The 46,576-nt window shown below is 35.4% G+C and carries 36 protein-coding genes (1 of these 36 running past the window's edge); 25 read left to right on the forward strand and 11 right to left on the reverse strand.

Annotated elements, in window-relative coordinates:
• On the reverse strand, positions 1 to 355 hold the 5' portion of the coding sequence (locus GX311_00430; GenBank protein ID NLK14844.1) for a 2-C-methyl-D-erythritol 4-phosphate cytidylyltransferase. It extends 320 nt beyond the left edge of the window; 355 of the gene's 675 nt are visible here — the first part of the coding sequence; it begins with the start codon at positions 353 to 355; its stop codon lies beyond the left edge, outside the window.
• Between the two features lie 246 nt (positions 356 to 601).
• Here GX311_00430 and GX311_00435 point away from each other — a divergent pair, with 246 nt between their 5' ends.
• From GX311_00435 to GX311_00530, 20 genes are all read left to right on the forward strand, one after another.
• Complete coding sequence (locus tag GX311_00435) at positions 602 to 1,768, forward strand: HAMP domain-containing histidine kinase (GenBank protein ID NLK14845.1); 1,167 nt, start codon at positions 602 to 604, stop codon at positions 1,766 to 1,768.
• A 196-nt stretch (positions 1,769 to 1,964) separates the two neighbouring features.
• The gene (locus GX311_00440; protein NLK14846.1) at positions 1,965 to 2,492 is read left to right on the forward strand and encodes a DUF177 domain-containing protein; all 528 of its coding nucleotides are present in this window, start codon (positions 1,965 to 1,967) and stop codon (positions 2,490 to 2,492) included.
• 12 nt (positions 2,493 to 2,504) lie between these two features.
• Entirely contained in the window at positions 2,505 to 2,687 is a 183-nt protein-coding gene (rpmF, locus tag GX311_00445; GenBank protein ID NLK14847.1) for a 50S ribosomal protein L32, read from the forward strand.
• Between the two features lie 98 nt (positions 2,688 to 2,785).
• Positions 2,786 to 3,748: a phosphate acyltransferase PlsX gene (gene plsX / locus GX311_00450; protein NLK14848.1), complete on the forward strand. Its 963-nt coding sequence runs from the start codon at positions 2,786 to 2,788 to the stop codon at positions 3,746 to 3,748.
• Between the two features lie 43 nt (positions 3,749 to 3,791).
• On the forward strand, positions 3,792 to 4,796 hold the full coding sequence (locus tag GX311_00455; protein NLK14849.1) for a ketoacyl-ACP synthase III: 1,005 nt from the start codon (positions 3,792 to 3,794) through the stop codon (positions 4,794 to 4,796).
• Between the two features lie 16 nt (positions 4,797 to 4,812).
• Positions 4,813 to 5,196 carry a polymer-forming cytoskeletal protein gene (locus GX311_00460; protein ID NLK14850.1) on the forward strand — a complete coding sequence of 128 codons (384 nt, stop codon included), beginning with the start codon at positions 4,813 to 4,815 and terminating at the stop codon, positions 5,194 to 5,196.
• 750 nt (positions 5,197 to 5,946) lie between these two features.
• Positions 5,947 to 7,047, forward strand: a complete 1,101-nt coding sequence (gene atpB, locus GX311_00465; GenBank protein NLK14851.1) for a F0F1 ATP synthase subunit A — start codon at positions 5,947 to 5,949, stop codon at positions 7,045 to 7,047.
• 36 nt (positions 7,048 to 7,083) lie between these two features.
• On the forward strand, positions 7,084 to 7,344 hold the full coding sequence (gene atpE / locus GX311_00470) for an ATP synthase F0 subunit C (GenBank protein NLK14852.1): 261 nt from the start codon (positions 7,084 to 7,086) through the stop codon (positions 7,342 to 7,344).
• A 63-nt stretch (positions 7,345 to 7,407) separates the two neighbouring features.
• Positions 7,408 to 7,902, forward strand: coding sequence for a F0F1 ATP synthase subunit B (gene atpF / locus GX311_00475; protein ID NLK14853.1), 495 nt, complete (start codon positions 7,408 to 7,410; stop codon positions 7,900 to 7,902).
• A gap of 14 nt (positions 7,903 to 7,916) precedes the next feature.
• Positions 7,917 to 8,447 (forward strand): ATP synthase F1 subunit delta, encoded by a 531-nt coding sequence (atpH, locus tag GX311_00480; protein NLK14854.1) that lies wholly within the window; start codon positions 7,917 to 7,919, stop codon positions 8,445 to 8,447.
• A gap of 18 nt (positions 8,448 to 8,465) precedes the next feature.
• Positions 8,466 to 10,043, forward strand: a complete 1,578-nt coding sequence (locus tag GX311_00485; GenBank protein NLK14855.1) for a F0F1 ATP synthase subunit alpha — start codon at positions 8,466 to 8,468, stop codon at positions 10,041 to 10,043.
• A 14-nt stretch (positions 10,044 to 10,057) separates the two neighbouring features.
• A complete protein-coding gene (gene atpG, locus GX311_00490; protein NLK14856.1) occupies positions 10,058 to 10,939 on the forward strand; it encodes an ATP synthase F1 subunit gamma in 882 nt (293 codons plus the stop codon).
• 25 nt (positions 10,940 to 10,964) lie between these two features.
• Positions 10,965 to 13,337 (forward strand): MMPL family transporter, encoded by a 2,373-nt coding sequence (locus tag GX311_00495; GenBank protein ID NLK14857.1) that lies wholly within the window; start codon positions 10,965 to 10,967, stop codon positions 13,335 to 13,337.
• A 9-nt stretch (positions 13,338 to 13,346) separates the two neighbouring features.
• Positions 13,347 to 14,324, forward strand: coding sequence for an NAD-dependent epimerase/dehydratase family protein (locus tag GX311_00500; protein NLK14858.1), 978 nt, complete (start codon positions 13,347 to 13,349; stop codon positions 14,322 to 14,324).
• Between the two features lie 42 nt (positions 14,325 to 14,366).
• Complete coding sequence (locus tag GX311_00505; GenBank protein ID NLK14859.1) at positions 14,367 to 15,347, forward strand: polyprenyl synthetase family protein; 981 nt, start codon at positions 14,367 to 14,369, stop codon at positions 15,345 to 15,347.
• 26 nt (positions 15,348 to 15,373) lie between these two features.
• The gene (locus GX311_00510) at positions 15,374 to 16,885 is read left to right on the forward strand and encodes a F0F1 ATP synthase subunit beta (protein ID NLK14860.1); all 1,512 of its coding nucleotides are present in this window, start codon (positions 15,374 to 15,376) and stop codon (positions 16,883 to 16,885) included.
• Positions 16,886 to 16,891: 6 nt separating this feature from the next.
• On the forward strand, positions 16,892 to 17,140 hold the full coding sequence (gene atpC / locus GX311_00515) for an ATP synthase F1 subunit epsilon (GenBank protein ID NLK14861.1): 249 nt from the start codon (positions 16,892 to 16,894) through the stop codon (positions 17,138 to 17,140).
• Between the two features lie 27 nt (positions 17,141 to 17,167).
• Entirely contained in the window at positions 17,168 to 18,172 is a 1,005-nt protein-coding gene (locus tag GX311_00520; protein ID NLK14862.1) for a glycosyltransferase family 9 protein, read from the forward strand.
• Between the two features lie 103 nt (positions 18,173 to 18,275).
• Positions 18,276 to 19,571: a U32 family peptidase gene (locus GX311_00525; GenBank protein NLK14863.1), complete on the forward strand. Its 1,296-nt coding sequence runs from the start codon at positions 18,276 to 18,278 to the stop codon at positions 19,569 to 19,571.
• Between the two features lie 88 nt (positions 19,572 to 19,659).
• Positions 19,660 to 21,240, forward strand: a complete 1,581-nt coding sequence (locus GX311_00530; GenBank protein NLK14864.1) for an O-antigen ligase family protein — start codon at positions 19,660 to 19,662, stop codon at positions 21,238 to 21,240.
• A gap of 74 nt (positions 21,241 to 21,314) precedes the next feature.
• Here the strand turns inward: GX311_00530 and GX311_00535 are convergent, their stop codons facing one another.
• The 6 genes from GX311_00535 to GX311_00560 form a co-directional block, all read right to left on the reverse strand.
• Positions 21,315 to 23,702: a TonB-dependent receptor gene (locus GX311_00535; protein NLK14865.1), complete on the reverse strand. Its 2,388-nt coding sequence runs from the start codon at positions 23,700 to 23,702 to the stop codon at positions 21,315 to 21,317.
• A gap of 87 nt (positions 23,703 to 23,789) precedes the next feature.
• On the reverse strand, positions 23,790 to 24,365 hold the full coding sequence (locus tag GX311_00540) for a Crp/Fnr family transcriptional regulator (GenBank protein NLK14866.1): 576 nt from the start codon (positions 24,363 to 24,365) through the stop codon (positions 23,790 to 23,792).
• A gap of 322 nt (positions 24,366 to 24,687) precedes the next feature.
• Positions 24,688 to 26,013: a peptidoglycan DD-metalloendopeptidase family protein gene (locus GX311_00545; GenBank protein NLK14867.1), complete on the reverse strand. Its 1,326-nt coding sequence runs from the start codon at positions 26,011 to 26,013 to the stop codon at positions 24,688 to 24,690.
• Between the two features lie 146 nt (positions 26,014 to 26,159).
• Positions 26,160 to 27,044: a YitT family protein gene (locus GX311_00550; protein NLK14868.1), complete on the reverse strand. Its 885-nt coding sequence runs from the start codon at positions 27,042 to 27,044 to the stop codon at positions 26,160 to 26,162.
• A gap of 30 nt (positions 27,045 to 27,074) precedes the next feature.
• The gene (locus GX311_00555) at positions 27,075 to 27,959 is read right to left on the reverse strand and encodes a YitT family protein (GenBank protein ID NLK14869.1); all 885 of its coding nucleotides are present in this window, start codon (positions 27,957 to 27,959) and stop codon (positions 27,075 to 27,077) included.
• A gap of 114 nt (positions 27,960 to 28,073) precedes the next feature.
• Positions 28,074 to 30,854: a leucine--tRNA ligase gene (locus GX311_00560; protein ID NLK14870.1), complete on the reverse strand. Its 2,781-nt coding sequence runs from the start codon at positions 30,852 to 30,854 to the stop codon at positions 28,074 to 28,076.
• A 258-nt stretch (positions 30,855 to 31,112) separates the two neighbouring features.
• Here GX311_00560 and ychF point away from each other — a divergent pair, with 258 nt between their 5' ends.
• Positions 31,113 to 32,207, forward strand: coding sequence for a redox-regulated ATPase YchF (gene ychF, locus GX311_00565; GenBank protein NLK14871.1), 1,095 nt, complete (start codon positions 31,113 to 31,115; stop codon positions 32,205 to 32,207).
• Positions 32,208 to 32,315: 108 nt separating this feature from the next.
• Here ychF and galE read toward each other — a convergent pair whose 3' ends face one another.
• Positions 32,316 to 33,332: a UDP-glucose 4-epimerase GalE gene (galE, locus tag GX311_00570; protein ID NLK14872.1), complete on the reverse strand. Its 1,017-nt coding sequence runs from the start codon at positions 33,330 to 33,332 to the stop codon at positions 32,316 to 32,318.
• Between the two features lie 65 nt (positions 33,333 to 33,397).
• Positions 33,398 to 34,672, reverse strand: coding sequence for a DUF2851 family protein (locus GX311_00575; protein ID NLK14873.1), 1,275 nt, complete (start codon positions 34,670 to 34,672; stop codon positions 33,398 to 33,400).
• A 355-nt stretch (positions 34,673 to 35,027) separates the two neighbouring features.
• Here GX311_00575 and GX311_00580 point away from each other — a divergent pair, with 355 nt between their 5' ends.
• The 3 genes from GX311_00580 (at position 35,028) to GX311_00590 (ending at position 37,881) form a co-directional block, all read left to right on the forward strand.
• The gene (locus GX311_00580; GenBank protein ID NLK14874.1) at positions 35,028 to 35,468 is read left to right on the forward strand and encodes a hypothetical protein; all 441 of its coding nucleotides are present in this window, start codon (positions 35,028 to 35,030) and stop codon (positions 35,466 to 35,468) included.
• A 485-nt stretch (positions 35,469 to 35,953) separates the two neighbouring features.
• Positions 35,954 to 37,249: a tyrosine--tRNA ligase gene (locus GX311_00585; protein ID NLK14875.1), complete on the forward strand. Its 1,296-nt coding sequence runs from the start codon at positions 35,954 to 35,956 to the stop codon at positions 37,247 to 37,249.
• Between the two features lie 2 nt (positions 37,250 to 37,251).
• Positions 37,252 to 37,881 carry a CoA pyrophosphatase gene (locus GX311_00590; GenBank protein ID NLK14876.1) on the forward strand — a complete coding sequence of 210 codons (630 nt, stop codon included), beginning with the start codon at positions 37,252 to 37,254 and terminating at the stop codon, positions 37,879 to 37,881.
• A gap of 32 nt (positions 37,882 to 37,913) precedes the next feature.
• Here GX311_00590 and sprA read toward each other — a convergent pair whose 3' ends face one another.
• Together sprA and ruvA are read right to left on the reverse strand one after the other, a co-directional pair.
• The gene (gene sprA, locus GX311_00595; protein ID NLK14877.1) at positions 37,914 to 45,332 is read right to left on the reverse strand and encodes a cell surface protein SprA; all 7,419 of its coding nucleotides are present in this window, start codon (positions 45,330 to 45,332) and stop codon (positions 37,914 to 37,916) included.
• Between the two features lie 20 nt (positions 45,333 to 45,352).
• A complete protein-coding gene (gene ruvA / locus GX311_00600) occupies positions 45,353 to 45,943 on the reverse strand; it encodes a Holliday junction branch migration protein RuvA (GenBank protein ID NLK14878.1) in 591 nt (196 codons plus the stop codon).
• A gap of 395 nt (positions 45,944 to 46,338) precedes the next feature.
• Here ruvA and GX311_00605 point away from each other — a divergent pair.
• On the forward strand, positions 46,339 to 46,576 hold a 238-nt coding region (locus GX311_00605), incomplete at its 3' end, for a hypothetical protein (GenBank protein NLK14879.1).

Here is a 46,576-nt window from a genome sequence, read left to right on the forward strand (position 1 = left end):
ACCTATCTATCAAATTTGCACTAACAACAGGTCTAACACCGTCATGTATTGCAACCCATTTAGGATTGCTTAATGAACTTAATCCATTTCGAACACTAAAAAAACGTTCTATACCGCCATCAACTATTTTATGACGTATATTTATGGAGTAATTTTCACACATGGTTATCCATGTGTCAATATGAGCTTTGGGTAATACTACAACTATCTCAATGTCATTATCATAGTTAAAAAACTTCTCTATAGTATGTAAAAGCACAGGCTTCGATTGCAAAAGCAAAAACTGCTTGGGTGTAGAAACTCCCATTCTTACACCTGAACCTCCGGCAACTATAACAACAGACTTTTCAGACATTTGCGATATTTTTTTGTTTTCTCAAATTTATTTCAAAACAAAAGTATTTAAAATATTGCACTATACAAACACACCATTTTAAGAAACTAACATTTCAAAATCTGTTTAACCAAAAAAATAAGTACTTTTGTTCACAGTAATGCGATTTTTGCATTATCTTAACTCCTAAATTATCAGACATCATAACAATAATTTTACAAATAAATAATAACTACAATAAACTAAGCGTTAGACTTACAAAAAAACATGGATAAATATAACAAAAAGAGACGTTTACGAATGTCTATACTGCTTTTTGCCTTCTTAATCAGTTTATTATCTCTGTTATATACAAACCTAATTGTTGACAAACTAAAAATAGAAGAACGCAAAAAAATGGAATTATATGCTTTAGCATTAAAAAAATTTGCGGAATACGATAATTTAGACGCAGACATGAGTCTGGTTACAGAGATAATAACCAACAACACTACTGTTCCCCTAATACTTACTACAGATACTGACAGCATATTGGCTTTTGTAAACTTCAATCCTAAAAAGTCTGAAGACACTAAATATATGGAGTCGGAGCTTGAAAAAATTAAACTAACCCAAGAGCCCATTATTATCTCGCTTGCAAACAACGAGGAACAGCGAGTATATTATAAAGACTCTACCGTTCTAACCATTCTGTCATGGTATCCATTCGTACAACTGTTTATGTTTGCACTATTCATATTAGTAGGTTATATCGCTTTTAGCAACTCGCGTAAAGCCGAACAAAACAGCGTATGGATTGGTATGTCAAAAGAAACCGCACACCAATTAGGTACACCTATTTCTTCATTGTTGGCTTGGGTAGAAATTTTGAAAAACTATCCTGAAATTGACAGTTATATGAGTGAAATACAAAAAGATATAAACAGATTAGATGTTATAGCCCGCAGATTTTCTAAAATAGGATCTTCACCCGACCTAACACTCGAACCAATTGCAGAAGTAATAAAAAGTGCAATTGAATATATGCAATATAGAACACCTGAAAATGTTAATTTCAATTATAACTCGTCACCCAACTCAGAAGTTAGCATAATGATGAATCGTAGCCTTTTTGAATGGGTTATAGAAAATTTGATTAGAAATTCAGTTGATGCAATGCAAGGAAAGGGAAATATTAATTTCGATTTATCAGTTACTGGCAAAAAACTATATCTTGATATCAGCGATACAGGAAAAGGAATTCATAAAAGATACTATAAAACTATATTCAGTCCAGGATATACATCCAAAGAGCGTGGCTGGGGATTAGGCTTATCATTAGCAAAAAGAATTATTGAAAACTATCATAAAGGAAAATTATTTGTTAAAACCTCAGAATTAAACAAAGGCACCACAATGAGAATTGTTCTTAACATACAACAAACACTAAACTAACAACTTAATCCCGTTTTATTTCATTCCAAACACTTTTTTTTATACTTAAAAAAACAAAAAAAGCAAAATTGAAATCATAGAATAGGGTTATTAAAGATAGTTTTATTAATTTTGCACGAATTTTGATAATCTGTTGCCCGTTTTTCAAAAAGCATAAAAATAAATCAGCAAAGACAGTGATTAAATTAAAGTTAAAATGAAAACAACAAAAAGCATTCTTGACAGATATAAGATAAAAATTGCAGAGTTGCCTTTAGGAATATCTGAATACAACTTTGTTCTGGACGATGTTCTGTTTTCTTATTTTAACCATCCATACGTTGAAAAGGGAAATGTAGCTGCCAAAGTTACTTTAGACAAAAGACCAAATTTAATTGAAGTCAACATTACAGTAAGTGGCACACTCGAAGTACAATGTGACCGTTGTTTAGATTATTTCTTATACCCAATAAATACTAACGAAATAATTCTATATACAATAGGACAACAAGAAGAACATGAAAACAAAAATGTTGTAATTATTACAAAAGAACAATCAGTAATTGATTTATCGTCAGATTTATATGAAATAGCTGTAACACAATTGCCAATAAGCAAAGTTCATCCAAACAATGAACAAGGTGTATCTTTGTGCAATTCTAAAATGTTAGAGTTATTAAATAAATATTTGGTTAATGAAGAACAAATTAACCCAACTCAAAAATTAAGTGATATAATAAAATAAATTAATAAAAAAATGGCACATCCTAAACGCAAACAGTCAAAATCAAGACGAGACAAAAGAAGAACTCATTTTAAAGCAATCGAGCCTCAATTATCAAAATGCAATAACTGTGGAGCGACACACCGTTATCACAGGATTTGTCCCGAATGTGGATTTTACAGAGGACGACTTGTAGATGATAAAAAAGCAGTATAATACACGTAAAATGTAATAGTTACAGCCCGTATGAATAACTTATTTCACTACGGGTTGCTCTGTTTGTTAGTTCTTATTCAAACTAATAACCAATGAACATACTAAAAATTGGTATTGATATAATGGGTGGCGATAAAGCTCCGACTGAGATTGTAAAAGGTGCAATTTTGGCGAGTAATGCTATTGATAATAATATCAAATTAGTACTCTTCGGAGATTCTACGGCGGTTAAAAATATTTGTGAGCAAAATAATTTCAATCCAGATGTGTTTGAATTAGTGCATACAACCGAAATAATCGAGATGCACGATCATTCTGCTAAATCTTTTCAAACTAAAACAGACTCGAGTATCACAAAAGGATTTGAATATCTTGCCACTCAAAAAATAGATGCCTTTGCAAGTGCCGGAAATACTGGAGCAATGTTAGTTGGTGCCATGATGGTCATTAAACCCATTGAAGGAATTATACGCCCTTGCTTATCAACACTATTGCCTAAAACAGACGGAAAAGAAGCAATATTGCTTGATATAGGAATAAACCCTGATTGCAAACCAGAAGTTCTCTTGCAATGGGGAATAATTGGATCTGTTTTTGCCAAAGAAGTTTATAATATTGAAAATCCCAAAGTTGCTCTTTTGAATGTAGGAACAGAAGAGGGAAAAGGAAATCTATTAGCCCGAACCACGTATAAACTAATGAAGGAATCAAGAGATATTAATTTTATTGGCAATATCGAAGGCTCAGATCTTTTTAGGCCAGAAGTGGCCGATGTTGTTGTTACTGACGGCTTTACAGGGAACGTGGTTTTAAAACAATCAGAAATTATTTACCGATTAGCCCAAAAGCGTGGTATTAATGATGAATATTTTAACCGATTTAATTTTGAATTATACGGAGGTACACCTATATTAGGCATCAATAAAGCTGTTGTTGTAGGTCATGGAATATCGAAAGCAAGTGCCATTAAAAACATGATTATCAATACCATAAATATTTTAGAGACAAATTTGACAGCAAAAATCGCAACTCGGATAATGACTGCCAAACAACTAACCTAAGCATTACGAATAAAACGATATTTACAATTTAAACTATATACGGATGGACACAATCAGAGCAACTATTACTGGAGTCGCAGCAGCAGTTCCAGACTATATTCTTACCAACGAGGAGTTAAGTCAAATGGTTGATACTACCGATGAATGGATAATGACAAGAATTGGTATTAAAGAAAGACATATCATTCGGGAACCAGGAAAAGGAAGTTCGGATGTTGGTGCAAAAGCAGTATCACTACTACTTGAAAAAACCAATACCAAACCGGAAGAAATTGATCTTCTCATTTGTGCAACCGTGACACCAGACATGCAGTTTCCTGCAACTGCAAACATCATAAGCGATAAAGTAGGAATAAAAAACGCCTTTTCATTTGACATAAACGCAGGTTGTAGCGGATTTTTATACACTCTTTCGACAGGTGCCAAGTTTGTAGAAACAGGCAAATATAAAAAAGTTATAATTGTAGGTGCCGAAAAAATGAGTAGCATAGTTGACTATCAAGACAGAGCTACTTGTCCAATATTTGGAGATGGTTCAGGTGCTGTTTTATTAGAGCCTACAAATGAAGATATTGGTATAATCGACGAAATATTACAGTCTGATGGAGTAGGAAGAGTTCACTTACATCAAAAAGCTGGTGGCTCTGTAAAACCCGCTTCACAAGAAACAGTCGCAGCACGCGAACACTATATATATCAAGAAGGACAGGCAGTTTTCAAATGGGCTGTGTCAAAAATGGCAGATGTCTCTGTTGAAGTAATGAAAAGAAACAAAATTACACCCGAGAATTTAGCTTGGTTAGTTCCGCATCAGGCGAATATGAGAATTATTGAGGCTGTTGCAAGACGTATGGGGATTAAGCCAGAACAGGTCATGATTAATATTCAAAAATATGGTAACACCACAGCGGCTACTCTCCCATTGTGCTTATGGGAATGGGAACCTGTGTTGAAAAAGGGTGACAACATTATTCTTGCAACATTTGGAGCAGGCTTCACATGGGGAGCAATATATTTAAAATGGGGATACAACGGCAATGAAATTTAATTAAAATATAAAAGAGATGGGAAAAATTAACAATACTGTTGACATCAACTCAATAAATATTATTTGCAGAGGCACAACCATTAATGGAGATATTACAACGGACGGAGAAATAAGAATCGATGGTGTTGTTGAAGGAAACCTTCATGCAAAAGGAAAAGTTGTAATAGGAACATCGGGTCGCCTTAACGGTGAAATTGTGTGTAGAAGTGCAGATATAGAAGGAAAAGTTGAGGGAAAAATAAATGTTAACGAACTACTTTCCTTTAAAAACACATGCGTTTTTAAAGGCGATATCGTAACAAAACAATTATCAATTGAACCCGGTGCTACATTTAATGGCACATGTCAAATGTCAAACAATATAGTTCAAAATACAGAAATAAAAAACAAGCAAAGTTAAAAGAACACTTATTAGTACTTGTGTAGCAATTACATGTAGCTCTACTGAGCCTTTATTTAAGTTTTTTTAAGCAAAACATACTATATATTATTAGTTTAACAAACCTTATATAAAACATACTGTTTTTTTATAGTATTTGTTTTTTCACTTTCTTTAAAACTAATTTACGATATAGAATGGTAAAACAATTAATGAAATCATACGCAATAAGGATACTACTAATAGATATCCTGTTGGTAGTATCGTACATAGCTGTAATCACATACACCTCTCTAAGTGTTAGCAATTTGTTGTTTGGTATAATTTTGTCCTTCTTTAGTATCGTTTACTTTTTTTCACAATATGTTTTCATAAAAAAGTCAATCACAAACAATATTAATAAGATCTTTTTAATATGTTCAGTAACCAAAATGGCAGTATTACTTGTAGGACTTTTGGTATTATTACTGTTATTTAAAGAGTATGCAAAATTTATAACAATAAGCGTATTAACTCTATACGTACTGTTTACTATTAATGAAATTCATTCTATTTTAGCAACAATAAAAACTAAACGTAACAAAAAACAATAAAAGAAATTTCAACTAATTTCAATTATATTGTTAAAGTTATTATATTTGTTAGGTGAAAATGATTCAAAAAATACTGTTTCTTTAGACATAATTAGGTATAGTAAACACTTAATATGGTTTTAAACACCGACAGATATAGATGTGATTTTCATTTATCAACACTGTAAATCTCCAACAAATGAACTTAACATTTTTCGGAAGCTTCAAAGTAAAAAATGTATTGTCAACCTTATTATTAGCAGTACTAACAGTTTTTACTACAAATTCGTCATATGCTACCGATAATACCGAAGAAGATAGTTTTAACCCAGGACTTATGATAATGGGACATGTAAGCAATTCCTACGAATGGCACATATTAACTACACCTTCGGGCAAACATATATCAATACCGCTACCAGTGATTTTATACAGCTCACAAACTGGTTTGAATATTTTTATGTCTTCTAAATTTGAACATGGCCACGCCAGGTATAATAATTTTGAGATATGTAAAGAAGGCACATACAAAGGCAAAATAGTTGAATATAGTGCCGTTGATGGAGAAACACTTATAGGAAAACCTTATGATTTCAGCATTACAAAAAACCTTATAGGACTGCTTGTTGGACTTACTCTTACAGCTTTTTTAGTATTAAAATCAGTAAAAATTGCCAACCAAACAAAAGGCGAGCCACCAAGGGGTTTATTGTCAGTAATAGAACCTATCGTAATATTTGTTAGAGACGATATTGTTAAATCCTCTATAGGAGAAAAATATGAAAAATTTTTGCCCTTCTTGCTCTCAGTGTTTTTTATGATTTTTATTACTAACCTTACAGGGATAATTCCAATAGTTCCTTTTGGAGCCAACGTTACTGGTAATATTTCCGTTACTTTAGGTTTAGCCCTATTCACGTTTTTAACAATACATTTTAATGCCAACAAAGACTATTGGAAACATATATACAACACTCCTGGAGTACCATGGTGGATGAAATTTCCCGTACCTATTATGCCCTTTGTGGAATTCATGAGTGTATTGCTTAAACCTTTAGTATTGGCAATCCGACTCTTTGCAAATATTTTAGCTGGTCACGTTATTATTTTGGCTTTTGTCTCGTTGATTTTTATCTTCGCGCAACTGTCAGCCGTAGCAGCTGGGTTTGTTTCGCCCGTAACTATAATTTTTGTCATGTTTATGTTTTGCATCGAGATGTTAGTAGCATTTATTCAAGCTTTTGTGTTTACATTATTGTCAGCAATTTTTATTGGTATGGCAGTAGCAGAAAAGCATTAATTTATAAAACCCATTAATCTATAAAAACAAACAATTATGGTAAGTTTATTAATTATTTTAGGTCAAGCAGCAGTAGGAGCTTCATTAGCAAAAATGGGAGCCGGTATATCTGCAGCGCTTGTAGTAATTGGAGCAGCATTTGGAATTGGACGTATCGGTTCTCATGCAATGGAATCTATGGCACGTCAGCCAGAAGCAGCAGGCGACATTCGTTCAGGTATGGTTGTTGCCGCCGCTCTTATTGAGGGTGCAGCGTTTTTTGCACTCGTTATATGTTTTTTGATTTTGTTTGTTTAAAACAGTCACATTTTTATTTTCATGCAGCGGTTGGCTGCATGAAAATAATTAATTATTAAGATTATGGAAATTTTTCTACCCGAATTAGGATTGTTTGTATGGACAGTAGTGGCTTTCGCGGTTTTTTTAATTATCATGAAAAAGTTTGCGTGGAAACCATTAATGGGCATGTTAAATGACAGAGAACAATCAATTGCAGACGCTCTTTCAATGGCTGAAAAATCAAGGCAAGAGTACGCTGAATTAGAAATAATGCAAAAAAAGATGATTGCCGAAGCGGAAGAAGAGAGAATTAAACTCATTCAAGAAGCAAGAGCAGAAAAATCTCAAATTATTGCAGAAGCCAAAGAGGAAGCAATCCGCAATGCAAACCAAATAGTCGAAAGAGCCAGACAAGAAATTATTAATGAAAGAGAAAGAGCTACGAGCGAGTTAAAAGAAGAGATAGCCAAATTTTCAGTTCAGATAGCTGAAATGATACTCAAACAAAAGCTCGAAAGCGACAAAGCTCAGCAAAAATTAATCGATGAGTACATCAACGATTTAAGAATTAACTAATTACCTATTGTAAAATGGATCAAAGCGCAATACCTGTTCGATATGCAAAAGCTCTATTTGAACTATCAATAGAACAAAATATTGAAGAAGAAATATACAAAGACATTACTCTTATCAATCAAGTCATTGCCGACAATACTGACTTTATGTTAGCACTCACTTCACGAGCTATTTTACAATCAGATAAAATTAAAATATTAAAAGAAACTATTGAACCTCACGTTAACAAACTAACATTCAGGTTTTTAAAGCATGTCATCAAAAAAAGACGAGAAGAATTTATTTTAAGGATAATTCTTGAATTTATAAAGTGCTACAATAAAAGGCACGATATCATTAAAGTCACAGTAAAAAGTGCTAGCACACTTACAAACGAGCATGTTAGTAAAATAAAAAATATCATATCTGAGCAAACCGGTAAAACTCCTATTATGGCTTATGATGTTGATAAGTCACTAATAGGGGGTTATCAGGTTATTATTGATGACAAATTTTACGACATGTCAGTAAAAGGAATGCTAAATAAAATTGAAAAATCATTTTAATACACCAAAAATATTATTATGGCTCAAATTAAACCAGCCGAGATTTCGGAAATAATCAAAAAGCAAATCAGCGACATCAATATTGATGGTAAATACGAAGAAGTTGGTACTGTACTAACAATTGGAGACGGTATAGCAATTGTTTACGGTTTAACACAAGTACAAGCCAACGAACTTGTTGAATTTCCTAATGGCACTAAGGGTTTAGTGCTGAATCTCGAGGAAGATAGCGTAGGAGTAGTTTTATTAGGACCTACTGGCGAAATTAAAGAAGGCGACACTGTAAAACGTACTCGTAGAATAGCCTCAATTAATGTAGGACACGGTCTGTTAGGGCGAATAATTAATACTATCGGCGAACCATTAGATGGACTTGGCCCAATAACTGGAGAACTGTACGAAATGCCACTTGAGCGCAAAGCTCCGGGTGTAATCTTCAGACAACCGGTTAAAGAGCCTTTACAAACAGGTATTCTCGCAATTGATGCTATGATTCCAATAGGACGTGGACAGCGCGAGTTGATTATTGGTGATAGACAAACAGGAAAGACAGCAATTGCTATTGATACAATCATAAATCAAAAAAAACATTATGATGAAGGCAAACCTGTTTTTTGTATATACGTAGCTATCGGTCAAAAAGGCTCAACTGTAGCACAAATTGCTGCAACATTACAAAAACATGGAGCTATGGATTATACGGTTATTGTTTCTGCTACAGCCGCCGATCCAGCAGCAATGCAATTCTATGCTCCTTTCGCAGGAGCGTCAATAGGCGAGTTTTTCAGAGACACAGGAAACCACGCGTTAGTTGTTTTTGATGATTTATCAAAACAAGCTGTATCATACCGCGAAGTTTCTCTACTTTTAAGAAGACCTCCAGGACGTGAAGCATATCCAGGTGACGTGTTCTATCTACACTCACGTTTGCTTGAAAGAGCTGCTAAAATTATTGAATCTGATGAAATTGCTAAAAACATGAACGATCTACCCGATGTGTTAAAAGATAAAGTTAAGGGTGGAGGTTCATTAACAGCTCTTCCAATTATTGAAACACAATCAGGAGACGTATCAGCATATATTCCTACTAACGTAATCTCTATTACTGACGGACAGATATTCCTTGAATCAGACTTGTTTAACGCCGGTGTTCGACCAGCAATTAACGTAGGTATTTCTGTTTCGCGTGTTGGAGGAAACGCACAAGTTAAAGCAATGAAAAAAGTGGCTGGAACCTTGAAAATTGACCAGGCACAATATCGCGAGTTGGAAGCTTTCTCTAAATTTGGTTCTGACTTAGACCCTGCTACATTAGCTGTCTTGGATAAAGGTCGAAAAAATGTCGAGCTACTTAAACAACCACAATATAGTCCTGTACCTGTTGAAAAACAGATAGCTCTTGCTTATGCAGGTACACGAGGATTATTAAGAGATGTAAGCTTAAACAACGTAAAAAAATGGCAAGAAAAATATCTGTCATTATTAGAAACAAATGGAAAAGAAACTTTAGAAAGATTACGAAAAGGAGAACTTACGGTGGGAGACGAAGAAACTCTAAAAGCATTTGCTGAAGAGGCTTCAAAGAAACTTGTTTGATAAAATAGTTAGATATGGCAAACCTAAAAGAGATAAGAACCCGAATTACTTCGGTAACCAATACAAGACAGGTTACTAGTGCCATGAAAATGGTATCAGCAGCCAAATTGCGTAAAGCACAAGAAGCGGTTGCCAAAATAAGGTCTTATTCCGATAAAATGCTTGAAATTATTGATTCTGTTGGGAAATCAGTTACAGAGAGTTTCGATTCTCCCCTATTTAAACTTAAACCAACGGGCAGTACTTTAGTAATATTGGTTACCTCAAACAAAGGACTTTGTGGTGTTTTTAATTCAGCCATTACTCGTATGGCGGTTGACTGGGTAAAAACCGAGCGCGCCGAAGAACTTGAAAATAAACAAGTAACTTTTTTAACAATTGGAAAAAAGGGATTTGATGTTATTTCAAGAATGGGATTTGACATTATTGGGCGTAATGACAATTTAGTTAATAAACCATCATACAATCTTACAACATTTTTCACTAAAACACTATTAGAAAAATATAACAACGGCGAATATCGCGAGATAATAATATTTTACAATAGTTTTAAAAATGTTGCTACTCAGCAACCGCTAATGGAGACATTTTTGCCCATAAAAATTGAAAAGAACGATGATGAAAAACATGATGCACTTGAGTATATATTAGAACCCAATTCTGATGCGATACTCGAAGAATTAGCTCCAAAAATGTTGGAAACAGAAATGCATAAAATTATCCTCGATTCAATTGCCTCTGAACACGGAGCACGAATGACAGCTATGCATATAGCTACCGATAACGCAACTGAATTATTAGACACGCTAACGCTTAACTACAACAAAGAACGTCAATACAGCATCACAAACGAACTACTTGAAATCGTATCTGGAGCAAATGCATTAAAGGGCTAAAACATTTATTTGAAGGGATACAAAAATGTGGACAAGATTTGCAGGGATTATTCTAAGATATCGTATTGGTATATTGTCATTTATCATTCTTATCACAGCATTCATGGCATATAAAGCCTTTGATGCACGTATGGCGTATACGTATGCCCAAATGCTACCTGAGTCAGACACCACATTTGTAGAACACCTATATTTCAAACAAGTTTTTGGCGAAGAGGCAAATATGTTTGCCATTGGAGTTAAAGATCCCGACTTTTATACAAAAGATAGGTTCAACGCTTATTCAAAATTAACCCAAGAAATTAGATCACAATACGGAATTACAGATGTGCTCTCAGTTGGACAAGTTGTAAATCCATACAGAAACGATTCATTACAGATATTTGAATTCAAAAAACTATTCCCCTCAGAAGTTCAAACACAAGAAGAGCTTGATAGCTTAACTAACATATTTAAAAGTCTAAGTTTTTATGATGGTCTAGTTTATAACAATGCTGAAAATGTCTTTTTATTCGCAGTTACTCTCGATAAAAATTTATTAAACACAAAAGAGAGAGTAGGTATAATTGACAACGTTCACAAAATAGCCGACGACTTTGCAGAGAAACATAACATTGAGCTTAGTTACAGCGGACTTCCCTACATAAGAACAGAAATAAGCAAAAAAATTAAGGAAGAGATAAAACTATTTATTGCTTTAGCTTTTATAGTTACTGCAACCGTACTGTTTCTGTTTTTTAGGTCATTCAAAGCAGTCTTTTTTTCTCTGTTAATTGTAGGTATAGGTGTTGTTTGGACTTTTGGGACACTTGGATTACTTAATTATGAAATAACTATTCTGACGGGCATGATCCCTCCAGTGCTCATTATAATTGGAATCCCAAACAGTATTTTCATGTTAAACAAATATCACACTGAATATAAACGACATGGGAACAAAATAAAAGCACTGCAAAGGGTTATTTCAAAAGTTGGAAATGCGGTTTTCCTCAGCAATTTAACAACAGCTGTAGGATTTGCTACCTTTATATTAACATCGAGTGGAATATTAATTGAATTTGGAATAGTTGCCTCTTTAAACGTTATGGCACTGTTTTTAATAGCAGTTTGCCTAATTCCAATTATATTCAGTTTTCTACCACCACCGAAGTATAGACACGTAAAACATCTTGAAAAAAAACGCACCACATTCATTATTGACAAACTTGAAACTATATCTATAAAATACAGACCTACTGTTTTTATAGTTACTGCATCTCTCATCGTAATAGCAATTTTTGGAATTAGTCGCATTCACACAACAGGATATATGGTTGACGACATTCCCCCCGATGATCCCATACTTACTGACCTAAAATTCTTTGAAAAACATTTCGATGGAGTTATGCCTGTCGAAATTTTAGTTGATACAAAAGAACCACAAGGTGCTTTTAAGCTTGAAACACTTAGGAAACTTGATGCTCTTCAAGATTCACTCTCAAAATATCCCGAGCTATCAAAACCATACTCGTTAGCTGAAGCAGCTAAGCTATTAAGGCAATCGTACTATGATGGAGATCCTCGAAGGTACAGGGTACCCATAGAACGAGAACGCTTAGCTATGGCAAAATACTTAAAAACCGATGAGAAACAGAAAAATGTTCTTACAAACTTTCTAGATTCAGGTTTTCAAATCACACGCATGACATTACGAATGCACGATATTGGAACCGTACAAATGAAAAGCACCACACAAAAAATTGAAAACAATATAAAATCTATTTTCCCCGATAGCTTATACTATACACTTTTGACAGGAACAAGCATTGTTTTTGCAAAAGGAACACAATATCTTATCAAAAACCTTTTTACAAGCCTTGCAATTGCCATATCATTTATTGCATTGGTATTCTTATTCTTACTTGGAAGTTGGAGAATTGCACTGATAGGATTAATACCCAATTTAATTCCACAACTAATGACAGCAGCATTAATGGGATATTTTGGAATACCAATTAAACCCTCAACAATCCTTATTTTTAGCATTGCATTTTGTATCTCAGTTGATAACACAATTCACTTCCTATCTAAGTATATGCAAGAAATGAGGGTGTTAAATTGGAACACAGGAGAAGCGGTTAAAGCTGCCAGACGCGAAGTTGGAATAAGCATGATGTACACAAGCACAGTACTACTTTTCGGATTTGCGATCTTTGCAGCATCAGAGTTTGGAGGAACAAAAGCACTAGGAACACTTGTTGGTTTAACACTTTTTTTCGCTATGATTTCAAACCTAGTCATATTGCCATCACTGTTATTAACTTTTGAAAAAACAATTACAACAAAAGCGTTTAAACAATCAGCTTTACAAATGCCCTCGGAAGATGAAAACAACGGCTTTAACAATAATGAAAAGTAAAATATTAACATGAGGACTACAAACAAAAAATTAAAAAAGATATTAGTAACAGGAGGAGCTGGATTTATTGGGAGTGCCATGGCTAAACGGCTTATGGAAGATGAAAAAAACTATGTGGTCATCGTTGATAATCTTTCAACTGGTAATATTGGAAAAATTCCACCACTTGACAGCAGACCAAGAATGTGGAAATTTATCAAATGTGATGTTAACAACTATCACGATATTGCCGAAGTTATGCTTAGCTATAAATTTGATTATATTTTTCATTACGCTGCTGTAGTAGGAGTATCACGAACACAAGAAAACCCAGTTTGGGTACTTAATGATATCGAAGGAATTAAAAACATTCTTAGTATTGCGAAAAACACGGGAGTTAAAAGAGTATTTTACAGTAGCTCATCAGAAATATACGGAGAACCCGTAGAAATACCTCAACATGTTTATACCACTCCGCTTAATAGCCGACTTCCATATGCGATCGTAAAAAACGTGGGAGAAGCATTTTTAAGAAGCTATCAACAAGAGTACGGGCTTAACTATACCATATTTAGATTTTTCAACACATACGGTCCTAAACAATCTAAGGACTTTGTAATAAGCAAGTTCATCAACAAAGCTCTGCGCAACGAGGATTTGACGATTTATGGTGATGGTCATCAAACACGAACTTTTTGTTATATAGACGACAACGTAGAAACGTGTTACAAAATTTTTGAAAATGATCTGTTGATCAATGATGTGATTAACATTGGCGGTAGTGAAGAAGTTGCCATTTTAGATCTTGCAAAACTTGTTATCGAAAAAACCGGTAGCAAGTCGAAAATAGTACACGTACCACCTTTAAAAGATGGGGATATGAAAAGACGAAAACCTGAAAACACTCCAATGATAGAAATTTTAGCACGTCCTCTCCTTTCTTTAGAAGATGGTATTGAAAAAATTTTGAAAACTGGTTTGTTTGAAACAGACATTCAAAACTCGTAAAAAAATGTTCTTTAACTAAAATTTAATTCCAATTAAGAGACAATGAAAGTTTTAACATACACAGAAATACAAGAACATCTTAATAGATCACTTGAAGCTATTAATTACGGGTTTAAACCCAAAAACTTATATGATCCTATTCGCTATTCCATGTCAGTAGGCGGCAAACGCATAAGACCCATACTTACAATTTTGTCAGCACAAATTTTTGGAGCAAATTACGAAAAAGCTTTGCCAGCTGCACTTGCCATTGAGATATTTCATAACAGTACTCTACTACACGACGATATAATGGATAAATCATCAGTAAGGAGAGGGCAGCCAACTGTTTACAAAAAATGGAATACCAATATTGCAATTTTAGCAGGAGATGCAATGATAATTCAGGCATATAAACATTTATCAGATGTTGATCCCAAGTACATTAGCGATATTGCAAACGTATTCAACAAAACAAACTTGCAAGTATGCGAAGGTCAACAATATGATCTTGACTATGAAAATGAATTTTCTGTAAGAATTGAAGATTATATTGAAATGATACGACTAAAGACCAGCGTTTTACTCGCTGCATCTGCAAAAATTGGAGCCATTATTGGAGAAGCAACTGTTGAAGAGCAGGATATTTTATATGACTTTGGCGAAAATTTAGGGTTAGCTTTTCAACTTCAAGACGACTATTTAGACGCATTTGGAGACACAAAAACATTCGGGAAAAAAATCGGTGACGATATTATTACTAAAAAACGTACTTTTTTGTTAATCAAAGCATTAGAGCTATCAAAAGGTGAATATCATGATCTGCTTATTGGGCTAATAAACAACGAAAAAATAAAAGAAAAGGAAAAAATCGATAAGGTTATCGAAATTTATCGTAAATTGAACATCGATAAAATTACAAACGAATATATAAACAAACATTTCAACAAAGCCTTCGATAATCTAACAAAACTCAAAGAAAATGGTTATGATATTGAACCTTTAATTGAATATTGTAAAAAACTATCGGCAAGAAAAAACTAAAATATTAATCTCAAAATCTAACAGTTATGGCAGAGAATATTGGAACAATAATACAGATAATCGGTCCTGTGGTTGACATCAAATTTGATGATCAGGACAGTAAACTACCTGAAATATACGAAGCGCTGGAGATTGAACGTGAAGGCATGTTTCCTCTGATTGTTGAGGTAGAACAACATATCGGTCAAGATAGTGTGCGCACAATTGCTATGGATTCAACCGATGGACTATGCCGAGGTATGAAAGCCAAAGCATTAGGCAACCCCATAATGATGCCTGCCACAGACGATGTAAAAGGAAGACTGTTCAACGTTGTAGGAGAAGCAATAGACGGACTTCCTCAAGTGGACAAGGCAAACGGTTACCCAATCCACCGTGAACCCCCTAAAATAAAAGATCTAACAACTGAAGACGAAATACTATATACTGGTATTAAAGTCATTGACCTTATTGAACCGTACGTTAAAGGAGGTAAAATTGGGTTATTCGGAGGAGCAGGTGTCGGAAAAACCGTTGTAATTCTTGAACTTATCAATAATATTGCAAAAGCCTATTCAGGGTTGTCAGTCTTTGCAGGTGTTGGAGAACGTACCCGTGAGGGGAACGACCTATTACGTGAAATGATTGAAGCAGGCGTTATTAATTATGGTCCCGAATTTTTAAAATCAATGGAAGAAGGTGGCTGGGATTTAACAAAAGTTAAGCCCGAATATTTAGACGATTCTAAACTTGCATTGGTATTTGGTCAAATGAATGAACCTCCCGGAGCACGTGCTAGAGTTGCACTATCGGGTTTAGCCATTGCCGAATATTTTAGAGATGGCGGTGAAAGTGGACGTGGTAGAGATATACTTTTCTTTATGGACAACGTTTTCCGTTTTACACAAGCAGGTTCGGAGGTGTCAGCACTTCTTGGACGTATGCCATCAGCTGTTGGTTACCAGCCCACTTTAGCAAGTGAAATGGGCGCTATGCAAGAACGAATTACTTCAACAAAATCAGGTTCAATCACCTCTGTTCAAGCTGTTTACGTTCCAGCTGATGACCTTACAGACCCGGCTCCAGCTACAACATTTGCTCACCTTGATGCAACAACCGTTCTTAGCCGTAAAATTTCTGAATTAGGTATTTATCCGGCTGTAGACCCACTTGATTCAACATCAAGAATTCTTACACCTGAAATTGTTGGAGAGCTACACTACAATACCGCCCAAAGAGTTAAGGAAATTTTACAGAGATACAAAGAGCTTCAAGATATTATCGCAATTCTTGGTATGGACGAGCTGTCAGAAGAAGACAAATTAGTTGTGAACCGTGCAAGAAAAGTACAACGTTTCTTATCACAACCATTCCACGTGGCAGAACAGTTCACAGGAGTACCCGGAGCTTTAGTATCTATTGACGAGACTATCAGAGGGTTTAATATGATAATTGACGGGGAAGTTGATAAATATCCCGAAGCAGCATTTATGATGGTAGGAACTATTGATGAAGCTATAGCCAAAGGCGAAAAACTATTAAAAGAAACATCAATTTAACAAGATATGCAAATAGAGATTATATCGCCGGAAAGCACACTTTTTACGGGAGATGTAAAACAGGTAAGGGTGCCGGGTAGCATCGGCTCCTTTGCTGTATTGCATAATCACGCTCCAATAACATCGACATTAGAAAAAGGAGTTATAAAAATTACACAACACGACGGAGAAGAGGTAAATTTAGATATTTTGGGTGGTGTAATCCAAGTAAAAAATAATAATGTCAAAATATTAGTCTTCAGCGAAGAGAATTAATATTACACAGTGCGACTTTTTAATGTAATGAACAAAATTCAAAAGATTTTAGTAATCAGATTTAGTTCAATTGGAGATATAGTGCTTACAACACCGCTGTTGCGGGCAATTAAAAAAGAGCGTCCAGAAATAGAAATACATTTTTTGGTAAAAAGACAGTTCTACCCAGTTGTGGAACATAATCCAAATATCGATAAAATACACAAGTATCGAGGATATTTAAATGATACAATAGAATCTTTACGTGCCGAGAAGTACGACTTTATTGTTGATCTTCAAAATAATATACGTAGTCACAGAATTAAAAGAAAATTAGGCGTAAGGTCCGCGAAAGTAAATAAACTGAATATAAAAAAGTGGCTTTACGTAAACTTTAAAATCAACAAACTACCTGATATACACATTGTTGATAGATATTTTGAAACACTATCAACACTAGGTGTAAAAAATGATTTCAAGGGCTTAGAGGTTTATTCTGAACCTAATGCGGAAAAGATTTTTGAGAAATTAATCGGTTTCGAGAAAAAAAACTATGTAGTTGTAGCAACAGGAGCAGCCCACTATACAAAGCAAATCCCGAGTAAAATTTTAATTGAAATACTGAACAAAATTAACAAACCTGTAATATTCACAGGAAGCTCAGGTGATATGCCAAAAGCCAAAAAAGTAATAAAAAAACTAACATGTTCAACTTTTAATGCGTGCGGTATTTGCACTATTGGTCAAACTTCTGAAATAGTCAAACACTCGAAAGTTGTAATCACTCCCGATACGGGGGTTATGCACATTGCCGCTGCACATTACCGTCCCACCATTTCAATGTGGGGGAACACGGTGCCTGCATTTGGAATGTACCCTTATATGCCTCAAAATCAAGACTTATACTATATAGCAGAAGTCGATAATCTTAAATGCAGACCATGTTCAAAAATAGGTTATAAAAAGTGTCCTAAAAAGCATTTTAATTGCATGAAAAACCAAGATATTGACAAAATTGTAGATAAAATTGAACACTTTTGGCAATTGGAGTAAATTATTCATAAACGTAGAGCACTAATCATAATTAAGTCTATAGCTACTACATGAGATTAATCATACTTAATACACTCTACAACGGTAAAAAGCAAATATTTATATGAGCCAATCACAATCTAAAGTCTTATTGAACGGTCCTATAAAGCGAAGCGAGGTCGAACTTATGGCTCCTGCCGGTAATTTTGAATCGTTACAAGCAGCTATTCAGGGAGGTGCCGATTCTGTTTATTTTGGTATTGGTCGTCTAAATATGAGGTCAAAATCGTCAATAAATTTCACGATAGACGATTTGCCAGAAATTGTTAGGCGATGCAAAGAAAGCAATACTCTTACATATCTGACAGTCAACACTATTATATACGATAGCGATATAGATGAAATGAAACAAATAGTTGATGCAGCCAAAAAATATGGAGTTTCAGCAATCATTGCTTCAGATATTGCAACACTTCAATATGCATCGACACAAGGGGTTGAAATACACGCTTCTACACAAATGAATATTACCAATATTGAATCACTGAGGTTTTATTCGCAATGGATTGATGTGGCTGTGTTGGCACGTGAACTAAACCTTAACCAAGTATCATACATTACAAGAAAAATAAAAGAAGATAATATTCGAGGTCCAAAAGGAGATTTAGTTAGAATTGAGATGTTTGCTCATGGTGCATTGTGTATGGCTGTTTCAGGTAAATGCTATCTAAGTCTTCACGAAACAGGTGCATCGGCAAATCGTGGGGCATGCCAACAAACATGCAGAAAGGGCTACATAGTAACCGAAAAAGAGACAGGTAATGAATTAGAGATTGATAATGAGTATATTATGTCGCCCAAAGATTTGTGCACAATAGGTTTTTTAAACAAAATCATTGATTCAGGTGTCAGGGTGTTAAAAATTGAAGGACGTGCCCGTGGTCCCGAATACGTAAAAAAAACCTGTCAAATATACAACAAAGCGTTAGAGGCATTAGAAACCAATAGTTACACTAACGAAAATATTGAAATATGGAAACGCGAATTGTCAACAGTATTTAATCGCGGATTTTGGGATGGATACTATTTAGGGCAACGTTTAGGCGAATGGAGCAATGTTTACGGAAGCAAAGCAACCCACTCTAAAGCTTATATTGCTAAGGTAACTAACTATTTCTCAAACATTAATGTTATTGAATTAAAGATAGAAAGCGGATCTCTTTCCGTTGGACAGAAAGTTATGATAATAGGTCCAACAACAGGTGTGTATGAGTTTGTTATTGAGGAAATTAGAGTGGAAAACAAAAGTGTTGCGAAAGCGGTGAAGGGTAATGTTATCTCTGTGCCAACTAAAGAATTAGTCAGAAGGGGTGATAAGTTATACGCATTTGTAGAAAACGAAACAATTAAAATTTCATAAGCTAAATGCTTTTAAAGTCACATACAACAATATTGGATTAAAAATCGTTTTATGATTTTACGTATATTTATCAAATATTGATTATTCTATGCGCAATATATCTCTGTTTAACATACGTAACTTGTTCATGTTGGGATTGCTCACTATTGTGGCATCACTTCCATCATCGCCGTATTTCACGAGTATTGGACAGTGGATACTAGTTTTAGCGTGGTTAGCCGATAAAAACCTTATAACTAAAGTTAAAGGCATACTTAAAAACAAGACCCTTATTGCATTTCTAAGTTTTTATATATTACACGCATTGAGCCTGTTATGGACAACAGACTACCAGTATGGATTACACGATTTAAAAATAAAACTACCCTTTTTAATACTTCCTTTAATACTTGCCACATCGGCACCTTTAAACCCAAAAGAGTTAAAAGTACTCTTTTGGGTTTTTATTTTATCTGTTTTTACAGTGTCATTAATTGGAATATATACCATATCCTTTACGGAACAAGGACAAACTGCAGATTATAGAAATATGTCTCGTTTCATAAGCCATATACGATTTTCACTTATGTTGAATTTATCTATTGTGGCACTGCTATTTATTGCTTTTGAAAACCTGCAAACAAAAACGGTTCTAAAAGTAATATGTCTAATCCTATCACTTTACTTTGTCTTTTTTATATTGATAATGAAATCATTAACAGGAATTGTTGTTTTAGGAGCACTATTTTTGTTATTGTTTTTTTATTTTATTAAAAAAATTAAGTCTGAGGTTGGTAGGTGGGTTTTATATGTCTTTTTAATTTTCTCTATACTATTTTCTGTTTCATATGTTGTACGTTCTTACGCCAAATACTCATATCGTGCTGATGAAGCTTTTGATAAACTTGAAAAAACAACCATTAACGGCAACTTATACTATCACGACACAACTTCATCACAAAGAGAAAATGGATTTTTGGTTAATATAAACGTATGTCAAAAAGAGCTAAAGCAAGAATGGAATAAAATTGCAAATACTCATTATGACTCACTTGGAGCAAACAATTATCAAATTAAATACACTTTAATAAGATATCTCACCAGCAAAGGATTAACTAAGGATTCTGTCGGAATTTCAAAACTTACAAAAAGGGATATCATCGCTATTGAAAACGGCATAGCCAACCATATTTTCTTAAATAAATTTAGCTTATATCCGAGGCTATATGAACTATTCTGGGAATACGAATATTACAAATCGGGCAGACAAATAGGTGGACAAAGTGTTGTTCAACGGCTTTATTATATTGAGGCTGGTTGGAATATTTTTTTAGATAATAAAATTATTGGTGTTGGTGTTGGCGATGTCCAATCTGCATATGACAATTACTATATTACAACTGATAGCCCTATAGAACCTGCTTTTAGACTAAGAGCTCATAATCAGTATTTAACGTTTTTACTTACTTTTGGTATATTGGGATTTATTGTAATAATCTTTAGCCAGTTTTACCCTGCGTACAGGCTAAAAAAACAGGGGAATTTATCAGAATTGTTCATTCCATTCATAGTTATAGTCCTTCTTTCAATGTTAAATGAAGATTCTCTTGAAACGCAAGCAGGTGCGACATTTTATGCGTTTTTTTATTCTCTATTTACGTGGGGATTAAGAAAACCTGAAATTAGTTAAAAGTTTATAAAGATTTGACTATTTTAAAATTACAATTGGTATAACTTTCCGCTCTCTACTTCTAGAGCGTCTGATTACAACGAAAAATTAATTCTGTAAGTTACCATTGGTGTAAAACCTTGTAAAAGAGCTTCTTTAAAAGAATCTGATTCAACATCATAGGCTATGGTGTAGATGTTTCGGTGATTTGTTAGGTTTTGTAGGTCAACTGCCAGTTCTTCTGTGTAAGTCTTTTTATTTCTCCTATAACCAATTCGCAAATCTATTCTAAAATAGTCGCGTAGTTGCAGTTCATTTACACGGCTTTTATCTATAACTATCTGGTTTTGAGTGCATAGCTCCTTGATTACAGGTGTGTAGCGTGTTCCGCCCGCAAGCGAACCTTTGATGTCGGCAATGAGTGTCCGACCCTTTTTTAATGGTAACTCATAACCCGAAGCGAGATTAAATAGATATTTTCCATCGAAAACAGTACTCCACTCTTTTTTGTTAAATCCGTTTGTATAAGTTGACCTGTAAAACGTTAAGTTAAAGAGCAAATAATAGTTGCGACTCATGAATTTTTCTATAGTAAACTCTATGCCGTAGTTTTTGCCTGTGCCTTTGTTTACAAGATTTTCTTCGCGCATAATAACGTTATCACCTGCTCCACCTGCTTGCAAGATTGTATAAACTTCATTGGGGTCATTTTTCACGGGAATATTGTAGAGCCATTGATAGTAAGTCTCTGCTTTTATGTGCCAATCGGGTGCGAATGCCCAATCGTAAAATAAATTAGCGTGGACACTTTTCATAAATCCAAGTTTTTTGTTGGTATACTCAATATCGCCATCTGATGTAAGAGTTCTGATAAAATAGAAGGTGCGTGGAATCATTTGACTGTGCAGCCCTCCTGCAAATCCAATGGTGTGCTTTTCTGCAGGTGTATAGCGTGCACCAAGTCTAGGCTCAACGGCATATTTATTGTTCATATCAAGATACATTCCATGTAAACCGCCTGTTAGCACTAATTTAGACGCAATGTTTTGTCTGAATTGCGCATAGGTACGCCAAAGACCAAAATATCCATCTTCATCAACAATGGTAAAAAGTCCTATACTATCAAACGACATTCTTTCTAAATATTTTACGTCATACAAATCATACTTCGCTCCCACTTGAATTGATGTATTATAGGAAAAACGATGTTCTATTTTTGGATGAAGCGAATATTTATTTTCTATTGCTTTTTCTTCGAATATCGATATCCACTCAGCATTGGGCTGTGTTAATGACATAGTATCAACAGGCATATGGGTGTTACCCCTTACAAAAGAGAGTAAAGTGGTAAGCTTAGTTTTTGGTGTAAAAGTAACACTGTGCGTTGTTCCAAAAACAAAAGTTTTTGATTCAACTTTAACTCGTTGGTCCCTTTTATTGAAAAAACTACTGTCATCAACATCAATATATCCTTCAACTTCAGAAAATTTAAAGCCAATTTCGCTTATACCGAACAACGCTATTACAGAAATGTTATTTTTATCATTTATATCTAAATTAAGTTTCGTGGTTATATCTTGATATTTAGGTACTACACCTTTGTATAAACCAATGTGTGACATCAAATCGGGAATAGAGTATCTATAAGAAACGATGTATGATGAACCGTTCTTCTTTGAAAAATAACCCTCCGAGCCTACTTCAATGCCGTTAAAACCCATTTGTCCCCAAAATTCATGCTTTTTATTGTTTCCCTTTCTCATGCTAAGGTCGAATATTCCAGCCATCGCATTGCCGTATGGTGCAGGCCAAGCACTCATGTGAAAATCGGAGTTTGAAAGCAAGTTGGTATTAAGCAGTGTAACTTGTCCACCTGTCATTCCAACACCATTATAGAAGTGATTTAAGTTGGGGATTTCCACTCCATCAAGTACCCACTGAACGCCTACAGGCGAGTTACCCCTTATTATAATGTCGTTTCGAGAATCATTTGCAGGTATAACTCCCGGAAAACTACGAACCATACGAGCTGGGTCACCAAGCGAACCAGCAAATCTAAAGGTCTCTTCAGTGCTAAATGTTCTTGACCCTGCAAGACTTAATTTGTTAATTGCTCGACTTTTATCGTATCTTGCTACCACTGTAACGTCTTGCAATTCAACAGCAGAGGGTTCTAAAGTTATATTCAGAACAACTTCTTTCCCTGTATTTACCAATATATCAACGTGTTGTGAAAGAAAACCCATACAACTGAATCTCAACCTTTGGCGTCCAACAGGAACGCTGAAAGTAAAATTACCATGTTCATCAGTAATCGTTCCTATGGCAGGGTCACTCCCCTCAACATATATGGAAGCTTGAACCAACTCTTGCGTAGGATCACCTGAAACTATTACACCTCTTACTGTTTCTACTAAACCATTTTGTGCAACGCCCACAGATACTGACAAAATCATAAACAATGACACACAGAATTTTTGCATTTTTTTTAATTCTAAATTAACATTAAAATTTTTGCAAAATTAAATTGCACAGTCATAAAAAAACTTACCATAAGATAAGAAATGACCTTACAATATCTTTTTTCTAATTCTACTTAAACTTTCGGGTGTAATTCCTAAATACGATGCTATGTATTTGCTGGGTGTTCGTTGTAATATATGCGGTTGTTTTTTAAGTATCTCGATATATCGTTGTTCAGCAGTTTTTGTTAAAATATCGATTTGTTGTTCCTGTCTTTGAATAAACGAATTTTCGGCTGCTGTTTGGCAAATAATCTTGCCATAATCGGTCTGTGAAAGCTCGTTAAAATTTTTACGGCTCATTCTGAATAGTTTGCATTTTTCAAAACAAACTAGTTCAATACCAGTAGGTTGATCGGTTAGAAAGGACATGTAATCAAGCAAAAAATCACCTTCGTAACACAGTTCGACACAAATGTAATTATTGTTTGAATACAACAAAAGACCACCCGAACCTTCGAGAATAAAATAAAAATCGCCGGCTACTTCGTTGCGTTTTTTTATGACTTCGTTTTTTTGTTTTTCAACAATTTCACCTTGTTGTGCAAAATATTCCCAAACATGCAACGGTGCTTGATAATAAAGGTCGAAAGTGGCTTTAATTTTTTTTGCTACCTCGTTCATTTTAGCAAATCAATCTTGGTTATTAAAAAAATAGCGTTGACGTAACTGCTTAAAAGTAACAAAATTAATAAAAAAAATACCATAAAAAATATAACGAGTGTAGCTAGTGAAAATCTTATGAAAAATAGACCTCCATAAAAATCCAAATAATAAGCGCAAAGCCTGTATAAATCAACAAAGATCACAACCAATGCGTATCGGGGAATATATTTATAGCTTACGCAAACTTACAATCTTTACATTTTGGCAATCCCCAAACAACGAAAATTGGCATCATGCCGATGACATAATTGATAATTGTTAATTGCTAATTGCTTTTAACTCAATTGTCTCTCTTTATGATATTTCTATCTGTATGGGGTTTAATTCTATTTGGATACTTTTCATGTAGTTCATTATCAGCTTTAATTAAGCTCTCAATCATTTCATTTTTAATACGTTCGTACTCCTCGCGATTAATCTTCTTGATAGGCTCAACAGGTGGCGATTCAACTTTTAGAGGGTCAACGGGATGTCCGTTTTTCCAAAATCTAAAGTCTAAGTGCGGACCTGTAGATAAACCTGTAGTGCCCACATAACCAATCAATTGTCCCTGTTTTACCTGTACACCTTTTCTTATGCCTTTGGCATAGTTGGATAGATGAAGATAGCCAGTCGTGTAAACGCTATTGTGTTTTATACGAATAGATTTTCCTCCTTGTGCAGTATATTCAACTTTTTCAACAACACCATCTCCAACACTATAAACAGGTGTACCTGCGGGGGCTGCATAATCCACTCCGAGATGCGGTCTGCGGTATTTTAATATCGGATGCATCCGGCTATGACTATATCTCGATGAAATACGGCTAAAACGCAAAGGTGCTTTTAAAAAAGTTCGTTGGAGACTTTCTCCCTTATCATCAAAATATCCGGCTACACTATCTTGCGTGAACTGAATTGCGTAATAATCTTTATTTTGATGATTGAATATTGCTGAATAGATATTACCTATCCCAACCGGCACTGTATCAACATATTGCTCGTCGTAAATTACCGAAAAGTGGTCATCTTTTTGTAAGCCAAAAAAGTCGATGCTCCACGCATAAATCTCCGACAGTTCTATTGACATAATTGGGTTAATCCCAAACTCAATCATGGCATTCCATAAGTTCGATTCTATAATTCCTGAAGCTATCCTGCGTACATTTATCACCTCTTTTTGCTGCGCTTTAACTTCAATTGAGTCGCCAAAAGAGAAGAGCATATAGTTTACCTTATCTTGCTCATACACAAAGTGTAATGGAACGGTATCAGAATTACATATCATCACATAAGGATTACCCGAACGTATGGTCTTTAAGTCGAATACTGGCTCGGTTAATTTTGTAATCTCTGCAATGGTTTGAGGTGAAACATTATACTGTTTCAGTATATCTGAGAATGTTTGTTTTCGTTTTACAACACCTTCAATAATAATCAAGCTATCGACAGCGATACCATAAAGATATGTTGGTTCAACTTCTGGCTCTACGACAACCTCTTCTGTGACTTGGGAAAGTGCCTCAATCTCCCTTTGATACTTAATTTTCTTCCAATAAAATATTCCTATAACTGACAGTGCTATTGTTAAAACTGCAATTATCGAAATAATTATCCACTTTTTCATTTTTATATATTTAGTTAAAAGTTTAAGTGATTGGCTATTTGCCTTTAGCTATTGGCTATTTGCTATTTGCAATGCGGTGTACCGCATTGTTAATTCGTAACTCGTAATTCGTAATTGTTCATTATTCATTGCTAATTGCTAATTCGTTATGCTCTTATTTTTTCAAATCCTTTTCCGTAAGTTCCCATGACAGAGGCTACTGACATGAAAGCATTGGGGTCTATCTCTTTTACTATTTGAAAGACTCTTGACATTTCATGTTTTCTTATTATTATCAATAATATTTTTGTGTCTGTTCTTGTGAAATAGCCCTGTCCATCAATAAATGTTATACCACGTCCAGTATTAGCTCCTAACTCATCACTTATCTCCTCGTATTTTGGGGAAAAGATAAAGATTTGGGCTGTCTGTTTGTTACCTTCAATAACTAAGTCAATGGAATAAGCCATAATTGCCATTGTCACAAAACCGTAAACAACACTACCTATATTTCCGAAAACGAACATGCTACATGAGATTATAATTACGTCCATATATAATATTGCTCGTCCCGGGCTTATGTTGCGGAATTTATTGATAATCATGGCGATAATATCGGTACCGCCTGTCGATCCACCTTGCGAAAAGACAATTCCAATACCGACACCGTCTAAGGCTCCACCAATTACAGCAAACAGAAATGGATCTACATCCATAAATCCCTCTTCTGGAATAATAAACTGTAGCAGTGCTAAAAAAATCGATAAAACAATTACGCTATAAATTGTTTTGACACCAAAACTGGCTCCTAATATTTTTACGGCTAAGCCTACTAAAAAAATGTTTATAACAAAAAACGTTGCACTAACAGGTAACCAACCACTGGAAGCATAATAAACAAGAGTTGCAACACCGGTAATGCCACCGCCAACTATTTTCCCGGGAATTAAAAATGCTGCCCAAGCAAACGCATTTACAAGAAGTCCGAATGTCATTATAATCCAACTTCTTGTCTGTTTTGCAAACCCAGCTTTTTTTAATAATTGATTCATTTAATTATTAATTTCTGTTTTGTAAATTCGTTAAGCTCTTATTTTTTCAAATCCCTTTCCGTAAGTTCCCATGACAGAGGCTACTGACATGAAAGCATCGGGGTCTATTTTTTTTACTATTTGAAAAACTCGCGACATTTCGTGTTTTCTTATTATTATCAATAAGATTTTTGTATCAGTTCTTGTAAAATATCCTTGTCCGTCAATAAATGTTATACCACGTCCGATATTAGCTCCTAACTCACTACCTATCTCCTCATATTTTGGGGAAAAAATAAAGATTTGAGCTGTCTGTTTTTTACCCTCAATAATTAAATCAACAGAATAAGCCAAAACAGCCATTGTCACAAAACCGTAAACAAGACTACCTATGTTTTTGAAAACCAATACACTACTTGAAATAATAAGTATGTCCATATACAAGATTGCACGTCCAGGGCTTATATTTCGGTACTTGTTGATTATCATGGCAATAATGTCTGTGCCACCTGTCGAGCCTCCCTGTGTAAAGACAATTCCTACACCTATACCACCCAAGGCTCCACCAATTACAGCAAAAAGGAAAGGATCCACATCCATAAGTCCCTCTTTTGGTAGAACCAACTGGAGTACAGCCAAGAATACCGATAAAACAATTACGTTGTAGATTGTTTTAACCCCAAAACTGGCTCCCAAAATTTTTATAGCAATGGCTACTAAAAAAATGTTTATTATGAAAAACGTAACACTGACGGGTATCCATCCGTTGGTAGCGTAATAAATAATCGTTGCAACACCGGTAACTCCTCCCCCAACCATTTTTCCGGGAATTAGAAATGCAGTCCAACCAAGAGCATTGACAAAGAGTCCAAATGTCATTATAATCCAGCTTCTTATTTGTCTTGCTAATCCTTCTTTTTTTAATAATTTGCTCATTTATTTCTATTAATTAATCTCTGTTTTTATATCAAACTAATATTATTGCGTTTATCTCATAAAGGGCACGCTTATTTGTAATAATGCCAACAAGTAAAATTAAATTGGGATAATTTAAATAACGATATTAATTATCTTTTTGGGAACAACTATGATCTTTTTAGGTTTAGAGTCTTGCATAAATTTCTTGGTATTTTCATTGGCAAGTACTATTCTTTCAATATCTTGAGGTGTTGCCTGAGCGTCAATGTTAATTTTGAATCTAACTTTACCATTAAACGATACAGGGTATTCAATCATGCTTTCTGTTAAATGCTTATCATCCCAAGTGGGCCAAGCTTCATCAACAATACTATTTTTATAACCTAATACACTCCACAGCTCTTCAGTAATATGTGGTGCAAAGGGGTTCAGAATAATAAGTAATGGTTCGAGTATCGCTTTTTTATTGCATTTTAAGTCTGAAAGTTCATTTACACAAATCATAAAGGCACTAACAGATGTGTTAAACGAAAATCTTTCAATATCCTCTGACACTTTTTTGATGGTTTTATGTAAAGTTTTCAGCTCAGCTTCGGTGGGAGTTTCATCTGATACAACAAAAGTATCTTTGTCATAAAATAGTCGCCAAAGTTTTCTCAAAAATCGGCTAACTCCGTCTATTCCGTTGGTATCCCATGGTTTACTTAACTCTAATGGACCAAGAAACATTTCATAAACTCGAAGTGTGTCGGCACCATATTGTTCAATAATATCGTCGGGATTAACAACGTTGTACATTGATTTTGACATCTTTTCAATAGCCCAGCCACAATAATATTTATTGTCTTCGAGTATAAACTCGGCTGTTTCAAACTCATTTCTCCACTGTTTAAATGCCTCTATATCAAGAATATCATTATGAACAATATTTACATCGACATGAATTTCCGTAGTATCATATTTATCAATAAGTCCGTGTGAAACGAAAGTATTTGTGCCTTTTATACGATATACAAAATTACTTCGTCCTTGTATCATTCCCTGATTTATTAGCTTGCGGAAAGGCTCATCTTTACATACGATACCAATATCGTACAAAAATTTGTTCCAAAAACGGCTGTAAATCAAGTGTCCTGTGGCGTGTTCGGTTCCACCGATATATAAATCAACATCTTGCCAATAGTTATTTGCCTCTTTAGAAACTAACTCCTTATCGTTGTGAGGATCCATATACCTTAAATAATAAGCAGACGAGCCAGCAAAACCAGGCATTGTGCTTAATTCGTAAGGATATCCCTCTTTTGTTTCCCAATCTTTAGCACGACCAAGCGGAGGTTGTCCATCTTCGGTTGGTAAATATGTGTCAATTTCGGGAAGCTCTAATGGCAAATCATTCTCACTTAGAACTTGTGGCAAACCATCAACATAAAATACCGGAAAAGGCTCACCCCAGTAGCGTTGACGACTAAAAATCGCATCGCGTAAGCGGTAGTTTACCTTAGCCTGACCAAGTTTCGATTTTTCGATATGCTCTATAATGGTTTCAACAGCTTTGGGTACGTCTAAACCGTCTATCATTTCTGAATTAATAACGGTGCCCTCTTTCGCATCGTAAGAGTCCGCCCAGTCGGCAACGTTGCTCGGCTTGTCGCCGGGTGCAACTACAACCTGAACAATCGGCAAATTGAAGTGTCGTGCAAATGCAAAATCGCGGCTATCGTGAGCAGGGACAGCCATAATAGCTCCTGTCCCATATCCACTTAAAACATAGTCGGCAATCCAGATAGGTATTTTATTGCCTGTCAATGGGTTAATAGCATAAGAACCAGTAAAAACTCCGCTAACTGTTTTTGCATCGGCTATGCGCTCGCGTTCAGTTCGGGTAAGTGTTTTTTCTATATATGCCTCAACCTCAGACATTTTGTCGGGTGTTGTCAATTTTTTAGACAACTCGTGCTCTGGTGCTAAAACCATAAATGTTGCACCGAAAATAGTGTCGGGACGAGTTGTAAAAATCTCTAAAGAGTGGTCGTGACCTACGATATCAAAATATACCACTGCTCCTTTGCTATAACCAATCCAGTTGCGCTGGATTTCGACCAACGACTCGCTCCATTCAATATTTTCAAGACCTTTAAGCAGACGTTCAGCATAAGCCGATACTCTTAAAGACCACTGTTTCATCCGTTTTTGAAAAACAGGATATCCTCCGCGCTCTGAAACGCCATCTTTTACTTCGTCGTTTGCAAGTACCGTGCCTAATTCTGGACACCAGTTTACCATTGCTTCAGCCAAATATGCTATGCGATAGTTAAGTAGTGTCTCCTGCTTTTGGTTCGAGTTGAACTGCTTCCACTGCTGTGCCGAGAACGACATTGGCTCTGTACAAGCTGCATCAACACCTTCGGTTCCGTTTTTGTCGAAGTGTTTAATAAGATTTTCAATAGGCTCAGCCTTTTGGGTTTTATTGTTAAACCAGTGGTTAAACATCTGTATAAAAGCCCACTGAGTCCACTTATAATAATTTGGGTCACAAGTTCTTACCTCTCTATCCCAATCGTAAGAGAAACCTATTTTATCTAATTGTTCGCGATATCTTTTGATATTGTTCTCTGTGGTAATAGCCGGATGTTGCCCGGTTTGAATTGCGAACTGCTCAGCTGGCAAGCCAAAAGAGTCGTATCCCATTGGGTGTAAGACATTAAACCCACAATGACGTTTGTAACGAGAATAGATGTCGCTTGCTATATATCCAAGTGGATGTCCAACATGTAGCCCTGCCCCTGAAGGATAGGGAAACATATCAAGCACATAGTATTTGGGTTTAGATTGGTCTTCCGTTATTTTATAAACCTTGTGGTCTTTCCAATACTGTTGCCACTTCTGCTCAATATCGTTGAACTTATACTCCATTTATTTTTTAGATTTCAAGGCGGCGAATTTACAAACAATTTCGATACGCTACAAACTACAGTTGTTAACAATTGGTTAAAAGTTATCTCCTAAATCACCATAAAACAATCTATTAGAGTATGTTAATAAATTTATATTTTAATAGACGGGCTGATATATGAAATCAAAACATTGCTAAAAAAATGAATTAAACACCAATTCTTGTCAAATACCAAATATTTCGGGTTAAATTTGCAGCCTAATTAAAAACAGAAACCAATGAGTTTACAGTGTGGAATAATAGGAATTGCCAACGTGGGTAAAAGCACTATTTTTAATTGTATGGCTTCAAATAAAGCAGAGACAAGCAATTTCGCATATAGCAACAAAACCAATTTAAGCATTATAAACGTACCCGATTCGCGGCTATACGAATTAGAGAAACACCAACCCACGGAAAGAATTTTACATACCACAGTAGAAATTGTCGATATACCCGGGTTAACCAAAAGTGCCGGACGAACCGACAAAAGCGCAAATCAATTTCTTTCCGAAATCCGCAATTGCGATGCTTTAATTCACGTTTTACGATGCTTTGATGATGAGAATCTTCCACACGTTGATGGCTCTGTAAATCCAGTAAGGGATATAGAAACCGTGAACCTTGAACTGCAAATAAAAGATTTGGAATCGGTTGAGAAAAAAATAACGAGACTCGAAAAAGTTGCAAAATCGGGCGACAAGGATGCAAAAAAAGGCATCGAGATTCTTAACGTTTATAAAGAACACCTTGAAAACTTCCAAAACGCATCGACGGCTCCCGTTGCTCCCGAACACACACACTTTATTGACGATATCTTTTTACTTACTGTAAAACCAATTATTTACGTTTGCAATGTCGATGACAACTCAGCTGTTAAAGGGAATAAATATGTTGAGCAAGTCAAAGAGTTTTTGAAAAACGATAAAACTGAGGTACTTGTGATTGCTGGTGCTATGGAATCGGAAATCTCGGAGCTTGAAACAGAAGATGACCGAATGGCATTTTTACAAGATATGGGTTTAACTGAACCTGGCGTAAATAAGCTTATTCGTGCAGCGTACTCATTGTTGGATTTGGAGACTTTTTTCACAGTAGGACCAAAAGAGATACGCGCCTGGACAATAAAAAAAGGTGCAACCGCACCACAAGCTGCAGGCGTTATACATAGCGACTTAGAGCGTGGTTTTATACGTGCCGAAGTTATGAAATATACTGATTTTGTAACACTTGGTTCAGAACAAGCCTGCAAGGAGAAAGGAAAACTTTCAATTGAAGGGAAAAACTACGTTGTGCAAGATGGCGATATTTTGCATATTAGGTTTAACGTGTGATATTTATAGTATAACACAGACTACACAGATTTAACAGATTTACACGGATAAAATCTGTGAAAAATCCGTTTAATCTGTGTTATCTGTGTTCGATTCATTCGTAATTGCTCATTGAATATTCTTTTCCCATTTCCAAGCATTTCTTAGGGTTTCTGCCAATGGGGTGTTTGCTTTCCACCCTAACGTTTTGTTTGCCAACGTTGAGTCTGCCCAAATTTTCTCAATATCGCCTGCACGACGCTCTGCGAACGAATAGTTTAGATTTACACCTGTCGCATTTACAAAAGTTTCAACAAGTTCCAAAACAGTCGTTCCCCGACCTGTTCCAATGTTAAGAGCCTCATAAACAGGCTTATCTGGCTTACTGTCAAGATATTTCAATGCGCACAAGTGAGCATCGGCTAAATCGTTAATATCAATAAAGTCACGAATGCAAGTACCATCGGGGGTGTTGTAATCGTTACCGAAAATTCGAAGTTCCTTTCTAATACCCGCCGCAGTTTGCGTAATATATGGCACTAGATTGTTTGGCACACCTCGTGGCAGCTCACCAAGCAATCCAGAAGGGTGTGCACCAATTGGATTAAAGTACCGCAACGACATAACTTTCAGTTTGGCGTCACTTTTAACTACATCACTAAGAATGTCTTCACATATCTTTTTTGTGTTTCCGTAGGGAGATTCAGCTTTAACTAACGGGCTTTGCTCAGTAACGGGCAAAACATCTGGTTGCCCATAAACAGTAGCAGATGAAGAAAACACGAAGTTTTTTAAACCATACTTCAATCCTATTTCAAGAACACTTAAAATGCCGCCAATATTATTAGCGTAATATTTAAGGGGTTGCTTAACCGACTCTCCAACAGCTTTGCTGGCTGCAAAATGTATTACCGAATCGATATCGCGATTTTTAGACCAAAATTGATCAAGCTGCTCTTTATTGCAAATATCAATAACTGCTTTTTGTGGCATTTTCCCAGTGATAGCCTTGATTCTGTCGTAAACTTTTACGTCACTGTTGGAAAAATTATCAAGGATAACAATATCATGACCTTCGTTTATCATTAAAACCGAGGTGTGCGACCCGATAAATCCTGCTCCTCCGGTAATCAATATTTTCTTCATTTATTAAGTCGTTTTTTAGTTCTGCCTGCAAATATAAGGTTTTTAACTCTGTTGACAGTGTAATTCTATATTTCAGCAACCAATCTGCAACCAATTCTGCATTCGAGACACCGTTTTTTATCACAGTAACTATTTTTTAACTCTAAGTACGCTTGTGACTGCCGAGCGTTTGTTATTTCGGCACCCAATTCGCGCCACTTCTCAATAATTGAATTATTCTCTGGCGATATCTGTTCTAACCACTCTATTGATTTTATTTTCAAATATTCAGCACCATTAAACATGCCGTAAGCAAACAAAAATGGAGAGACCGTATTTATAATTATACCTTCGATTGATTGGTCGCCTATTTCAGAAATCTTACGCTTTGCAGGTTTACCAAAATTGTAATGATTTTGCCAATACTCCGAAACGGGTTGTTTGAAATACTTAAAGAGCTCTTGAACATCTTCTGTATCAATTAAAAGACCAATAAAATCTGTAGATTTGTTAAAAAGTGCTGCAAGTTGAGCTATACGAACTGTAGGAAAATTTGTTGGTCTAATTCTAAAAAACTTCCATTCGGAATAGTTCAACGATTTTAAGTTGTATTTATGCTTTAAAAACTCATATTCCTTTATTAACAATGCCATGTAATCATCAGTCTCGTTTTCGTTATTATCTAAAAAACCAGCTTGACCGAACAAAAGAGCTTCTAGCGATACTTGATTGTCAGATATTTTTTTGACAATTGATAAAGGTAGCGATTGCGCCAGTCTTTCAAATGGCATTGCATTAACCTTAAATCCTAAGTTTTTGCATAGTAGTCTGTAAAACAACTCGTTAAAATCGTTTTTTGTATCTTCTAATATTGATAGAATATCGTTGTATTTGCGCTCCATTCTTTCAACTGATAGTGCCTCTATCCAGATATTTAAAAATAGAGTTTCTACCGTGCTAAAGCTCGATTCACACGGAATCCAACGCCGGCTTTCGTACAATTCGCGGTAGTTACTCGAAATTTTGGGATGAAACTTCATTTCAAACGTTGGTACCTTATATCCACTTTGAGTTATTATATCAGCGTTATTCTCATACACCACGTGCAAAATAACGTTGTTGTATGCGGGGTCTTCGGAGTGTTTGTGACTATTCCAATCGGACGATTTACAATGCACCTCAACACATCCAGCCCACACCGTTTCGCCTATTTTTATTCGAGCATCAATAAAATCGGGACCTGAATCGCTGTTTTGCATTCCTGGAGATGCAACTTGAATATCCTGACCATCAGCGGTTTTCATCGCCTGTCTGTCGTATAATCCGTATTGCCAAATATGTTGCAAAATCTTCTCGTCCATAGATTATGCATTTTCGTTGCAAGGTAAAAATAATTATTTATATGTGAGGTAAAAGGTACAAGGAGAAAGTCAAAAGTTTGAAAAACAGAAGATGCTGCAAACTACTAATATCAATACATTAAGGAAAGAGATAGTAAACTCTACCTACACAATATGCTTATATCCAGCAATTTAAATGTTGATTAAAAATTGTTGATTGTTAAATACCTTCAACTTATACCAAGAAATAAAAAATAAATTTGTAATTTTACGAACAGTAGTAACAAAAGAATAAAATCAATTTGGATAGTTGACATATAAACACTACTATTGTATTTCTAAATAGAATAATAAAAACACAATAACCTAAAGAGGTATGAAACGTGTACTCTTAATAATTGGAATTTCACTATCGGCAATATTGATGAATAATGTTGCGGTTGGACAATGCAATAATTTTACTAAAAAAACATGTATTCCTCAACTAAGCCCATATATATTCAATGGACAAGTGAATGCAACTTTACTCAATGAAGGCGATGTGGCCGAAGTTGTCCTCACTTTTTACGCAAATCAAGATTACCGCTTATTGATTTGTTCTGAAAGTCTATTAGGCAATATAGAATTCCGATTATATGATACACAAAACACGCTTTTATTTGACAACAAAAAATATGATTATGCAAAAATGTGGGATTTCAACTCCACTGCCACACAGCAGATACGCGTTGAGATTGAAGTCCCTGAAGGTTTAGATCTTGACAATATAGCAAAAAATGGATGTGTTTCCATTTTGGTGGGGTTTAAGGATAAATAATTATACTATTTTATATTTTACAGCCCGTTAGCGTTGCTTGCGGGCTTTTTTTATTAAACAAAGGTATTACTGAACAACGAATATTATTCACACTAGTGACACAACAAATAGAAATAACAATGATTTAAGCAAAAAATAAGCCGATAGGTTTCTATCGGCTGGAGCAGGGGACTTGCCCTATTCGGGACGAAGCACCCCCCACGTTACAAACATACCAAAACAACTTATACAAACCAAACACTTTAAATAATAAACAAGAGATTAAAATTTTCTTTGGTGATTATTTGTACAAAGCAATCAACTTTAAAATAAAACCACATAATTTCAACCCTAACTTAATAAGCCTTTATGCTATATTACGTATACCCTACATTCCAAAAGTTAATTGAAGTAGCGAACACATTAAATTTCGTATATTTGTAACCCAAAAATCAATTGTTCGTTTTTATTCAAAACCTACAATGATATTATAAAACAGACAATTTATGATAAAAAATTTTGTTGAAGAACTCCGATGGCGTGGAATGATACACGATATAATGCCCAGAACCGAAGAGGTTTTAATGAAAGAGAGTGTTGCCGGATACGTAGGCATTGACCCTACTGCCGACTCTCTACATATAGGACACCTTGTTTCTATAATGATGCTCCGCCATTTTCAAGAAGCCGGACATAAACCCATTTTACTTATCGGTGGTGCCACAGGTATGATTGGCGATCCAAGCGGTAAAAGCGAGGAACGCAACCTCCTAGATGTAACCACATTACGCAAAAATCAGGAAGCAATTCAAAAACAGGCAATGCACTTTTTGAGATTCGACGATTCCGCCAACAGTGCCGTTGTTGCAAACAATTATGACTGGATGTCTAAAATGTCATTCCTTGATTTTATACGTGATATAGGCAAACATATAACCGTAAATTATATGATGTCTAAAGACAGCGTTAAAAAACGCATATCGGGCGAGGATCGTGAAGGAATGTCATTTACAGAGTTTTCGTACCAACTTGTACAAGGAACCGATTTCCTAGAACTATACAATACTTACAATTGCAAACTACAAATGGGCGGAAGCGACCAATGGGGCAATATCACAACTGGAACAGAGCTTATAAGAAGAAAAACCGGTGGCGAAGCTTTCGCAATTACTTGTCCTTTGATTACCAAATCTGATGGTGGAAAATTTGGAAAAACTGAACAGGGAAATATTTGGTTAGACAAAAATTATACATCACCATATCAGTTTTATCAGTTCTGGATTAACGTATCGGACGAAGATGCTGAAAAATATATCAAAATATTTACTCTGCTGACGAAAGAAGAGATCGAAGAAATAATCGAGAAGCATAGAACAGAGCCTCATTTAAGATATTTACAAAATCGTCTGGCTGAGGAGATTACAATTTTTGTTCACGGAGAGGAAGATTTGGAAGTTGCACGTAAAGCAAGTCAGATTTTGTTTGGCAATGCAACACAAGAGACACTTACCCAAATTGACGAAAAGACATTTCTATCAGTGTTCGACGGCGTACCACAATTTTTCGTCAAAAAATCAGAATTAAGAAGTGGTGTATCTGTTATCTCCCTTCTTGCCGAAAAAACTAAGGTTTTTGCTTCAAAGGGCGAGTTGCGAAGAATGGTTCAAGGCGGAGGATTAAGTATCAATAAAGAAAAAATTGATGATACCGAACAGAGTATCAACACCGACAAACTATTAAATGATAAATATTTATTGATACAAAAGGGTAAGAAAAACTACACGTTGATTGTTTGTCAATAGTAATGAATGTTTCGGAATTTGTTGAAAAAATCAATCAGGGATTAAAAGCTGGACTTCCAGGCGAAAAAACGCATCGGATAATGCTTCCTAACCAAAGGAGTCTAACACCTACTAAAGATGACGACGCTAAGAAAAGTGCAGTGCTAATATTAGTTGATTTCAACAGCCAAGATCCAAACCTGACATTTATTGAACGCGCTAGATATGATGGCGTTCATAGTGGTCAAATAGCCTTCCCGGGTGGTAAGTTTGAAAAATCGAAAGATAGAACTTTAATTGATACAGCTATACGGGAAACATTTGAAGAAGTTGGGTATAAAGCCGTAGAGGGTCAAATTGTGTGTGAACTATCGAAACTTTATATAGAAGTAAGTAATACTGTTATTTATCCGTATGTCGCAATTGTTCCGCAATTGCCTGTGCTAAAGCCAAATAGCATTGAGGTTGAAGATGTTTTCTCGGTTCCCCTAAAAAAATTTACCAGCAAAAATATTAACAAAGGCTTATTTAAGGGACATGATTATATGGTTGAAGCCCCTTATTGGAACGTTAAAGGCAAAAGAATATGGGGAGCTACTGCAATGATGGTTGCCGAACTTGTTGGCTTGTTGAACGAAAACAATACAATATAATAAAGTCTAAATTAGTTGATACTGTTTAAAAACTATTCTGACAGTCGATAATTTACTGTAAACCCAAATTTTGCTCGTACCGTTCTAAAATAAGTCGATACCACCGGATTATCAATTGTGTGTTCGTAAAATGCGCGCACATTGAGGTTTTTGCTTAATTGGTAATCGGCACCGATTTTAAATGCATAATTGGTTTTTCCTGCTATCCGTTCAGAAACATTTGTTGATGAAAGATCAGTTTCATTTAACGCTAACTGGTGATTATATGTAACATTATCTCGTATTGAGAAGTCTCCAGTAATATTAACATTACTTACAAATTTTCGTTGTCCGCCACTCTTTGTTTTAAAAACTAATGGAACATCTTTAATTGTATACCCCGACCTAATGGTAAAATCCCAACTTCTAATTTCGGTTAATGTACTGTTTGTAAGATTAAGAGCAACATTCCTGTCTTTTTTGAAATTAACGCCTGAATTCATTCCATTTTTCCACGTTAAGTTTACACCTGTTAATGGATTAAATGATTCCTGGAAAGATACCGAGTTTGCAACAAACTCAGGAATAAAATATGTTCCCTCGATATTCATAATATCTGAAAAACCATCAGGACCTGCGATATAGTCGGGATTTGACTGATAGCTGCCTATCGAATAATTAGAGACATACGCATGTGTCAATGTTACGTTCCTAAAATATTTATTTATTGCTTTAATTTTACTAAGTCCTTTATAATCAATTCTCCAGTTCGGAGCAGCAGCTAAAATAGCTGGAACAATTTTACCCGGTCCTTTTTCAAAATTTTTAGGGTCGGTTCCTTCAAAAGCAGCCTTAAAAGCACTTCTTAATACATCAGGACTATTCTCGGTGTATCCTATTGGATAGCCTTCAAAATCTGTCCCGGGATCATATCCTTGATGATTTACTGCTCGATAGCGCGCTAGTTCCCACGCCACAATCTTTCTATACTCCATAAAATTTTCTATCGCTTCCGATCTGTATGTTTTGTTGCTCACTTTTTGAAATGAAGTACGTATAGCATTAAAAGAGTGCGTGAAATTGCCTTGGCTTTGACGATTGTAGTAAACATATTGTCCGTCGACTTGTTGAAAAACACCATCTATCGCATAATACTGTTTTGTATCATTTGATGTAGAGTTGTGCATCCAATCAAGTGTTATTTGCAAATCGGATAGTGGTTCAATAGTTGCTTTTAGAGTAAAGCGTTTAGCATAAGTTAGTGTGTATGGATTTACAATTGATTCGTCAATATTACTTGACATCCAATGATTGTCAAGAACGCGGTTAATAAATTCTTCGTCGGTTAATCCAAACAAGTAAGCCCAACCTGGTGCTGCGAAACCCTTATTTGATCCTAAAAAGTAGTTTGCCTCTTCTTTGTATCCATTTAAAATTGAACCTCTATCTTCATTGTACGAAAAATTTACGTTTTGCAAACCAGTTGAAATTCGTGTCAAGTATTCCATGGCAATGGAGAATGGACTTTGACCACGTTCACGTTTACCTCGGACAACTAAAACTCCGTTATCCACGTCTGTCTTGGGAATAATTGTTATTTTGTTAGCGTTGTCAACTATAACTTCAGTTTCTATTGTTTTGCCTTCGGCATCTTTCAGTTCAGCGGTTACATCAATCGTTTCTAATTTATGCAATATCTGACGCTTTTCTTCGGCCTGACATTTAATTCGTTCTTTTGTAAACTCAACATCAATTAAATCTTTCTCTTTAAATCGTGTATCTAACGGTTTTTTGAACTTTTTATGTACGTTATCAACATATTGAATAGAGGTAAATAGTCTGTTGAAATTCAGACCAATAGTTAACATACGATTGTTACTATTTTGAATTTGATTTCCAAACTCTGGTGGATTATTTCCTTCACGGTGTCCTATTCGCCAATCATATCTACCATTATAACTTGCTGTTGCTGAGGTCCAGCCCAATAGTGGAATTTTGTTAATCGGTATATTATATGTTATTTTTGTTGTATGATTATAATCCGAAGTAGTTCCTAGTTTCATAATGCTTGGCATAATCACTTCGTCCCTAAGCTTCTCATAATCAGACATCTCTTTGTCTAATCGTCCTTCAGGCTCATCAATTTGTGCAATAACGTTGCTTGTAAAATCAATTTTAATTCCGCGCGATAGGTTGTAACTTAAATTATAACCTCGTGTCCATCTAAAATCCTTGTTATATGAAGGATTAAAGATTTGATTTGGGTTATTAAGATTTCGTCGAAGCATCTCGTTATATTTTCTCTCAACTTGTGTAGTAAACGACACTTGAGTTGGAGCATATGAAAAGTTAAATTCTTTAATTAATGCAAAGGCTTTATTTTGTAGGAATCCAATCGACTTGAACGGTTCAACAACCCTGGGTCTGTTATTAAAAACATATCCTATCGTTCCAACATGTCGGCGTTGACTATTGAACTCTGTGTTAGGATCTTGCATAAACAAGTCGGTAAACGAATAACCAAATGTCCAGTGAGCTATCTCCCAAAAACGATTTTTCTGCGATGGTTTACCAATCTTCACATTAGTAAAATTAAGACTTTTACGTCTTGTATAATCTCGCGCTATTTGCTTAAGATCATCTTTTTCTTGGCGTGATAAGTTTGGATTTGCAAGTGTCGTTGCTAAAGGCATATCCTGATCTAACGGATTATACTCTGGCATGACAAATATCTCTCCATAGCCAAAATACATAGGAATCCTGACATTTGCCTTTTGTGGGAAGAATTTTCCAAGTTCGACGTTCGTCGAAATATCGTATTGGTTTATGTTTTCCATTTGGCGTTCCTGCATACGTTGTTCTAAAGAGCCAAAACCCGATTTAGAAGTACTTCCTGCAATAGTAACATTGGCAAAATCGGCAAGTTGTGTTGCAATGCGACCGATTGCAGCCCAACCTCCATCGTTGGCAAAATCGGTAAGAGCCAACTCATTTATCCAAACTTCAACCGATTTTGACAAACCATCATTTCTTGGGTTACGAATACCTATCATTATTGATTTTACCTCAGCCAAACTCGGATTCCCTTTTACTTTTACTCTGTTCTTACCATCAGGCACAACATATTCGGTCTGAAGATTTATTAAACTTCCCGATTCGGTCATTGCCAAATTACGCTTGTTTTTTACATCGCGTAAAGTTTCGAGTTTTACATCAAGCATGTTGCTCGATGGCCACACTTGATTACGACCCCATTGATTATCAGGATAAAGACCCGGTGGAGTAATATCTATTGGAATTTCGTACTCGTAGTAGTTTTCACGAAAATCGGTACCTATCCGTACAAACACATTTATATCATCTTTGTCTAACTGCCCGATATCGGGAATAGCCTCAGCGTGAATAAACATTTTAAGTTTACCATATCGCCTCATATCCATATCGATATTTTTGTAGACAGCTTTAGCATAACCATCTGGAAGATCTAAAACACGCATTGCAAGAGCCTGCTCGTTAAGTTGAGCAGATTGAGTACCACCGTAATCTATTTCTCTATCAACTCCCGGTGGCAAAACGTAGTTCACGGGTCTTCTCGAGGCATTCTCTTCAATATTTACAGTCAGTATATCAAATGAGGTTTGATCGAGATTTATATTTGGGTTTAAACTTTCCGAGTTTTCATCTAAAACATATTCATAACGTCTCCAATCGCTGCGAACCAAGTCTAATCGTGCAAAACGTAACACAACCGGTTGATCGAAGCCTGTAAGGAACATTCGCATAAATCTGATTGAACGGAAATCTGCAATTTCACCAATCTTATCATCTGGTTTTCTAATTGGAATTTTAAACTGATACCATTTTACCGATTTACTTACCCCGTTGGGCATTTTCATATTTACATTTACAACATCTGCTATGTTTTTCTTATGTTGCTCTAAGTTTTCTTTTGATAAATCGACTTTATATTGAAAATAGTTTTCTGATTGATTTAACGTAAAATCGTTATTTATATCTTCACCGTCAGGCAATGATGTTGACTGTGGTGTAAACTGCATGTTTGTATTAACTGGGGTATTATTCTGTGTGCCAGAATAATATCTGTAACGTTCCAAAATATTATCGGCAGTTAGAGGATTATCGTCAACACCCGGACCACGAAAATATTTAAAATCATCAGCCGAAGGATCTCTTCTAACCCTTTCTTTTACTGATTCAGGAATATTTGGATCAGCTAAAAACGGAGCCAAACGTTCTTGAAATTTGGCTAATTCGCCTTCGTTATTTAATCCATCTAAGCCCAAATCCTGATACTGACGAGCATTGGCATCAACATCAAATGCATTGGTTGTAGCTTGACGAGTTGAAACTATACCCCATGCTGTTTCTGTAACGTTGATTAACTCGGATGTTTTAGGTAATCCTTGTTCAAAACTCTTTCTTCCATCTTTCAGGACATCTTCACTAACATCGCCAAGATTGATATATAAAGAGGGGTTATCTGCCATCCGAACAATATCATTCTCAGCATCTTCTGCATAAGGGTCCATAAGCCAAAACTCAACAAATTCAACGTTCAGACTTTCAAAGTCAGGCGATGTTATTGCCCGTTGCATACCTCCCCAATTTCGTTCAGGCTCAATCAATTCTCCCTCACTGTTAATTCGTTCGAAATTATAGTTATTACTACCTCGTTGTCTAGGATAGTAGGCAATATTTAAAATACTTAGGTTATTATAAAAGCTTTCCTGGTTGTCAACATTCGGAAATAGTTGATTCTCGCGAAATTGACAAGTATAAAGACTCGACATTGCCGATTTACTTACTGGCGAACCATTTTCGTAAAACAGTGGGTCTATGATATACCAACTCATATGAGCGACTCTGCTTCTATAATCTAGATCATTTGGTGGCAAGTTGCTCTCTTCGAAAAGTCGTGGTGTCGAGGCTAAGGACCACTGGTATGGTTGTCTTAAGTCGATATTCGATGTTGCTCCTTCAAAATCGTCAATAAAGGCTTTGCCCTCTTTATCTATAACTTTATTGTGACCAGGTATTAAATGTGCAAATTCACCCTCTAAAGCTATAGACGAAGGAGCTTTAGTGCTTATTAAAGGTATTTTATCAACTAATTTTGTTAGGAAGGGCACTTCACTTCTATAGCTTGCATTCAAGCCCCATATAGTGTTATTTATAGGCTCATTACCCAAATTAACTTTTTTGGTGAAAGGATTTTCGCGTAAATTGAGAATGGTTGCTCCCATGTTAAATTTACTACCAAAATCGTATGTCATATTAGCACCTATAAGAGTTTTTGTCTGTATTGAAAACATTGTGTTGCTTTCAAGCTTAATTTGAACAGGGGTTCCACTCTCCATAATCGCAGGATTGGTAATGGTCAATCTACCCATCATGTAATCGACAGTATAATCACTATTTTCTTGAAGTACTCTTCCTCCGTGCGTTACACTTACAGAGCCTCTTGGAATATTCATTGCATTTAAAAGGATTTCAGCGCCCCCAGCCGACTTATATTCACCTTTTATCGCAAACTTGTTCTTTTCTGTATTTTGCCGTGCAACTGTCTTAGTTGAATCGTACAATTGCATAAAAACATATTTGTCGGCTTCCACCATGGCTTCACTGTTTGATGTTGGACCAAACTTATCTCGCAAATATCTGCCAAATGGCTCAAGAACAGGGAAATAAATCAATCCACGTTGTTCATCAATTGTCACTCCAGAAACAAAGTCAAACACTCCGTCGCCTTGAGTTGTTCGCTGGTTTTGTTGATCTAAGTTATCAAGGTTTAATATTCTTAATAGCTGTATTCCATCAACATTTGGATAATTTGGGGTAGCTAACGAAAAAACTTCACGACCTGTTTTAACATCATTATATACAATATCTAATATAAAATCTTCTCTGTTGATTTGAAACCCTCCCAAACGATACACGTTTTTCATCATCAGATTCCAGTTGGTATATGATGGACTAAAACTTGTTCCTTTTATCAGTTTTACAATAAGTGTCTTAGGAGACTCTATGTCACTTGAAAGCTCGCCTACCGAATTGGTAGAATTGCCATAAGTGTATTTATAAGATACTGCAAGTACTTCGTCTGATTTAAGTTGTGTATTTAATGATATGTATCCCAAAACAGTATTAACACGATATTCTGCCGGACTTAGTTTTCTTGCATTCTCAATTATTTCGTAGTCTCGACCTATGCGAAATCCTTGCGCTTCGAAACCCGCCATCACATTGGCAACTTGAGAAATATCGCGAATTTCAGGAATATCTTTTACCATGTCGTACAAAGTATTGGCGGTATTGCGTGGATTGTCAGCCTGACTTGGATTAATGTTAATACTCTGGTTTTGAAGATTCTCAACTCTGTTTTCAGCCAGGTCAAGAAAAGCAACCAGGTTTCTGGTGTTATCGGTAGTACCTTGTCTATTAAGCACCCAAACCTCGACATTTTGAACTGATATACCCGACTGAATTAATGGAAGATTTAACAGTGCATTTTCATAACTGTCGCGAAAATAGTGGTTTAAAAAATAGTGTCGGTTTTCATCATATTCATCAGCCTTGATATCGAACTTGGTTTTTTGTGCACCACCCTGAACTTCAATGGTTTTTGTTTCACTTTTTTGCTGTGAAAATACCGATGTTATGTTAAACTTTCCAAATTTAAGCTCAGTCAAAACACCCATAAGAGTCTGATTGCCACGAATCAATGAACTGGTAAGCGGTAACGACACATAACCGGCTTCAATTCGTTGTATAATATCATCTTCGTTACCTTTATACCTGATATTTACTTTATTCTCGAAATCAAAAGCAGCTTCGGTGTCGTATTTAATTTCTAATTCAAGATTTTCACCTATTCTACCATTTACGTTAATTTGGATATGCTCATCAAAGTCGAAAGTAACATTTCTTCGCATTGGCTCTGGAAGCGAGTAATTATCGGTTTGGTCATACTGGACAGCAAACGTTAAAGAAGCCTGTCCTCTGACCTTGATATCGATGGTATTACTTCCAAAAATTGTTTCAAAAAATTTGCCGCCAACATATAGCTTTGGTATCAAACCTCCCTGATGTTCAAAGTTTTCATTTCTCGCCCTCTCCGACCAATAGCTTTTTTCTGCTTTAGAAAAATCGTAATCTACGTACTCTTGGAGTGTCATTCGAACAGGCGGACGATAATCTACCTTGCCGTTTATAGTACGTTTCAACAGATATTCTCCTGTAAGTGGATCATATACAACTTCGTCTGTAAGAGATTCTGGCAAATCCATCATCAGCGGAGATGTAAATTGCGTACTATCATACAACAGGCCACTATCATCTTCAAAGGGGAATACAAGATTTAATGTGTCGCTGCTGTTTACATGTTGAGCAACAGATAAAAGGGCATTAATAACAAGAAGGTTTGTTAAAAATATTTTGACAATATGTTTCAAAATCCGGATAGTAATATTGTTTATAACTGCTTGAGTGAAACCTTTATAAGATCTTCAACATTGGCAAAAGTCCTATTTTTAAGCTCTTTATTTAAAACTGTTTCTACTGCCTTTTTTGAAAATCCTAACATAACTAATGCAGATAACGCTTCATCACGTATAGTATTGTGTGACGGTGCAAACAATTCTTTTTGAGCAGGTGAAGTACCTAATTTATCTTTTAATTCAACAATAATTCGCTGAGCTGTTTTTAAGCCTATCCCTTTAACTGTTTTTAATACATCTACATCGCCGTTACTTATTGCTATTGTCAGCTCTTCAGGATTCATAGAAGAAAGCATCATCCGCGCAGTACTGGGACCAATACCCGAAACTGTAATTAATTGTCTAAAAAGTTGTCTTTCCGAATCTTCAAAAAAACCAAACAAAAGTTGAGCATCTTCGCGTATTACCTGATGAATATATATTTTTATATCGTCACTACTTCCATTTGACTGAATTGATGAAAAAGTGTTAAGAGTGATATTGATATAGTATCCAATATTACCCGTATCTATAACAACAAACGTAGGTGTGATTTGTGAAATACGACCTCTTATAAATTCAAACATAGCGAAATATAGTTACACAATTAAGTTGGCAAAGTTATAATTTTTCGTCAAACAATTAAAACTACAGATAAAGTAAAACTAAAATATAAGAGCCTCAGTTAATAAGCTTGTCGAAAAGATCATTACAACACGAAATACACTGACAGACAGATTATCACTGATAAAGATTAAATAATCATTGTAATCCTTTGCATCCGTGTTATTTTTTTAACAAATCATTAACATTTATATCCCTTCATTATAAGCCCAACATATTTTACTGATATTAAACATATTATAAAAAAATGCGGAAAACACCTAAGATCTCTCCGTAAAAATACCTATTGCACCATAAAATTATTTTATTTTATTTTACACTATCAAAATGGCAATATATTAACTAAATATCAAGCGTTATGAAAAGAATTTTACTCTCAATTCTATTGTACTTGGCACTGTTTGTAACAGCTATAGCACAACAACAAGGCTTTAATTATCAAGCCGCCATACAAAAACAAGATGGCACCACACTTCAAAATCAAGAGGTTAATTTACGGATTAGTTTGATTGACCAAAGCGGCAATACCGTATATTACTCTGAAACACAAAACAGTACTACCAACAATCTTGGTATAGTTAACTTAATAGTAGGGC

Source organism: Bacteroidales bacterium, assembly GCA_012519055.1.
Lineage (GTDB): Bacteria > Bacteroidota > Bacteroidia > Bacteroidales > Salinivirgaceae > JAAYQU01.

Bases quoted from the DNA above. Each gene is read 5' to 3' on its own strand.
- GX311_00435 (NLK14845.1), top strand. From the start codon at position 602: ATGGATAAATATAACAAAAAGAGACGTTTACGAATGTCTATACTGCTT.
- GX311_00440 (NLK14846.1), top strand. From the start codon at position 1,965: ATGAAAACAACAAAAAGCATTCTTGACAGATATAAGATAAAAATTGCA.
- rpmF (NLK14847.1), top strand. From the start codon at position 2,505: ATGGCACATCCTAAACGCAAACAGTCAAAATCAAGACGAGACAAAAGA.
- GX311_00455 (NLK14849.1), top strand. From the start codon at position 3,792: ATGGACACAATCAGAGCAACTATTACTGGAGTCGCAGCAGCAGTTCCA.
- GX311_00460 (NLK14850.1), top strand. From the start codon at position 4,813: ATGGGAAAAATTAACAATACTGTTGACATCAACTCAATAAATATTATT.
- atpB (NLK14851.1), top strand. From the start codon at position 5,947: ATGAACTTAACATTTTTCGGAAGCTTCAAAGTAAAAAATGTATTGTCA.
- atpE (NLK14852.1), top strand. From the start codon at position 7,084: ATGGTAAGTTTATTAATTATTTTAGGTCAAGCAGCAGTAGGAGCTTCA.
- atpF (NLK14853.1), top strand. From the start codon at position 7,408: ATGGAAATTTTTCTACCCGAATTAGGATTGTTTGTATGGACAGTAGTG.
- atpH (NLK14854.1), top strand. From the start codon at position 7,917: ATGGATCAAAGCGCAATACCTGTTCGATATGCAAAAGCTCTATTTGAA.
- GX311_00485 (NLK14855.1), top strand. From the start codon at position 8,466: ATGGCTCAAATTAAACCAGCCGAGATTTCGGAAATAATCAAAAAGCAA.
- atpG (NLK14856.1), top strand. From the start codon at position 10,058: ATGGCAAACCTAAAAGAGATAAGAACCCGAATTACTTCGGTAACCAAT.
- GX311_00495 (NLK14857.1), top strand. From the start codon at position 10,965: ATGTGGACAAGATTTGCAGGGATTATTCTAAGATATCGTATTGGTATA.
- GX311_00500 (NLK14858.1), top strand. From the start codon at position 13,347: ATGAGGACTACAAACAAAAAATTAAAAAAGATATTAGTAACAGGAGGA.
- GX311_00505 (NLK14859.1), top strand. From the start codon at position 14,367: ATGAAAGTTTTAACATACACAGAAATACAAGAACATCTTAATAGATCA.
- GX311_00510 (NLK14860.1), top strand. From the start codon at position 15,374: ATGGCAGAGAATATTGGAACAATAATACAGATAATCGGTCCTGTGGTT.
- atpC (NLK14861.1), top strand. From the start codon at position 16,892: ATGCAAATAGAGATTATATCGCCGGAAAGCACACTTTTTACGGGAGAT.
- GX311_00520 (NLK14862.1), top strand. From the start codon at position 17,168: ATGAACAAAATTCAAAAGATTTTAGTAATCAGATTTAGTTCAATTGGA.
- GX311_00525 (NLK14863.1), top strand. From the start codon at position 18,276: ATGAGCCAATCACAATCTAAAGTCTTATTGAACGGTCCTATAAAGCGA.
- GX311_00530 (NLK14864.1), top strand. From the start codon at position 19,660: ATGCGCAATATATCTCTGTTTAACATACGTAACTTGTTCATGTTGGGA.
- GX311_00535 (NLK14865.1), bottom strand. From the start codon at position 23,702: ATGCAAAAATTCTGTGTGTCATTGTTTATGATTTTGTCAGTATCTGTG.
- GX311_00540 (NLK14866.1), bottom strand. From the start codon at position 24,365: ATGAACGAGGTAGCAAAAAAAATTAAAGCCACTTTCGACCTTTATTAT.
- GX311_00545 (NLK14867.1), bottom strand. From the start codon at position 26,013: ATGAAAAAGTGGATAATTATTTCGATAATTGCAGTTTTAACAATAGCA.
- GX311_00550 (NLK14868.1), bottom strand. From the start codon at position 27,044: ATGAATCAATTATTAAAAAAAGCTGGGTTTGCAAAACAGACAAGAAGT.
- GX311_00555 (NLK14869.1), bottom strand. From the start codon at position 27,959: ATGAGCAAATTATTAAAAAAAGAAGGATTAGCAAGACAAATAAGAAGC.
- GX311_00560 (NLK14870.1), bottom strand. From the start codon at position 30,854: ATGGAGTATAAGTTCAACGATATTGAGCAGAAGTGGCAACAGTATTGG.
- ychF (NLK14871.1), top strand. From the start codon at position 31,113: ATGAGTTTACAGTGTGGAATAATAGGAATTGCCAACGTGGGTAAAAGC.
- galE (NLK14872.1), bottom strand. From the start codon at position 33,332: ATGAAGAAAATATTGATTACCGGAGGAGCAGGATTTATCGGGTCGCAC.
- GX311_00575 (NLK14873.1), bottom strand. From the start codon at position 34,672: ATGGACGAGAAGATTTTGCAACATATTTGGCAATACGGATTATACGAC.
- GX311_00580 (NLK14874.1), top strand. From the start codon at position 35,028: ATGAAACGTGTACTCTTAATAATTGGAATTTCACTATCGGCAATATTG.
- GX311_00585 (NLK14875.1), top strand. From the start codon at position 35,954: ATGATAAAAAATTTTGTTGAAGAACTCCGATGGCGTGGAATGATACAC.
- GX311_00590 (NLK14876.1), top strand. From the start codon at position 37,252: ATGAATGTTTCGGAATTTGTTGAAAAAATCAATCAGGGATTAAAAGCT.
- ruvA (NLK14878.1), bottom strand. From the start codon at position 45,943: ATGTTTGAATTTATAAGAGGTCGTATTTCACAAATCACACCTACGTTT.